This window comes from Agrobacterium sp. CG674 (genome assembly GCF_053521645.1).
In genome coordinates this window covers 113,903-171,573 of record NZ_JBNWDZ010000004.1, presented here as the reverse complement: position 1 = coordinate 171,573, position 57,671 = coordinate 113,903, and the positions used below count along the sequence as shown (strand labels likewise).

49 protein-coding genes (2 of these 49 running past the window's edge) are annotated in these 57,671 nt (G+C 55.7%); 17 read left to right on the top strand and 32 right to left on the bottom strand.

Going from position 1 to position 57,671, the window contains the following annotated elements:
- Positions 1-334, bottom strand: the 5' portion of a protein-coding gene (locus tag ACQZ51_RS13155; RefSeq protein WP_448777817.1) for a TetR/AcrR family transcriptional regulator. Its footprint begins 224 nt before the window's first position; only the first 334 of its 558 coding nucleotides appear in the window; the start codon lies at positions 332-334; the stop codon falls past the left edge of the window.
- A gap of 95 nt (positions 335-429) precedes the next feature.
- Positions 430-1,362, bottom strand: coding sequence for a hydrogen peroxide-inducible genes activator (locus ACQZ51_RS13150; protein WP_448777816.1), 933 nt, complete (start codon positions 1,360-1,362; stop codon positions 430-432).
- Between the two features lie 183 nt (positions 1,363-1,545).
- On the opposite strand from ACQZ51_RS13150, the gene katG reads away from it, so the two are divergent.
- Positions 1,546-3,747, top strand: coding sequence for a catalase/peroxidase HPI (katG, locus tag ACQZ51_RS13145; protein WP_448777814.1), 2,202 nt, complete (start codon positions 1,546-1,548; stop codon positions 3,745-3,747).
- Between the two features lie 176 nt (positions 3,748-3,923).
- Here the strand turns inward: katG and ACQZ51_RS13140 are convergent, their stop codons facing one another.
- Positions 3,924-4,100 carry a hypothetical protein gene (locus ACQZ51_RS13140; protein ID WP_448778360.1) on the bottom strand — a complete coding sequence of 59 codons (177 nt, stop codon included), beginning with the start codon at positions 4,098-4,100 and terminating at the stop codon, positions 3,924-3,926.
- Here ACQZ51_RS13140 and ACQZ51_RS13135 point away from each other — a divergent pair.
- From ACQZ51_RS13135 to ACQZ51_RS13125, 3 genes are read left to right on the top strand one after another with little or no spacing between them, the layout of a single operon-like run.
- The gene (locus ACQZ51_RS13135) at positions 4,090-4,596 is read left to right on the top strand and encodes an oxidoreductase (protein ID WP_448777813.1); all 507 of its coding nucleotides are present in this window, start codon (positions 4,090-4,092) and stop codon (positions 4,594-4,596) included. The two genes, ACQZ51_RS13140 and ACQZ51_RS13135, sit on opposite strands and share 11 nt — an antisense overlap.
- 21 nt (positions 4,597-4,617) lie before the next feature.
- On the top strand, positions 4,618-6,531 hold the full coding sequence (locus tag ACQZ51_RS13130) for a putative bifunctional diguanylate cyclase/phosphodiesterase (RefSeq protein ID WP_448777811.1): 1,914 nt from the start codon (positions 4,618-4,620) through the stop codon (positions 6,529-6,531).
- A 59-nt stretch (positions 6,532-6,590) separates the two neighbouring features.
- The gene (locus tag ACQZ51_RS13125; protein ID WP_448777810.1) at positions 6,591-7,289 is read left to right on the top strand and encodes an FkbM family methyltransferase; all 699 of its coding nucleotides are present in this window, start codon (positions 6,591-6,593) and stop codon (positions 7,287-7,289) included.
- Between the two features lie 9 nt (positions 7,290-7,298).
- Here ACQZ51_RS13125 and ACQZ51_RS13120 read toward each other — a convergent pair whose 3' ends face one another.
- From ACQZ51_RS13120 to ACQZ51_RS13100, 5 genes are all read right to left on the bottom strand, one after another.
- Positions 7,299-8,063, bottom strand: coding sequence for an ABC transporter ATP-binding protein (locus tag ACQZ51_RS13120; RefSeq protein WP_448777808.1), 765 nt, complete (start codon positions 8,061-8,063; stop codon positions 7,299-7,301).
- A complete protein-coding gene (locus ACQZ51_RS13115; protein WP_448777806.1) occupies positions 8,063-8,899 on the bottom strand; it encodes an ABC transporter ATP-binding protein in 837 nt (278 codons plus the stop codon). The genes ACQZ51_RS13120 and ACQZ51_RS13115 overlap by 1 nt, the downstream gene beginning before the upstream one ends.
- 3 nt (positions 8,900-8,902) lie before the next feature.
- The gene (locus tag ACQZ51_RS13110) at positions 8,903-9,787 is read right to left on the bottom strand and encodes an ABC transporter permease (protein ID WP_448777805.1); all 885 of its coding nucleotides are present in this window, start codon (positions 9,785-9,787) and stop codon (positions 8,903-8,905) included.
- A complete protein-coding gene (locus ACQZ51_RS13105; RefSeq protein WP_448777803.1) occupies positions 9,787-10,809 on the bottom strand; it encodes an ABC transporter permease in 1,023 nt (340 codons plus the stop codon). The genes ACQZ51_RS13110 and ACQZ51_RS13105 overlap by 1 nt, the downstream gene beginning before the upstream one ends.
- 225 nt (positions 10,810-11,034) lie before the next feature.
- Positions 11,035-11,778, bottom strand: a complete 744-nt coding sequence (locus ACQZ51_RS13100) for a FadR/GntR family transcriptional regulator (protein ID WP_243257331.1) — start codon at positions 11,776-11,778, stop codon at positions 11,035-11,037.
- A gap of 293 nt (positions 11,779-12,071) precedes the next feature.
- Between ACQZ51_RS13100 and ACQZ51_RS13095 the strand changes: the two genes are divergently transcribed.
- From ACQZ51_RS13095 to ACQZ51_RS13085, 3 genes are all read left to right on the top strand, one after another.
- Positions 12,072-13,910 carry a type I secretion system permease/ATPase gene (locus ACQZ51_RS13095; protein ID WP_448777802.1) on the top strand — a complete coding sequence of 613 codons (1,839 nt, stop codon included), beginning with the start codon at positions 12,072-12,074 and terminating at the stop codon, positions 13,908-13,910.
- Positions 13,903-15,213, top strand: a complete 1,311-nt coding sequence (locus ACQZ51_RS13090; RefSeq protein WP_448777800.1) for an HlyD family type I secretion periplasmic adaptor subunit — start codon at positions 13,903-13,905, stop codon at positions 15,211-15,213. The genes ACQZ51_RS13095 and ACQZ51_RS13090 overlap by 8 nt, the downstream gene beginning before the upstream one ends.
- 316 nt (positions 15,214-15,529) lie before the next feature.
- The gene (locus tag ACQZ51_RS13085; RefSeq protein ID WP_448777798.1) at positions 15,530-17,455 is read left to right on the top strand and encodes a methyl-accepting chemotaxis protein; all 1,926 of its coding nucleotides are present in this window, start codon (positions 15,530-15,532) and stop codon (positions 17,453-17,455) included.
- Positions 17,456-17,527: 72 nt separating this feature from the next.
- Here ACQZ51_RS13085 and ACQZ51_RS13080 read toward each other — a convergent pair whose 3' ends face one another.
- The 4 genes from ACQZ51_RS13080 to ACQZ51_RS13065 all read right to left on the bottom strand — a co-directional run bounded on the left by ACQZ51_RS13080 (position 17,528) and on the right by ACQZ51_RS13065 (position 22,424).
- A complete protein-coding gene (locus tag ACQZ51_RS13080; RefSeq protein ID WP_448777796.1) occupies positions 17,528-18,625 on the bottom strand; it encodes an RHE_PE00001 family protein in 1,098 nt (365 codons plus the stop codon).
- Between the two features lie 70 nt (positions 18,626-18,695).
- Positions 18,696-20,024, bottom strand: coding sequence for a sensor histidine kinase (locus ACQZ51_RS13075; RefSeq protein WP_448777794.1), 1,329 nt, complete (start codon positions 20,022-20,024; stop codon positions 18,696-18,698).
- Between the two features lie 4 nt (positions 20,025-20,028).
- Positions 20,029-20,682 carry a response regulator gene (locus tag ACQZ51_RS13070; RefSeq protein ID WP_192064688.1) on the bottom strand — a complete coding sequence of 218 codons (654 nt, stop codon included), beginning with the start codon at positions 20,680-20,682 and terminating at the stop codon, positions 20,029-20,031.
- A gap of 83 nt (positions 20,683-20,765) precedes the next feature.
- Positions 20,766-22,424, bottom strand: a complete 1,659-nt coding sequence (locus ACQZ51_RS13065; RefSeq protein ID WP_448777791.1) for a phosphoethanolamine transferase — start codon at positions 22,422-22,424, stop codon at positions 20,766-20,768.
- A 262-nt stretch (positions 22,425-22,686) separates the two neighbouring features.
- On the opposite strand from ACQZ51_RS13065, the gene ACQZ51_RS13060 reads away from it, so the two are divergent.
- On the top strand, positions 22,687-23,289 hold the full coding sequence (locus tag ACQZ51_RS13060; RefSeq protein WP_448777789.1) for a hypothetical protein: 603 nt from the start codon (positions 22,687-22,689) through the stop codon (positions 23,287-23,289).
- Here the strand turns inward: ACQZ51_RS13060 and ACQZ51_RS13055 are convergent, their stop codons facing one another.
- A complete protein-coding gene (locus ACQZ51_RS13055; RefSeq protein ID WP_448777787.1) occupies positions 23,290-24,306 on the bottom strand; it encodes a DNA topoisomerase IB in 1,017 nt (338 codons plus the stop codon).
- Positions 24,307-24,423: 117 nt separating this feature from the next.
- Positions 24,424-25,653, bottom strand: a complete 1,230-nt coding sequence (locus ACQZ51_RS13050; RefSeq protein ID WP_448777785.1) for a PQQ-dependent sugar dehydrogenase — start codon at positions 25,651-25,653, stop codon at positions 24,424-24,426.
- Positions 25,654-25,842: 189 nt separating this feature from the next.
- Between ACQZ51_RS13050 and ACQZ51_RS13045 the strand changes: the two genes are divergently transcribed.
- Complete coding sequence (locus tag ACQZ51_RS13045; protein ID WP_042616506.1) at positions 25,843-26,028, top strand: hypothetical protein; 186 nt, start codon at positions 25,843-25,845, stop codon at positions 26,026-26,028.
- Between the two features lie 6 nt (positions 26,029-26,034).
- Here ACQZ51_RS13045 and ACQZ51_RS13040 read toward each other — a convergent pair whose 3' ends face one another.
- From ACQZ51_RS13040 to ACQZ51_RS13030, 3 genes are read right to left on the bottom strand one after another with little or no spacing between them, the layout of a single operon-like run.
- Positions 26,035-26,658 (bottom strand): class I SAM-dependent methyltransferase, encoded by a 624-nt coding sequence (locus ACQZ51_RS13040; RefSeq protein WP_448777783.1) that lies wholly within the window; start codon positions 26,656-26,658, stop codon positions 26,035-26,037.
- 7 nt (positions 26,659-26,665) lie between these two features.
- Complete coding sequence (locus ACQZ51_RS13035) at positions 26,666-27,334, bottom strand: RluA family pseudouridine synthase (RefSeq protein ID WP_448777781.1); 669 nt, start codon at positions 27,332-27,334, stop codon at positions 26,666-26,668.
- Positions 27,335-27,381: 47 nt separating this feature from the next.
- Positions 27,382-27,966, bottom strand: coding sequence for an IMPACT family protein (locus ACQZ51_RS13030; RefSeq protein WP_448777779.1), 585 nt, complete (start codon positions 27,964-27,966; stop codon positions 27,382-27,384).
- 79 nt (positions 27,967-28,045) lie between these two features.
- Here ACQZ51_RS13030 and ACQZ51_RS13025 point away from each other — a divergent pair, with 79 nt between their 5' ends.
- Together ACQZ51_RS13025 and ACQZ51_RS13020 are read left to right on the top strand one after the other, a co-directional pair.
- Positions 28,046-29,260 carry a TIGR03862 family flavoprotein gene (locus ACQZ51_RS13025; RefSeq protein WP_448778326.1) on the top strand — a complete coding sequence of 405 codons (1,215 nt, stop codon included), beginning with the start codon at positions 28,046-28,048 and terminating at the stop codon, positions 29,258-29,260.
- 140 nt (positions 29,261-29,400) lie between these two features.
- Positions 29,401-32,337, top strand: a complete 2,937-nt coding sequence (locus ACQZ51_RS13020) for a PAS domain-containing protein (protein WP_448777777.1) — start codon at positions 29,401-29,403, stop codon at positions 32,335-32,337.
- Positions 32,338-32,350: 13 nt separating this feature from the next.
- Here the strand turns inward: ACQZ51_RS13020 and ACQZ51_RS13015 are convergent, their stop codons facing one another.
- The 9 genes from ACQZ51_RS13015 to ACQZ51_RS12975 form a co-directional block, all read right to left on the bottom strand.
- The gene (locus tag ACQZ51_RS13015; RefSeq protein WP_448777776.1) at positions 32,351-33,295 is read right to left on the bottom strand and encodes a 2-hydroxyacid dehydrogenase; all 945 of its coding nucleotides are present in this window, start codon (positions 33,293-33,295) and stop codon (positions 32,351-32,353) included.
- Positions 33,296-33,424: 129 nt separating this feature from the next.
- On the bottom strand, positions 33,425-35,773 hold the full coding sequence (locus ACQZ51_RS13010; protein ID WP_448777774.1) for a polysaccharide biosynthesis tyrosine autokinase: 2,349 nt from the start codon (positions 35,771-35,773) through the stop codon (positions 33,425-33,427).
- 206 nt (positions 35,774-35,979) lie between these two features.
- Positions 35,980-36,975 (bottom strand): glycosyltransferase family 2 protein, encoded by a 996-nt coding sequence (locus tag ACQZ51_RS13005; RefSeq protein ID WP_448777772.1) that lies wholly within the window; start codon positions 36,973-36,975, stop codon positions 35,980-35,982.
- Complete coding sequence (locus ACQZ51_RS13000) at positions 36,972-37,910, bottom strand: glycosyltransferase (protein ID WP_448777770.1); 939 nt, start codon at positions 37,908-37,910, stop codon at positions 36,972-36,974. The genes ACQZ51_RS13005 and ACQZ51_RS13000 overlap by 4 nt, the downstream gene beginning before the upstream one ends.
- Entirely contained in the window at positions 37,907-38,923 is a 1,017-nt protein-coding gene (locus ACQZ51_RS12995) for a glycosyltransferase family 2 protein (RefSeq protein WP_448777768.1), read from the bottom strand. The genes ACQZ51_RS13000 and ACQZ51_RS12995 overlap by 4 nt, the downstream gene beginning before the upstream one ends.
- Positions 38,924-38,937: 14 nt before the next feature.
- Entirely contained in the window at positions 38,938-40,119 is a 1,182-nt protein-coding gene (locus tag ACQZ51_RS12990) for a glycosyltransferase (RefSeq protein WP_448777766.1), read from the bottom strand.
- Between the two features lie 56 nt (positions 40,120-40,175).
- On the bottom strand, positions 40,176-40,967 hold the full coding sequence (gene exoK / locus ACQZ51_RS12985) for an endo-1,3-1,4-beta-glycanase ExoK (RefSeq protein WP_448777764.1): 792 nt from the start codon (positions 40,965-40,967) through the stop codon (positions 40,176-40,178).
- Positions 40,968-40,971: 4 nt separating this feature from the next.
- Positions 40,972-42,120 (bottom strand): acyltransferase family protein, encoded by a 1,149-nt coding sequence (locus ACQZ51_RS12980; protein ID WP_448777762.1) that lies wholly within the window; start codon positions 42,118-42,120, stop codon positions 40,972-40,974.
- A 359-nt stretch (positions 42,121-42,479) separates the two neighbouring features.
- The gene (locus tag ACQZ51_RS12975; protein WP_448777760.1) at positions 42,480-43,952 is read right to left on the bottom strand and encodes a lipopolysaccharide biosynthesis protein; all 1,473 of its coding nucleotides are present in this window, start codon (positions 43,950-43,952) and stop codon (positions 42,480-42,482) included.
- A 118-nt stretch (positions 43,953-44,070) separates the two neighbouring features.
- On the opposite strand from ACQZ51_RS12975, the gene ACQZ51_RS12970 reads away from it, so the two are divergent.
- Positions 44,071-45,036, top strand: coding sequence for a glycosyltransferase family A protein (locus tag ACQZ51_RS12970; RefSeq protein WP_448777758.1), 966 nt, complete (start codon positions 44,071-44,073; stop codon positions 45,034-45,036).
- Positions 45,037-45,074: 38 nt separating this feature from the next.
- Entirely contained in the window at positions 45,075-46,025 is a 951-nt protein-coding gene (locus ACQZ51_RS12965; RefSeq protein ID WP_448777757.1) for a polysaccharide pyruvyl transferase family protein, read from the top strand.
- A gap of 21 nt (positions 46,026-46,046) precedes the next feature.
- Here ACQZ51_RS12965 and ACQZ51_RS12960 read toward each other — a convergent pair whose 3' ends face one another.
- Together ACQZ51_RS12960 and ACQZ51_RS12955 are read right to left on the bottom strand one after the other, a co-directional pair.
- The gene (locus ACQZ51_RS12960) at positions 46,047-47,039 is read right to left on the bottom strand and encodes a glycosyltransferase family 2 protein (protein WP_448777755.1); all 993 of its coding nucleotides are present in this window, start codon (positions 47,037-47,039) and stop codon (positions 46,047-46,049) included.
- A 120-nt stretch (positions 47,040-47,159) separates the two neighbouring features.
- Positions 47,160-47,450, bottom strand: a complete 291-nt coding sequence (locus ACQZ51_RS12955) for an exopolysaccharide production repressor protein (RefSeq protein WP_042616491.1) — start codon at positions 47,448-47,450, stop codon at positions 47,160-47,162.
- A gap of 376 nt (positions 47,451-47,826) precedes the next feature.
- Between ACQZ51_RS12955 and ACQZ51_RS12950 the strand changes: the two genes are divergently transcribed.
- Complete coding sequence (locus tag ACQZ51_RS12950) at positions 47,827-48,099, top strand: DUF6074 family protein (protein ID WP_448777753.1); 273 nt, start codon at positions 47,827-47,829, stop codon at positions 48,097-48,099.
- Positions 48,100-48,124: 25 nt separating this feature from the next.
- Here ACQZ51_RS12950 and ACQZ51_RS12945 read toward each other — a convergent pair whose 3' ends face one another.
- Positions 48,125-49,156 (bottom strand): LacI family DNA-binding transcriptional regulator, encoded by a 1,032-nt coding sequence (locus tag ACQZ51_RS12945; protein ID WP_448777751.1) that lies wholly within the window; start codon positions 49,154-49,156, stop codon positions 48,125-48,127.
- 161 nt (positions 49,157-49,317) lie between these two features.
- On the opposite strand from ACQZ51_RS12945, the gene ACQZ51_RS12940 reads away from it, so the two are divergent.
- From ACQZ51_RS12940 to ACQZ51_RS12930, 3 genes are all read left to right on the top strand, one after another.
- Positions 49,318-50,844 carry a sugar ABC transporter ATP-binding protein gene (locus ACQZ51_RS12940; RefSeq protein ID WP_448777749.1) on the top strand — a complete coding sequence of 509 codons (1,527 nt, stop codon included), beginning with the start codon at positions 49,318-49,320 and terminating at the stop codon, positions 50,842-50,844.
- Positions 50,845-50,879: 35 nt separating this feature from the next.
- A complete protein-coding gene (locus ACQZ51_RS12935) occupies positions 50,880-51,887 on the top strand; it encodes an ABC transporter permease (protein WP_448778325.1) in 1,008 nt (335 codons plus the stop codon).
- 67 nt (positions 51,888-51,954) lie between these two features.
- Positions 51,955-52,902: a substrate-binding domain-containing protein gene (locus tag ACQZ51_RS12930; protein WP_243257289.1), complete on the top strand. Its 948-nt coding sequence runs from the start codon at positions 51,955-51,957 to the stop codon at positions 52,900-52,902.
- A 53-nt stretch (positions 52,903-52,955) separates the two neighbouring features.
- Here ACQZ51_RS12930 and ACQZ51_RS12925 read toward each other — a convergent pair whose 3' ends face one another.
- The 3 genes from ACQZ51_RS12925 to ACQZ51_RS12915 form a co-directional block, all read right to left on the bottom strand.
- Complete coding sequence (locus ACQZ51_RS12925) at positions 52,956-54,209, bottom strand: NAD(P)/FAD-dependent oxidoreductase (RefSeq protein ID WP_448777747.1); 1,254 nt, start codon at positions 54,207-54,209, stop codon at positions 52,956-52,958.
- Positions 54,210-54,297: 88 nt separating this feature from the next.
- Positions 54,298-55,824, bottom strand: a complete 1,527-nt coding sequence (locus tag ACQZ51_RS12920; protein ID WP_448777745.1) for a glycosyltransferase family 39 protein — start codon at positions 55,822-55,824, stop codon at positions 54,298-54,300.
- 217 nt (positions 55,825-56,041) lie between these two features.
- A protein-coding gene (locus tag ACQZ51_RS12915) for an NADP-dependent malic enzyme (protein ID WP_448777743.1) crosses the window boundary here: on the bottom strand, positions 56,042-57,671 show its 3' portion. It continues 656 nt past the right edge of the window; 1,630 of the gene's 2,286 nt are visible here — the last part of the coding sequence; its start codon lies beyond the right edge, outside the window; the stop codon is at positions 56,042-56,044.

Below are 57,671 nucleotides of genomic sequence, written 5' to 3'. Positions count from 1 at the left end.
ACATGGCTGCGCTGATGGCAATGCAGACAGCCTTGTCGATATCCTCAGGCACTTTCTCGGCCACCGAGATGCGAGCGAACAGTTCCGGGTGCGGCAGGTGGCTGCTTTCATCCACGGCAGCGCGCACGTGCTCTTCCTCAGAGGCCAGGCGTCGTTCGATCAGGGCTTCAAGCAGGGCTGATTTGGCTTTGTGATCGTAAACCACCCGCGATTTGCTGACGCCGGCTTCCTGCGCGACGGCATCGATCGACAGGCCGCTTGCACCTTCGCGCAGGACAACTCTCTCGGCGGCGTCCAGAATATCATTTTCGCTAATCTTGCGGGTTCTTGCCATATCAATACGTCCTAAATTGAGTTTTCAATACGAACGTTCGTGTTTTTAATCAAGTGAGAGACAATCACAAAAAATTGTATATGTAAATCAAGTTGTTAATTGGGGATTGCGGAATGCTCGACGTTCCAGTTCGCTCTTACCTTTTCAGCCGAACCGCGGACAACACCCGATATTTCGTGGATTTGTTTGCTGAGCGGCGTCGAGTTTCGCCAGATCATGCCGATTGTGCGTGTAGGAGCGGGGGCTTCAAAGCGGGAAATGGAAACGTGAGCGGAGCGTGTTTCCATTGAGACCGCCATTTCTGGGATGAGCGTGATGCCAATGCCAGCGCTCACCATCTGAACGAGTGTCGAAAGAGAGCTGCCTTCCATGACCTCTCTCGGCTGTGATGAGCCAACATTGCAAAAGGACAGCGCCTGATCGCGGAAGCAGTGTCCCTCTTCTAAAAGCAGCAGCCGCATTTGAGGCAGTGCCGTCCGTTCCGGGACCGGCTTGCCTTCATCTTCGTGCCGCCGCACCAGTACGAACTCTTCATCGAACAGCTTCAGCTCTGTCAGGGAAGGCTCTGAAACGGGCAGGGCGACAATGGCAAGGTCGAGGTCCCCTTGCTTCAATTCATCCAGCAATTTTGCCGTCTGCGTTTCACGGATCTGGATCTCGATGCCTTGAAAGGTCCTGTTTAGATCGTTGATGATGGTCGGCAGCAGGTAGGGCGCGACGGTGGGAATAACCCCGATGCGAAGGCGGGACAGAAACGAGTTTTTTGAGGCGCGCGCGAGTTCGGCTAGTTCGTCCACTGCACGAAGAATTTCGCGCACCCGCACGGCGAATGTTTCGCCAAACGCAGTGAGCTTTATCTCTTTCGCGGACCTCTCAAACAGATCGTGGCCGACATCCTCCTCCATTTCCTTGATTTGCATGGAAAGTGCAGGTTGAGAGATGGCGCAGGCGTCAGCTGCGATACGAAAACGCTTAAGTCGCGCCAAAGCCTCGAAATAACGCAGTTGCTTTAGGGTCAAATTTTTCATAAGCTGAGCTTATAGCATCAATCAGAAAATCCAACTTTTATTTATGGAGCCAGGTCGTTAAAAGGTCTTGAGGCGAGGTTACGTTCTTCAGGTCGCGCCATGCGACCAGGTCAACTGAAATCCTGCAATTTTGACAGCAAGAGCCTTTTTTAACGCCCACGCAAAAATGACATGGAGATAATTATGGACCAGACACCCGAGACAGCCGGTAAATGTCCCGTCGCCCACGGCCAAACGCCGACGCAGGCGCCAAAGGCCGTTCGTGGAAACCGGGATTGGTGGCCTAACCAGCTCAATATTCAGATATTGCACAATGGTTCGGCACTTGCAGACCCGTTGGGCAAGGAATTCGACTACGCTGAAGAATTCAAGAAGCTGGACCTTGATGCGCTGAAAAGCGATCTCCATTCTCTGATGACAGATTCTCAGGATTGGTGGCCAGCCGACTTTGGTCACTACGGCGGTCTCTTCATCCGCATGGCCTGGCACAGCGCAGGCACGTACCGCATTACCGATGGTCGCGGCGGCGCAGGAGCCGGTCAGCAACGTTTCGCGCCACTCAACAGCTGGCCTGATAATGCCAACCTCGACAAGGCACGTCGCCTGTTGTGGCCCATCAAGCAGAAATACGGCAACAGCATTTCCTGGGCAGATCTGATGATCCTGACCGGCAATGTCGCGCTGGAATCCATGGGCTTCAAGACATTCGGCTTTGCCGGCGGTCGTGCTGACGTGTGGGAGCCGGAGGAGCTTTTCTGGGGCCCTGAAGGCACATGGCTTGGCGATGAGCGCTACAGCGGCGAACGCGAACTGGCGGAGCCTCTCGGCGCCGTGCAGATGGGCCTCATTTACGTCAACCCGGAAGGTCCAAACGGCAACCCTGATCCATTGGCATCTGCGCGTGATATTCGCTCGACATTTGCCCGCATGGCCATGGATGACGAAGAGACCGTTGCGCTGATCGCGGGTGGTCATACATTCGGTAAAACCCACGGTGCAGGCGATCCATCCCTGATCGGCGCAGAGCCGGAAGGTGGTGAGCTGGAGGCTCAAGGGCTCGGCTGGAAGAGCACTCACGGAACAGGCTTCGGCAAAGACACCATTACCGGTGGTCCTGAGGTGACATGGACACAGACGCCGACGCAGTGGAGCAATTTCTTCTTTGAGAACCTCTTCGCATTCGAATGGGAACTCACGACAAGCCCGGCCGGTGCAAAGCAGTGGGTTGCGAAGAATGCAGAGCCATCCATCCCCGACGCCTTCGACCCCTCCACGAAGCACCTGCCAACCATGTTGACGTCTGATCTGGCGCTGCGTGTTGACCCAGCCTACGAGAAGATTTCGCGTCGTTTCCTCGAGAACCCGGACCATTTTGCGGATGCCTTCGCGCGCGCATGGTTCAAGCTGACCCACCGCGATATGGGCCCGAAGGTGCGCTATCTCGGACCTGAAGTGCCTGCCGAAGACCTGCTCTGGCAGGACGTCGTTCCCGCGGTCGACCATCCGCTGGTTGATGATGCGGATATTGCTAATCTGAAGGCGAAGGTTCTGGCAACAGGTCTTTCTGTTCAGGAACTGGTTTCTACCGCTTGGGCGTCCGCTTCCTCATTCCGTGGATCCGACAAGCGTGGCGGCGCAAATGGCGCGCGCATTCGTCTTGAGCCACAGAAAAACTGGGAAGCCAACCAGCCGCAGCAGCTCGCAAAGGTTCTGAGCGTTCTCGAGGGCGTTCAACGCGACTTCAATTCTGCTCAAACCGGTGGAAAGAAGATTTCACTGGCTGACCTGATCGTGCTGGCAGGTGCTGCTGGCGTCGAGAAGGCGGCGCAGGCTGGCGGAAACGACATCACCGTTCCGTTTACGCCTGGCCGTACCGACGCATCGCAGGAGCAGACCGATGCTGCATCCTTCGCAGCGCTTGAGCCACGCGCCGATGGTTTCCGCAACTACGTCAATAACAACCGCCATCAGTTCATGAAGGCAGAGGAAGCGCTGGTTGATCGTGCACAGCTTCTCACATTGAGCGGTCCGCAGATGACCGTTCTCGTGGGTGGATTGCGTGTTCTCAACGTCGGTCAGCCAGAGCATGGCGTGTTCACATCCAGGCCTGAAACGCTGACCAACGATTTCTTCGTCAACCTGCTGGACATGGACCTGGAATGGTCGCCATTGGCTGGCAAGGAAGGCGTTTACGAAGCGCGCAGCCGCAAGACAGGCGAAGTGAAATGGACGGGAACCCGCGTCGATCTCATCTTCGGCTCGCACTCGCAGCTGAGAGCCTTTGCAGAGGTTTATGCCTCAGCAGATGCCAAACAGAAGTTCGTGAAGGACTTTGTTTCCGCTTGGAACAGGATCATGGAAGCGGATCGTTTCGACCTAATCTAAATGCTGGGATTTTCACCACTGTACTGTGGCTGAACAGTTCCATGCCTAAGATTTAACTCTAGATAGCACCGGGCGCGGCATATGCCACGCCCGGTGTTTCTGTATTTTACTTTCCTAAACCATTTCGAACGGATTTTACGATTTTGCTAACGACATGCTGAAACATTCGGTAACCGTTATTGTGGTTCGACCCCGCCAGATAATGAGTCGTTGCGAAATTTGGCGTAGGGGGCAAAGCCGGTATTTCTATTGGCAATTTTGATGCGCCTATCTTTCAAAAGACTGATATAAGATGTTGGTAGGATCTGAGGTCGCTCAAACAATCCATCGAAGGACAAGACGATGCGTTTCATGCGGTTGGTTCTTAGTGTTATTTTGACGATCTCTTGGTTATCTTCGGCGCGGTCGGAAACTTTTCAACAGCCTGTTGGCAAGCCGATTCTCACGATTTCGGGCAATATCTCCAAAACAAATGCAGATGGTGTCGCTCGATTTGACAGGGATATGCTGGAAGGTCTGGGTCTGGTGACTGTGGAAACGCGTTCGCCATGGTATGATGGGATCACCCGGTTTGAAGGCGTTTCGCTGAGCAAATTGATGAAATTTGTCGGCGCCAAGGGCACAACAGTCACGGCTGTGGCGCTTAATGACTACGTCAGCACCATACCGATGGCAGATTTTGACAAGTTCAATGTCATACTGGCCATGAAGCGCGATGGGAATTATATGGAGGTTCGTGAAAAAGGACCCTTGTTCGTAATATACCCCTACGATACTGTTCCTGAACTTCAAACTCAAACATATTATACCCGCTCCGCCTGGCAGGTTGCAAAGCTTATCATTAATTAAAGGTGCAGATTGCGAAAGGTCTTGGCGGTTATCATATGCTGCTTCGTTCTGGCTACAGGCTACATTGCCTACGTCATTGCGCAGCGACAGACCGCACTTCAGAAGTTTGCCAGGTATAATGATTCCTGGGCGGTCAGTCAGACCGTGTCCGAGTATCTGCGTCTTCAGAACAATCTTTATGGATTTCTGGCCAACCCTCAACGCGTGACCCGCGATGATTTGCGGCTGCGCATGGATTTGATGCTGGGCAGGCTTGAGCTTCTCAAACAGGGAAATCTGGGGGCCTTCATCGGCGAAAGGCCGGAGTCGCATGAGCTCGTCAAGCGGCTGACCACGGTTCTTTCCGATCTCGACAGCCGGGTTGACACCCTGCAGCCATCAGATGTCGAGCCCATTCTAGAGACGATGAGCGCGCTCGACGGTCCACTGACAACGCTCGCCTCGTCGTCTGTTGCCTATGACGTGGAAGTGGTGGACAACGCGCATTCCGAAGTGCGTGAACTCCACACAATATTCACCGCGCTTGCTGCCGGTCTTATCCTGTGTGGTGTGGCTCTCATCCTGTTGTTGAACCGCCACAACAATCTGTTGGACCGGGCCCACAAGGAAACACGCGGTTTGACCGATGAGCTCCGCTCCGCAACCCTGGAGCTGAAGGCCAATAATGCCCGTCTGGAGCATGATGCTTATCACGACGCTCTGACAGAGTTGCCCAATCGCTCACTGTTCCGCAAGGAGTTGAACGAGCGGCTGACATCGGTCGACGGTGGAACGTCTATCATTCTGCTGCTCGATCTCGACGGTTTCAAGGATATCAACGATACGCTCGGCCACGATGTCGGCGATGCACTTTTGCAGGCGGTTGCAACGCGGCTGTCTTCCATGCGTGAAGATGCAGATATCGTGTGCCGCTTGGGCGGCGATGAGTTTGCTTTCATCACCAGTGCGCGGGATGAAGAGGACGCGCTCTCTTTTGCGGAAAAAGTCATTTTGCAGATCAGCAAACCCTATAATCTCGGTGAGTTGGAGATCAAGATCGGCACCTGCGTGGGTATTGCCGTTTCCAGCGATGTGACGACCGCCGATGAATTGTTCAAGCGTGCCGATCTGGCGCTTTACGAGTCCAAACGCCTTGGGCCTGGCCGTATCAGTGTGTTCCAGCCCCATATGCAGCAGCAATTGGCTGAGAAAAGATCGTTCGAGGCCGATCTCCAGACCGCGCTCCAGAACAATGAGATGGAAGTCTACTACCAGCCGCAAATGTTTACCAAAACCCGGGAGATATGCGGGTTTGAAGCGCTGTTGCGCTGGACACATCCCGTGCGTGGCAAGGTTCCACCGTCAGAATTCATTCCCGTGGCAGAACGAACCGGATTGATCCATTCGCTTGGCAAATGGGCCATGGATGTCGCGTGTCAGGAGGCCAAGACATGGAAAGGCAATCTGAAAATTGCCATCAACCTCTCACCCATCCAGTTTCATAGCACAAGCCTCGTTCAAAACGTGGTCGATGCGCTCGATAAGAGCGGTCTTGATCCGAGCCGGCTGGAACTTGAGATCACGGAGTCGGTTCTACTCAACAAGAGCGATGACACGATCGAAACGCTCGAGAAGCTGAAGAATGTGGGTATCAAGATAGCGATGGACGATTTCGGAACCGGTTACTCCTCGCTTGGCAACTTGCGCGGCGTACCGTTCGACAAGATTAAGATCGATCAGGCATTCCTTCGTGATGTCGCAACAGATACGGATGCGCTGGCGATTGTTGAATTCGTGGTTGGCATGGCCAAGAGTTTGCGTATGACGACGATTGCCGAAGGGATTGAAACGGAAGAACAGTTCGAATGCATGACGCGGCTTGGATGCGACCAGATGCAGGGCTATCTCATTGGTCGTCCGGCGCCCGCTGAAAAACTCAGCGCATTTCGACGTTGATGGATCATTCGGGGTTTCTTTTTGTTAGTACGGGCTGTGGCCCGCTGAGGATTGTGTGAATGGAACGGCTGAACGTGCATGGGATCAAACTTGATCTCGCCAAAGGTGAAGTTTCCCCTGTTATCTGGACCGCGTTGGAGGATGGCAGTTACGAGGCCAAGGAAGCGCGCAGCATCCTCAAGGCCATCAAGCCGGGGGACCGCGTTTTGGAACTGGGCTCTGGCATCGGCGTCATCACATCCATCATTGCGGGGATAAAAGATGTGTCGGTCTGGGCTTTCGAGGCGAACCCTGGAACCGCCGCATTGGCAGAACGCATCATCAAAGCCAATTGCCCTGCTGATAACGTGGTGTTTTCCCAAGGGTTGCTGACGGCACATGCGCCACATGTGCATGCGTTTTACGTGCGCAAAGATCTGTGGATGTCATCCATGGATGAGAACCAGGGGCCCTATGAGCATCGCATCGAGATCCCGTCCGAGAATATCGATGCTTTCATTGATCGCCACCATATCAACGCTCTGGTGATGGACATTGAAGGTGCCGAGCATGATCTGCTGCAGAATGCCCGGCTGGATGGCGTGGAGCGTATCTTCGTGGAACTGCACGATCACCTCTACCATCTGGCGGGTATTCGCGACATTACTCAGGCACTGGCCCTGAAAGGCTATTCCTATGACCCTCGCGGCTCACGCGGGCCATGCGTACTTTTCTCGAAAGACGACAGCCCGAGAGAATATGATCCAGACGTGGACTGAGGTTTCACCTCAGGTCCTCACGCCTTCATACTCAAGTGATGCGCCGATCAGTTCGTGGGCGTAAGGGTGCGTCGCACCGTTCTGTGCGATAGCGGAACGGGGCAGGATTTCCGTCACCTCACCGCGCAGCATCACCGCAAATCGGTCACACATATGGTCAACAACGGCCAGATCATGCGTGACCATGATGTAGGTAAAGCCGCGCTCTTGTCGCAGGCGCTGGAGCAGATTGAGAATTTCAGCCTGCACCGAGACATCCAGTGCCGATGTCGGCTCATCCAGCAACAGCAGTGATGGTTCCAGAATGAGCGCTCGCGCGATGGCTACGCGTTGACGCTGTCCACCCGAAAGTTGGTGCGGGAAGCGATCCAGAAACGAGATCGGAAGGCCAACATCGGTAATAACCTGACGCATCCTATCTTCCTTGTTGCCAAGCTTGTGGATGGTCAAAGGCTCGTTCAGCACGGTCCTGACAGATTGGCGTGGATGGAGCGATCCATAGGGGTCCTGAAACACCATCTGCAATGTTCGGCAACGGTCAATCAGAGCCATGTCGCGCACGGATCTCCCATCGATCAACACGTCGCCCTTCCAGAAGTCAGTCAGCATCGAGACGCATCGCAGGACGGTGGATTTCCCCGAGCCTGACTCGCCGACGAGGCCGAAACATCCGCCCGACTCGACGGAAAACGACACGGATGGCAGCACTTTGACAGCCGACGGGCCTTCGCCAAAGCTGATGGAAAGGTCACGAATTTCTACGGAAACTGACATCAGGCGTGGTCCTCCAGCCATTCGGGGCGCCGATCCAGCACAGCAAGAGGTGCGCGGCTGCCCCCGATACGCGGCTGCGCTGCGATAAGGCCGCGTGTATAGGGATGCTGAGCGGCCTCAAGATTGCCCGCTGCGAGCGTCTCGACAACCCGTCCCGCATACATGATGAGGACGCGGTCACAGAAATTACGCACCAGATTAAGGTCGTGGCTGATCATGATCAGGCCGATACCGCGGTCTCGAACAAGTCCATCGAGAATGTTGAGAACTTGCAATCGCACCGTAACATCAAGCGCCGACGTCGGCTCATCTGCTATTACCAGATCGGGATCTGCCAGAAGCATCATCGCAATCATCACGCGCTGCCCCATGCCGCCGGAAATTTCGTGCGGATATTGCGCATAGACCCGTTCAGGATCACGAATCTTCACCGCTTCCAGCATGGTCAGTGCCCGCATCTTGGCGTCGGATTTGGAGCATTTAAAATGCCGCAGATAGGTTTCAGCCACCTGATCGCCAACACGACGAATGGGGTTCAGCGAGAATTTCGGGTCTTGCAGGATCATCGACATGCGTTTGCCGCGAACCTTCAACATCTCCTTTTCAGACAGGCTGAGAAGATCAAGTTCGTTGAAGCGCAATGTGTCAGCAGTGATCGTCGCGCCGGGGAGGAGGCGTAACAGGGCGCGCCCTACCGTCGATTTGCCAGAGCCGCTTTCGCCAACGATACCAAGGCGTTCTCGGCCAAGGGTGAAGGATACGCCGCGAACCGCTTCCGCCTCAGACCCGCCATAGCGAATGCGGAGATTTTTGACGTCGAGAATGGTCTGTTCCATGAACTATCTCCGGTTCATCTGCTTGGGATCGAGCGCGTCCCGCAAGCCATCGCCCAGAAGATTGAACGCCAGGCTGACGGTGAGGATGGAGATCCCCGGAAAGGTCACCAGCCACCAATTGTCCAGCATGTAGCGCCGCCCTGTGGCAATCATTGCACCCCATTCCGGCAGTGGTGGTTGGGCCCCGAGACCCAGAAAGCCAAGGCCAGCCGCGGTGAGGATAACGGTTGCCATGTTTAGCGTGAGGCGAATGAGGACGGATGGCAGGCACATGGGCATGATCGACTTCACGATGATACGCAGAGGTGAAGCACCCTGAAGTCTGGCGGCTGCGATATAGTCAGCATTGCGAAATGTCATGGCTTCGGCGCGTGCGAGGCGCGCAATGGGCGGCCACGAGGTGAGCGCAATGGCAATGATCGCATTGTTGAGGCTTGGGCCGAGCGCTGCAACAAATGCAAGCGACAGGATCAGGCTCGGAAAGGACAGGAAAATATCGGTGATCCGCATCATGACGGTATCGAACTTGCCTCCAAGATAACCTGAGGCCGTGCCGATGATCAGACCGATGGGCCCAACGACGATGGAAACGAGGAAGATAATGGTGAGCGTGATGCGCGCCCCGAAAACAAGGCGGCTGAAGATATCGCGGCCCAGTTCATCGGTTCCGAATAGGTGTCCGTCCCCCGGGGCCTTCAGCACGTTTGTCAGGTCCTGAACAAAGGGATCATGTGTGGCAAGGAGTGGCGCGAAAATTGCCGCCAGAATGAGAATGGCAAGTACGATCAGCCCGAAAGTGGAGGTGGGACTGCGCAGAAGGAAAAGCACGATATTCTTCATCGCATTCACGGAGGCTGGCAGTCTGATTTTCTCGGCATGCGCGGTCATCAGCGTGTCCTTGGATCGAAGAAGCGGTAAAGAATATCAGACAGAAGATTGAGCCCGATAAAGATGACGCCGACGATGAGAACGCAGGTCATCACGGCATTCATGTCGCCAGTGATCAGATTGCTGGTCAGATACTGACCAAAGCCCGGCCATGCGAATACGGTTTCGATGAGCACAGCGCCCTCCAGCAATGAGCCGTAAGCAAGCGCCACGATTGTGACGAGCTGGACGCGGATATTGGCGAAGGCGTGTCGCCAGATTGTCTGCCGACTGGAAAGCCCCTTGACACGGGCGGTCGTCACATATTCCTGCCCCAGCTGGTCGAGCATGAAGCTGCGCGTCATTCGAGTGATGTAAGCGGATGACGAATATCCCAACAGAGAAGCGGGCAGGATGAGGTGGTTGACGGCTGACCAGAAGACATCCATGTCGCCAGCCAATAGGCTATCGATCAGCAGGAAACCAGTGCGCTCATCGACGAGCCCGATGTAAAACTGGTCCATGCGTCCGCTGCCGCCGACAAGATCGAGTTTGGCATAGAATACGATCAAGGCAATCATGCCTGTCCAGAAGATGGGCATGGAGTGGCCGAAAAGACTGACCACACGCACGAGATGGTCAGGCCAGCGGTCTTTGTTCACAGCCGCAAAAACACCCATCGGAACGCCAAGGCCAGCGCCAATCGTGATGGCAAATGTTGCAAGCTCTATGGTGGCGGGCATGACATGCAGAATATCCTGAATGACAGGCTGACCCGTTCTGATGGACGTGCCGAAATTGCCGGTGAAGACATCACCGAGATAATATAAGAATTGCTGCCAGACGGGCTTGTCCAGGCCCAGCGAACGGAAAACCTGTTCATAGGTTTCGCGGGTCGCATCCTCGCCGACAATGGCGCGTACGGGATCGGCTGGCATCATTCGCCCGATAAAGAAGGTGAGCAAAAGCAGGCCAAGCAGCGTAATGGCAATGGTGCCGATTTGCCCGGCAACGCCGGTAAGGCGCGGGCTTCGAATGATCATCTGTCCTCCCTCTGCCAGTTCGCTTGAGGTGCGGACCTCATGTCTGACAAGTTTCACAAAACCTGTCACATGTCATCTTATCTGTCAAGCAAGGGCTTTAGACGATGAATCATATCTCTGGAGGGTGATGGAGACGGAGCGTGCGCGGCATGAAGACGCGAATTTGTCGCGCCAGGCGTCTTGCACGGGCGTTGGTTGAGCTAGAACTGTTTCCGGCAAAGCTCGTTATGCTTTGTCTTCAGCATGGGCGGTTTTAGAGCGCAACAGCGCCTTGTACCGCTCGAGGCTTCCGCGCAAATGGATGCGCATCTGCTCACGCGCGCCGTCCGCATCGCCTTCAATGATCGCATCTACGATACGGGCATGTTCCTCCTGCAAATGGAGGTTATAATCCTTAGGACGCGATCCCGGTTCTGCGCCTTGCAATTCACCGCGGGGGATGATGCCTGATCTGATTAGGCGCAGAAATTCGGGAAAACGCTGATTTTGCGTGGCTTCTGCGATCTTGAAGTGAAGGTCAAAATCCGCGTCACGGGTTGATTTACCCTCAGCAAGGCAGGCGGCAATCGTGTTGTGAGCGTCGAGAATGGCTTCGATCTGGGTTGCTGACCGGCGCGAGGCGGCGAGCCCGGCAGATTCGACCTCAAACACTGTCCGCAATTCCAGAAGTTCTATGACAGAGGAAATCCGCTCGGTCGTCAGGTCCTTGAAGGGCTCGTCCTTCGATTGTTGCACCTGAAGCGCGAAGACGCCTGCACCCTTGCGAGCCTCCACAAGGCCATCAGCCCGCAGAATGGCGATGGCTTCGCGCACGACTGTTCTGCTCACGGAATATTCACGGGTCAGCGCGCTTTCGCTGGGCAGCCTGTCGCCAGGGCGAAAAACGCCGCCAACCAGATCGCGCCGCAGCGCGGTGCTGATCTTGGCCGCGAGTGATGTTCCGCGCTCAATCGTGGTTGCAGCGTCCATATTTGCCTCACCTGCCTAAAACCTGTCTGGCATGTTAGCGACTCATCGCCGCAATGCAAGTTCTCTTGTCTACCTCAATTTCTACTCGCACGGTATGAGGGTTTACAGCGAGTGGAGCGCGCGCATACTCTAATATACGGCGATGACCCTAGCGCCTCGGCGCCGTTGGGTTGGGCGCTCTCTCAAGGAGGCCTGCCCGTTTGGGGCTTGAGGCTGTCCTATCAGTGGATGATACCGGAGCAGTCTGGATTGCGGTATCGTCGAACCCATCGCTTGAACCCGTGGACACGAATGTGGTTGAAACTTCTCGGGAGCATAGGCCACCGGAAGATGCGCGTGCGGATGCTGCGCTTCTGAAGTGGGTTTTAGGCGCGACAGCCCTCATCAGCGGTATTATCAACGTTCTCTCGCTGACCTCGCCTTTGTTCATGCTGCAGGTCTATGACCGGGTTCTGGCCAGCGGCAGCGTACCCACGCTGGTGGGGCTTGCCGTGCTCGCCGCCGCCATGTTCACCGTTCAGTGTGCGCTCGAAATCATTCGCGCACGTGTTCTGCTGCGGGTTGGCGAACTCTTGGATAACAGAATGTCTGGTCGGGTGCATGATGCAGTCGTGCGCTTGCCATTGTTGTCGCGGCTGCCGGGAGATGGATTGCAGCCCTTGCGGGATATGGACAATATCAGGGGATTTCTGTCGGGGCAGGGGCCAACCGCATTTTTCGATCTGCCCTGGATGCCGCTATATCTGGCCATCTGCTTTCTGTTTCATTTCTGGATTGGAATGACGGCCCTGATCGGCGCGCTCGTTCTTGTTGCCGTCACGCTCATGACAAATGGTCTTTCGCGAAAGTCGGTGCGCGAGACAGTGGGCCACAACATGCGCCGCAATGCGATGCTGGATGGATCAAGGCGTAATGCGGAGGTGGTGCAAGCCATGGGTATGGGCTCGCGCGTTGCAGAGCGCTGGCGCGTTGCGAATAGCAACTACCTTGCCGCCAACCGTATAGCGGGTGATATTTCCAACGGGTTCGGCAGCGTGTCTCGAACGCTGCGCGTCATGTTGCAATCGGCAATCCTGGGCGTCGGCGCCTATCTTGTCATTCGTCAGGAAGCCACCGGCGGTGTGATGATCGCCAGTTCCATCATGATGGGGCGGGCGCTGGCACCGGTCGATTTGATTATCGCCAACTGGAAGCCGTTTCTCATGGCGAGGCAAAGCTGGAGCCGTTTGCGAGAATTGCTTGCGCGTGTGCCGCCTGCTTCGCAGCACACAGTCCTGCCAACACCTTCAAGAGAGCTGAGAGCAGAGAATGTCACGATTGTGCCGCCCGGCCAAAAGATGCCGACCGTCGCGGGTTTGAATTTTGTGGTGGAGGCCGGAGGTGCCCTAGGCATCATCGGCGCTTCCGGATCTGGTAAGTCGACGCTCGTCCGTGCCCTGGTCAATGCCTGGGCACCCAGTTTTGGCAAGGTTCGTATTGATGGTGCAAGCCTTGATCAGTGGGATCCAGAGTTGCTTGGCCGCCATATCGGCTATCTGCCTCAGGGCGTGGAGCTATTCGATGGCACCATTGGCGAAAACATAGCACGCTTTGAAGATGATCCCAATTCCAATGCTGTCGTGGAGGCCGCCACGGCTGCTGGTGCGCACGCCCTCATTCTCCGTTTTGAAAAGGGCTACGAAACCCCGATTGGCGAGGGTGGTTCATCCCTATCCGCAGGCCAAAGGCAACGCATTGGTCTTGCGCGCGCGCTTTATCGACAACCTTTTCTGGTGGTTTTGGATGAGCCCAATGCCAATCTGGATGCGGAGGGAGAAGCCGCTGTCGTCAATACTATTGCCGCAGTGCGTGCACGCGGCGGCATCGCAGTCGTCGTCGCGCACAGGCCAAGCGCCATCGGCGCGGTTGACCATGTGCTGGTCATGGACGGTGGTCGCCAGCAAATGTTCGGCCTGCGCGACGATGTTCTTTCGAAAGTGCTGAAAGACAGCGCCGCGGCGCGAGTTGCGCCCAAGGGTTTCCCGGTCGTGGCTTACGGCGCCAAACCACTGCGTGCCTCTGTGCAGCAGCCAACCCCTGAACGAGACGCCGGGTCGAAGCCTGTCGATGTGAAGGAGCGCGATGATGCGTGACGCTGAATCCTTCAATGTCTCCCGTTCCATCTGGCGCCATATCATCGGCGGTGGTGTCGCGGGTGTTGTGCTGGTCGGGGGGGCTGGGGCCTGGGCTGCCGCCACGTCGCTCTCTGCAGCCGTAGTTGCTCAAGGCCATTTCGTTGTCGGCTCCCATGTAAAAACCGTGCAGCATCCAACCGGCGGAGTTGTTGGCGAAATCCTCGTTCAAGATGGCGACCATGTGAAAGCTGGTATGCTTCTCATGCGGCTCGATGCAACGCAGACCCGCGCCAATCTCGCGATTGTCACAAAACGTCTGGATGAGATGACGGCACGAATGGCCCGGCTTCAGGCGGAGCAGGATGACCGGGCGCAGCTTGTCTTTCCTGCGGATCTTCTAGCGCGAAAGGACAATCCGGATGTCGCTGCTGTCATCAACAACGAAACACAGCTTTTCGAAGCGCGCAGACAGTCGCGAAGTGTCAAGCGGGCACAGCTTCTGGAGCGCATCACGCAATTCGAGCATGAGATCGACGGGCTGAAGGCGCAGGAATTGGCTTATGAAGAGGGACTGCGGGTCCTCACCACCGAAATCACAGCCCTGAGTTCACTCAAGCAAAAGGGGATCGTTTCTGACCAACGGCTCAACAGCCTGAAAACGCAGGCCGCAACATTTGGTGGAGAACGGGGCGAGAAAGTGGCCTTTCAGGCACAGGCGGCCGGACGCATTCTGGAAACAAGACTTCAGATCCTTCAGATAGATCAGGACCTGAAATCCGAAGTTGGGCGGGAACGCAGCGAGATACAGGCGCAGATGGGCGAGTATGTCGAACGCCGCATCTCGGCTGAAGACAGCCTCAAGCGGATTGATATCATCGCTCCGCAGTCGGGCATCGTCCACCAACTTGCAGTTCACACGGTGGGCGGTGTCATAAGCCCTGCACAGGCGATCATGTCGATCGTGCCCGATGATGATCTGCTTTCGCTCGAGGTGCAGATCGCTCCCAAAGATATCGACCAGGTCCGGCTTGGGCAGCAAGCCATGCTGCGCATGTCTGCTTTCAGCCAGAGAACCACTCCGCAACTTCAGGCACATGTAACGCGCATTGCTGCCGATCTCGATGCAGACGAGCGAACCGGAGCGCGTTACTATTTAGTGCACCTTTCGGTTGATGAAGCCGAATCGCAAAAGTTCAAGAATTTGAGGATCGTTCCTGGCATGCCCGCTGAGGCAATGGTGAAAACGCAGGACCGAACCGCGCTTTCCTATCTGGTGAAGCCATTCGAAGATCAAATCGTGAAGGCGTTCAGAGAGGAGTAATGCCCATGGATTTACAGGGGTTATGTCCACATTTTGTCTAAAATTGCTAGAAATTAGCGGTAAAAAATCATACTTTAAAGTATATCCAAATAAATCAAATTTAGTGACATCTAAAATGCCACTATGTATTCATTGGGTTATTTAGCATTTCCAATTTTTGTTAACTTCGTTGAAATAATAATAGTAATATAAACTGTCATCGCTGTCGCTTCATGACGAAGTAAGTTCTGTTCCGGAAGCACGATGTAAATCGCCTGCTATTGAATAGCCGGGCAGATGTGCTGGCCGGTTTGCTCAAAGCTCATTCCGGGGTGTCATGTCTTTTCTCAAAAAAGCAAAAATCAGAACCAAGATACTTTCATTTGTTACAGCGGTTTCACTCACAGGTTTAATCGGTGTTGGTGCTGTCGCTCTGAATTATAAGGGTGCCGATACGGATTATGCTAATTTCATCGCGAAGGATGTTGTTGCTTCGACAGATCTCATTCGCGCAAATACTGCGATTGTTTCTATAGGTTATGCTGCCACGTTAGGACTTGTGTTGCTTGAGCAGTCTGCCGACACGACGAAACTGGAGCAGACCTATAAGTCTGACATTGCACTGGTTCTCAAGCGTATGGAAGATGTGAAGCAGCGGTTGCCGGCGGTGAAAAGCGAAGCGGAGTCGCTCATTTCTCGTGTGGGTCCGATTGGCGAAGCTGGCGACAAGGTCTGGAAGGCGGCGAAAGCGGGTGATTTCCAAACCGCGCGCAAGCATCTGACGGAAGTCGGGCCATTGATCGCCCAATGGCGTGTGGATCTTCGGACCCTGACCGATAGCAATCTGAAGACCGTTGGGGAGAAAACGGCCGCACTGGCAGCGCAGACCAATTCTACCATCCTGACGTCAATTTCGACATTGGGCGTCTTGTTTATCGTTGCGATTTTCGGTGCTCTCTTTGTGTCGGCACGCGGTATCACAAGGCCAATCGAGCAGTTGCGTGAGCGCATGGTTTCCCTGGCCGCAGGTGAGACTAAGGAGGAAGTGGCCGGGCTTGATCGTGGCGACGAAATTGGCCACATGGCACGCGCTGTCGCTGTCTTCCGCACAAACGCCATGGAGCGTCAGCGCCTTGAAGATGAAACCGAGGCCAACCGTAGCCGTTCTGAAAAAGAACGGATTGCTCACGAGCAGCAAAAGGCAAAGGAAGCCGCAGACACCAGCTTTGCAGTAGAGAACCTGGCAGCGGCTCTCGCGCGCCTGTCGGACGGTGATGTTGCCTATCGCATCAATCAGCCCTTTGCCGAGCATCTGGACGTTGTGCGCTCCAACTTCAACGCATCTGCTGTCAAACTCCAGTCAGCTTTGAGCCGTGTGGCAGACAACGCCCGTGCTATTGATGCCGGTGCCAATGAGATCCGCGCAGCCGCTGACGATTTGGCGAAACGCACCGAGCAACAGGCTGCATCTGTTGAAGAAACCGCGGCTGCACTCGAACAGATTACGACCACCGTCCACGACTCGACAAAGCGAGCGCAGGAAGCCGGCCATCTGGTTGCTAACGCTCGCAGCGGCGCAGAGCAATCTGGTGTGGTCGTGCGCAAGGCTGTTGTGGCCATGGAGCAGATCGAGAAATCTTCCTCGGAAATCTCCAACATTATCAGCGTGATCGATGAGATCGCTTTCCAGACCAACCTTCTCGCCCTCAACGCCGGTGTTGAAGCTGCGCGTGCTGGCGAAGCAGGTAAAGGCTTTGCGGTTGTTGCGCAGGAAGTTCGCGAACTTGCTCAGCGTTCCGCAAATGCCGCGAAGGACATCAAGGCGCTGATCAACACATCGAACACCCAGGTTCAACAGGGTGTGCAACTGGTTGGTGAAACTGGCCGGGCGTTGGAAAACATCGTCGCTGAAGTGCAGGAAATCAACCGCCATGTGGTGGCGATTGTGGATGCCGCTCAGGAACAGTCATCTGGACTGGCGCAGATCAATGGCGCGGTAAACCAGATGGACCAGGATACGCAGAAAAATGCGGCAATGGTGGAAGAGCAGACAGCTGCAAGCCATGGCCTGGCCCGCGAAGCTGCTTCGCTGAATGATCTGCTTGGCCAGTTCAAACTGCAAGGTGGCAGCACCGAAGCTCCGGTGCGCATGGTGACGCAGACTGAACGTCCGGTTCAGTCCCCAGCCCGCGCTCTGAGCCGCAAGGTTGCTACTGCCTTCAATGGCAATGCCGCTGTCAAGTCCGAGTGGGAAGAGTTCTAAGCAACTCTTACACTTTATCGAGACCTGAAACCCGCCCGTGATTGTCACGGGCGGTTTTCGTTTGGATTGCGGTCACAGCACGCCCCAAGCGCGGAATCGCCCACGGCCGGTCATTTCACGCAGCTCCAGTTGGTTGGCTAGGCCAACGGCGCCCTGCGGTGTCGTTCCAAGAGCCCTGACGATCATTGACGTGGAGACGACGGGACGTGAGAGCACAAGGGCGACCAGCTCCGGCAGACGCGAATTGGAGCGCCGCCCCACAAGCTTTCGTTCGATGCGGTTCTTGGCCTGCAGCAGTCGATCATGTTCCTTCAGCCCCAGTGTCGCCGCTTCATAAATGGCATCCAGAAAGGCGATCAAACGGTCCGGCGCGGTCCTTGCATTTCGACGCTCTCTGGAAACCGCCCGCATTCCAACACTCATCGTGACGAGGTGTGCTTGTGTGAGCCCTTCCTCGCGCAGCAGTGCAGATGCAAGCTGCCGACCAAGCCACGGGCTGCGCTGCAAGACTTCCAGCCTTTGCCACGCATCCAGCGCAATTGCGGCGCGCAGAGTGGCTGGCAAGCCGATGCTACCCTGGAGCACCGTGCGCCATTCATTCAGTCTGTCTGTCTCGTTCCAATCAGGATCGCGGGTGAGTGAAGCAACCATAGCTTGAGGCGGTGGTTTCCTGTCTTTCGTGATGGTGTCGAGTGTCGCAGAGCTTCGGGCAATTAGCCTGTCGATGGCAGACAGTTCGTCGGTGAGGACATTGTCGTCTGGATCGTCATTTTCGATATCCGATATATCCGAGACCTCCCGCATGATCGTCGCCTCGTCGTCAAGCTCTTCGCCGCGCAGCCGAGATAGGCCCTTGGGGCTCAGCGCCCAGATGGGTTCATGACTGAACATTCGCCTGCGCGCGCGCAAAATACGGCTGGCGATGACGATCTCATGGGTTGGCGCACGGATATCCATATGGGCGTCATGGAGAACGAGGTCTTCGATGTGAACAAGCTCTCCGTCGACCCAGAGAGATGACACAGCCTCGTGAAAATCCTGCCTTTCCAGAAAGCCCTCTCGGAACGGCGACTGGGAAACACGTTCATCCAGCCGCGCCACCGCTTCCGTTGCGCGGGCCACGGGTAAAATCAGTTGAGAAAGTGGCAGTCGGTCCACATCGTAGAGCATGAATTTTGATAGGTGACGCGTGAAATGAAAGCAATTTGTCCTTTGGCTTTCATATGGTTTTACCCTGTTTTCAGTTCCCCGACAGAACAATCTTTGCTTCGAAACCGTCGCTGCGCCCGGTTGCGGGAGACAGGAGGTGGAGCGATCCATTCATTTGCTGCACCAGATGGTGGACGATGGCCAGCCCGAGGCCAGAGCCGCTGGCCTGCGTTGCACCGCGTGTGAACCGCGTCGTCAGCTTCGGCAACAGCGCCTTGTCTATGGTGGCACCTTGGTTGACGACGCTGAGTGAATTATCGTTGCCGATGGAGATGTCCACCGGGGTGCCTGCCGGGCTGTGAACCAGCGCGTTTTCGACCAGGTTGCGCACCACGATGCCAAAGGCGTCGGGATTGATCATGCCGTGAAGCTGTGCATCGCTGCCTAGGTGGAACTGGAGCCGTTTGGCCCCTGTCTCCGAGCGTGCCATGTCTTCAAGAACCAGCTCCACAATCTGTGTAAGATCAGTCTCTGTGCCCGACGTACCAATGCCTGCTTCAGCCCGTGACATTTGCAGCAATTTTTCTGCCAGTTGGGCCAGATGCGAGAGCGAACGTTCGATCTGGTCGACGCGCGGCTTGAATTCACCCGGAATATCAGCCTGCAATCGTTGGGCCTGTGCAAGGGCGCCAGCAATGGGTGTTCGGAGTTCGTGGGCGCTGTTGGACGCGAAAGCGCGCTCAGATTCCAGCGCGGCCCGCAATCGTTCCAGCAACAGATTGACCGAGCGGGCGATGGGGTGCAGTTCGGCAGGCAAATGCGCATCACCGACGGGCACCATATTGCCGCTGTCCTTGCTGCTGATGTCATCCCGCAAGGTCTGGACAGGAGCCAGCGTGCGCCGCACCACGAGAATGACAGCAATCATGCTTGCGGGAATGAGCAGAAGCATGGGCAGGATGAGCGCGGTTCCGGCCTCCATGATGGCTTCGCGGCGATTGGCGAAAGCATCTGCCATCTGCAGATAGAGCCCGCCATCAGAAGTCACGACCGTATAGATGCGTTGCGTTGCCGTGTCCGCGAAGCCGGGAGAGAGAGGCACATCGAAAGGCTCGGCCGGACTGTCGTGGGAGTGAAGAAGAACCTCGCCCTCGCGGTCGCGCACCTGATAGGTCAGATATTCCTCACCCCCGGCCGGTTGAACCAACCGGCGTTCCGCCTCCGGGCTGCGTTCGTTGAGATCGTCGGCGATCAGCGGCAGAAGCCTGTCTGCGGTTTCCTGCACGCCACTATCGAAAATTTCGGCAAACTCGTCCTGCATCACCATGATGCCGAGCGACGATGCGATGAGCCACGACAAGACGACCACGCTCGTCAGCGCCGTCACCAGGCGGCGTGTCATGCTGTCGCTGCGTTTCATGCGTTTATCTGATTGTGTAACCGAGGCCACGCACCGTCTCCACCCTGTCGGCACCTATTTTCTTGCGCAATCTGCTGACATAAACCTCAACCGTATTGCTCTCTATTTCCGCCCCGAATTCATAAAGCGTCTCATGCAGCTGCGCCTTGGAAACAACGGCGCCGGGGTGCTCCACGAGTTTTTCCAGCACGGCCCATTCCCGCGCGCTCAGCGTCATCGCAGTGCCGTTGACGGTGATGTTGCGCGCGACTTGATTGATTTCGATGCCGGGCAGTTTTACCACAGGCGCTGAACGGCCTTCATAGCGGCGCGATACGGCGAGCATGCGCGCGGTCAACTCCCCGAGATTGAAGGGTTTGACCAGATAGTCATCGGCCCCGGCATTCAAGCCTTCAATACGATCAGAAACCTGATCATGGGCGGTGAGAATGATGACCGGTGTGGGATCGTTGCGTTTGCGCAATGCGCGCAGAATGGAGAGCCCCTCTCCATCCGGCAATCTCAGGTCAAGAAGGATAAGGCCGTAGTCGACGGTTTCCGTTGCCGCACTGGCATCTCCCACGGTCTTGAACCAGTCCACCGCATGGCCTGCCGCTGCTACGTGGTCGCGGAGCGCTTCACCCAGAACATGGTCATCTTCGACAAGCAGAACACGCAAGCATACCTCGCTTTCAGGCCTGAATATTTCAGGCCATGAATATTGGGTATGCTGCGCGTTTTGTTCCGTCAAGCACGCTATCATCAAGCGCTGGGCCGGTGCTTGCATCCGCTGAACACATCCAGTGACGGATCATAAACCGTGGTGGATATGTTCATCATGCCAAGAATGCTGTGAAAGAAGTCGTCATGGGAGCGCCCGCCCGCTTGCGCTTGCTTCATCATGCAGCTGGCATCCAGCCCCATCGACTTGGCAAAATCATCATCGAACCACACGATGAAGGGGACATGTGTCTGTTCCGATGGTGCCAGCAGATAGGGCGCGCCATGGAGGTAGATGCCGTTCTCGCCGAGCGATTCTCCATGATCGGAGGCGTAGATCATGCCGGTCGCAAGCTTGTCCGACCGCGCCTTCAGCTTATCGATGACGCTTGCCAGAAAATGGTCTGTGTAGAGGATCGTATTGTCGTAAGCGTTGACGATCTCTGTGTCCTTGCAGTCAGGCAATTCGGCGGTCTGGCAGTCCGGTGTGAACTTTTTGAACTCGTCGGTATAGCGCAGGTGATAGGTCGGGCCATGGCTTCCCAGCTGGTGGAGGACGATGACGCTGTCCTTGGTGACGCCATCCAGCCAACTGTCGAGGCGATCAAGAAAGATGTCGTCGCGGCATTCACCTGTTGTGCAGAACTTTGGATCGAGTGCGGCGGTAAGATCAAAATAGGGGACCCGATCCGCCACGTTCTTGCTTCCGGTATTGTTGTCCCACCAGCGCGCATCAACGCCCGCGTGGACCAGAACATCGAGCACGTTCTCGTTTGAAAGTGCCTTGTTGTGGCTATATTCGGAGCGCGTAAAGCGCGAGAACATGCAGGGTATCGAGATTGCAGTCGCCGTGCCGCAGCTTACGGTGTTCGGGAAGGAAACAACGTTGCGCTTCTTCAACTCGGGGTTCGTCTCCTGGGCATATCCGTTAAGCGAAAAGTTGACTGCACGGGCGGTTTCACCCGCGACGATCACTGTGATGCGCGGCTTGGTCACGCCGCCCAGCGCAGGCATCACCTTCGCGTCCAATCCCGTCGGCGAAACGGTCAGCTTGGCCTCCTGATCGGCCTGCGAGAGATAACGCACCGTCGAGGAGATCGGTGTTACGGGGTTGAGGCTTTTCAGAATATCCTTGTGCTGGCGAACCGCCGTCGTGAATGTCTTGGAATTTGCCGCAGCAACCGAAAAGACGACCGCAAGACAGCCGATGATGCTGATCGTATTCCACAGCACCTTACCGAAAAATGGCCGGTGGTCGATCTTCACAAACGCAAGAAGAGCGATGGGGATGCCCGCAAAAATGGTGATGTGGAGGGCAAATGCGGGCGTTAGCAGGTTGCCAGCTTCCGCCTGGGTGGTCTCGAAAGCATTGCGCACCATGTCAGTGTCAATGACCGCACCGAACCGGTCCATGAACCAGGATGACACGACGGCAATGGCGATCAACGCCGCGAAGATGGGTTTGGTCAGATATTTGACCGACATGAAGATAAAGATCGCCGAAAACGCGGCGCTCATCGCTATGTAAAGGCCAAAGATAGCAACGGGATAGGCCGACAGATACGTATTCACCTTGGCCCAGAACGTATGGTTGGTCACAAACAGCAGATAAAGCGAAGTCGCAATACTCAGCGTCACGCTGCCGATGACTGGACGCCTGATGCTATGTCCGCTTTTGAGTGTCTGGTACGATAGTGCCATAGATTTGACTTCCCGCTGCTTGTGCATTCACTGCTGCGGATGTGTCATGTACCTGACATGAAGCTGAACGTTGCCACTTGGAGCCTTTACAAGAGGCAAATGCTCATCTGACGAGCGTTAACGATTGTTAAAATCCACCCTTCAAAACGTGCCGTATTTCTTTGTTTTCATATCTGTACATTCAAACTTACGTGATCTCCCCGGACGCGCCGTTCCGCTGTTGCTGGATGGTACCCGTTCTCGCGCTAGGAATGGAATTCAGATGGCTTCGCTGCTCTTTTCGAAAACACTGATTTCGATGTCGCTCCTGTTTCCTCTTGTTGCCCATGCAAGCGAGGACCTGCCGAGCAGAGACCAGATCGCGTTGATGGCGCAGATCAAGAAAAGCGATATGGCAGGCGTTGCTCGGAAGACCAGGGATGTGGACGCTCGTCCCGCATCACCTGGGGAGATCGTGATTACCTATATCAAGGGGCAGGGGGTCGAAACGCGCTCCCGGCCCGCAGAAAAAGGTGATTGGGTGGTGCGCAATCGCTGTGAGGAAACCGGCAACGAAGAAATTCTCGTCAAAGCACGCAATTTCTCGGATCGTTATGGCGAGCCGCTGTCGGAAGCGGATGCTGCAGGTTATCGCGCCTTCAGGCCCAAGGGCAAAAATATGACCTACTTCATTGTGACGGATGAAATCGGGCCGTTCAACTTCAGAGCGCCATGGAACGAGGTGATGATAGCCTTGCCCGGCGATGCTATCGTGCAGGTTGAGGCAGACGAAAGCGATACCTATCGCGTAGCGGCAGAAGCCTTTCGCTGCACCTACGAAATCGTCAGTCCGCCCAGAATGATCATTGATGCGGCAATGCGGTGATTAGGCAAGAAACTCTATAAGCCGTCTCTCATCGGCTTTCAGCCCGGCGATGGGCTTCAGGTCGCTCGACAATATTTTCTCAAGCCGCTTCACGGATTTTTCCTCCGTTGCAATATCCAGCACGTCAGGGTGAACGTAGCTTTTGCGGCAAATGGCGGGCGTGTTGGAAAGCTCTTCGGATGCCGCCACGCACATTCCCTTGATTGTGGGTCGTTCCGTGCTGTTCAGGGCGCGCGTTGCGTGCCCGAAGGCCGCGAGCGTCCCGCCCCAGGTTCTGAAAGTCTTGGCGGATATTCCTTCACCCGCGCTTTGGGAGATATAGGCATTCAGCGCGCTGGAATCGACAGGGTGGACAAGGCCGCTCTCATCCTGCCAGACAAAGAGCTGCCTGCCGGGAAGGTCCGCGATGTTCTCGAGAATCCGCTGGAGCCGAGGGTGTTTAAGCTTGCGCTGGACGCGCTGACCACCCTTTGCGGCAAATCGCAGCTCAATCGTTTCACCGAACGAAACATGCTTCTTCAAAAGTGTCGTGGCGCCATAGGTCCCGTTTGTTTCGAGATAGGTTTTGTTGCCAACACGCAAGTGTGCGGCGTCGAGCAACAGCACGAGCGCGGCGAGCGTCGCCTCGGGCCCGTAGTCATTTCTCGAGAGATCAGCAGTCGCACGTCTGCGGATAGCAGGCAAAGCTTCGCCGAATGTCTTGAGCTGATAGAACTTATTCTCGCCCCGCAGCGTGTGCCAATCAGGATGATAGCGGTATTGTTTGCGGCCTCTCACATCAAACCCGGTGGCCTGAAGATGCCCAGACGGATCGATGCAGATCCAGACCCGCTCATAGGCGGGCGGCACGCCGAGCGATTTCAGACGCGTCAATTCAATTCTGTCAGACAAAAGGCCGCCATCGGGAAGCCTGTAGGAAAAGCCTTTGCCGCGACGTTCGCGGGTGATGCCGGGCTGCTGATCGCTGACATATGTCAGCCCAACTTTTTTCAGAATGCGAATTGGAAGCTGGTTCATGTGTTTTTATTGCTCCTCACCTTTGTGAGCAATAATGCGCCCGATTGGCATCCGTTCCCGCTAAGGGGAAGCAAGATGAGAGCGGTTTGCGTCCGCTCTCATCCTTTATTCGCTAGGTCAGGCGCCCGGTGCAAGTCTCAGAATTTGCGACTTCCCGCCACCACGCTGCTCTGTCACGGCGTAGACGGCACCATCATCGCCAATCTTCACGTCACGGATTCGCGCTTCCAGCGGAAAGCGGCCTTCCGACACGACCTTGTCATTTTCCATCTTGAGGACAACAAGTCCCTGGCTAACAAGCCCGCCGATGATGAGCGAGCCTTTCCACTCAGGAATAGCGTCGGAGTCGTAGGCGACCATGCCGGAAGGGCCGATCACTGGGTCCCAGTAATAGGTCGGCTGTTCCATGCCTTCTTTAGCCGTCAGGCCTTCTCCTACCGCACCGCCGCTATATTCCATGCCGTAGGTTATGACAGGCCAGCCATAGTTGAGACCGGCTTTTGGCAAGTTCAGCTCATCGCCACCCTTGGGACCATGTTCCACGGTCCATAGACGCCCCTGCCCATCGACCACTGCGGACTGCACGTTGCGGTGACCGTAGCTCCAGATCTCAGGCAGCACATCTTTCTGGTCAACAAACGGGTTACCGTCGAAGGCCTTGCCGTCTTTATCAATGCGGAAGACCTTTCCAAGTCCGCTGCCAAGATCCTGAGCCTGCACGCGAGGCTCCTTGTCCGAGCGCTCTCCAACCGTGACGTAAAGCTCACCCTTTGGCCCGAAAGCGAGGCGGGATCCGAAATGCTTGTCGCCATCATAGGTCGGCGTCTGGCGGAAAATGACCTTCGTGTCTTCAAGAACGGCGTTGCCGCCGCTTTCCACAAGCTTTGCAGATGCAACCGACGTGCCGTTGCCGCCATCCCGGGGTTCGGAAAAGGAGAAGTAGATCATTTTTGAGGTGCCGAAATCCGGAGCGAGCGCGATATCCAGCAGGCCACCCTGACCGTCTGAAGCCACTTCCGGAAGACCCTCAAGCGCTTTTCCAGCCTTGCCATCGGCTACGATGTGCATCGCCCCGTCTTTTGCAGCCACGAGCATGCGACCATCCGGCAGGATTTCCATCGACCACAAATGCGGGAGATCATCGGCAACAACCGTTTTGACGAGCGATGGCATTTTTTCAGGCTGCGCTGCGCGTGTCTGCCCCTCGAACGCCGGTTTTTGGTCAGGCGCGTTTGCCGGTTTCGTTTCCGCTGGGGCAGGCGTTTGAGCCTGTGCGGTCTGTGCCAGCGGTACTGCGAGGCACATTGAAAGAATGGTTGATGTCAGCAGGTGTTGAGCGCGCGTCATTGGTCTCCCTTCCGTTAGCTTTGCTCGAACCAAACATGTGGGGAGATTTTTCGTTCAACCCATGGGTTTCAATAAAACTTGATTCCAATGTGTAAATAATAGGGTACTTATATATGGTGGGTGAAAAGTAGTGGGGAACATCAAGCCTTTCAGCGAGTTGAGCGGTGTCGCAAATCTTGGGAGGCCCGCATGCAAGTTCTTGATAACAGGGAAATCGAATCTACGGAGATCAAGCCGATCCTGAGCGTCGAGGATTTTTGCCGTCGCTACCGGCTGGATGAAAGTGAAGAGTCACGCTTGCGCACGCTGTTCGGCGACTTTGCGTCCCGTCACGAATTGCTGATGAATGCTCAACGCAAGCCAAACTTTCGATGATACACGTCAGGCGCGATCACCGCCTAAAATCATGAAGACATCATAGCGTGTCGTTTTACCGAGAAGCTGATGCGAAGGTTTTCTAATGCCTGGCATTGGCTCTGCGCGTGCTGGCCATTTGAGAACAACGCGTTTGTTCGCATGGGCCAGCGCAATTTCCATCAGCTCAGTCTGATCAGGGTCGGCCCCGACCAATTCCCGCAAAACACGCATTTCCTTTTTGACCAATGCCGTATTCTGCCGGGGAGGGTGCATGGGATCGATCACGACAACCTCCGGTGAGAGCGTGGGGATCAACACGCGTGAATCGCCATGAAGCAGCGTCATTCTGGAGGCGATCTCGCGATAGATGCCGCCTTCTGCCCCGGCCCTAGCGATCGCATCCTTGAGCAATGCGTGCATATCGGGCGACCGCTCAATCAAGGTCACTTCTGCCCCTAAAGATGCCAGCAAGAACGCATCTCGTCCGAGACCCGCCGTTGCATCCACGATCGCGGGCGTCTTGCCATTCTTCAAACCGGCGGCCTTTGCCAGTGCCTGCCCACGGCCTTCACCGGAACGCAAGCGGTGGCCGACGGCACCGCCCACGAAATCGATGATGAAACTGTCTTCGCGATCTTTGTTTGTCATCGTCATCTCAAAACGGGCAAGGCACGGTAAAGCTTACATCACGACCATCGGGGTGGCGGAAGCTGATACTTTGCGCATGCAGCATCAATCGATCAGACGCCGCAAGCGCATCTGCTCGAGCGTAAAATTCATCACCCAGAATGGGGTGGCCAATGGCTTTCAGGTGGACACGCAATTGATGCGTTCTGCCCGTCAACGGGTGAAGCTGCAGCCGCGTTGCCGGTAAAGAAAGACGCTCAAGCAACTTCCAATCCGTCTGGGCCTGCTTGCCGCTCTCATGATCAACGCGGTGCCGTGGCTTGTTGTCGGGGTCAATGGCGAGCGGCAGATCGATATGCCCCGTTTCGCCATCAACATGCCCCCACACGATAGCAATATAGGTCTTTGTCGTTGCCCGATTTTCGAACTGCGAGGCCACGCTCGCATGGGCACGGCGGTTGAGGGACATCAGGACAATGCCAGAGGTGTCCTTGTCCAACCGGTTTATCATCAATGCCTTCGGAAACTGCTTTTGAACCCTTGTCGCCAGGCTATCAGAAAGCGCGGGATCACGGCCCGGAACCGACAGCAGCCCGCTGGGCTTGTTCAGAACAAGCAGGTCGTCATCCTGATGAAGGATGGAAACATACGGCTCCATCGGGGGATTGTAGATCGGGTTCGCAAGCTCAGATATCATGCTGCCTCATAGCATGGATTTGACCATTGGCCAGCGGTGGCTACCGCTCATGGGAGCGGAATGGTAACACGCCCGCTGGTGAGGTCCATCACCATTCTCGCAACATCCTCTGCACTGGAAACCGGTATGGAGAGGCTCAATTTGGCGCCATGGTCGGTAAAGGTTTCGGCGGTTATCGTCAGATGCGGAACGGCAGATAGCCTCGATTTGACCAGAGCCAGATCAGAGAAACTGCAGTCGATTTCTGTTGAGAGCGTCGGGATAACGAGTGTCTTCTCGCCGTTTCGCAGGCATGTCGCAGCCGTGCCGCCATAGGCCCGCATCAAACCGCCGCTGCCCAGAAGAATGCCTCCGAACCATCGGGTGACCAAAACCGCGATGCAATCGAGTGATTGCCCGTCTATTGCTTGTAAAATGGGTTTTCCTGCTGTCCCGGACGGCTCCCCATCATCGCTGAAGCGGTAGACCTGCCCAACCCGCCATGCCCAGCAATTGTGGGTCGCTGTGGCATGGGAGTTCTGGTCGATGAAATGTCTGGCAGCATCTTCATCCGCAACAGGGCTTGCGAAGGCGATGAAGCGACTTTTCTTGATCTCTTGCGAGAAGGTTTCAGGGCGATTGAGCGTGAACATATCAGGTCAATAGCGCATGTACCGGCACTGGCAAATCGGTATAAGGCGTATGGAATTCAATTGCGTTGGAAATCGTATGATGCACGGCAAGCAAGTGACAATCGTCGGAGGTGGGCCTGCCGGACTTATGGCGGCGGAGGTATTATCTGCAGCCGGAGTTGGCGTGACTGTATATGAAGCCATGCCCACCGTTGCGCGCAAGTTTCTCATGGCCGGTAAATCTGGTTTGAACATTACCCATGCCGAGGCATATGACACTTTCACGACCCGCTTTGGCAGTGCACAGGGCAGGCTTCAAGCAGCATTAGACGATTTTACGCCCGATATGCTGCGCGCATGGGTGCTCTCCTTGGGGCAGGAAACCTTCATCGGCACATCCGGGCGCGTGTTTCCGGTGTCCATGAAGGCCTCGCCGCTGTTGCGAGCCTGGCTGCAGCGGCTGGAAGCACAGGGCGTAGAGATCAAAACGCGGCATCGTTGGACGGGTTTTGCAGGTGTCGCGCTGGCATTTGAAACGCCGACAGGTCCCATCACGGTCAAAAGCGATGCGGTTCTGCTTGCCCTTGGCGGGGCAAGCTGGCCGAAGCTCGGGTCTAACGCCGCATGGGTGCCATGGCTTCGGGAAAAAGGCGTTGTCGTCAACGATTTTCAGCCAGCCAATTGCGGCTTCGACACGCTCTGGAGTGATCATTTCCGGGAACGTTTCGCAGGCTTACCCGTAAAGTCGGTGGCGGTCACCTCACAAGCCGGGCGGATCGAGGGTGAATTTGTCGTAACGCGGCATGGCGTCGAAGGCAGTTTGATCTACGCCCACGCAGCAGCGGTGCGCGATGGTTTCCAAGGTGGTGAAAAGCCAGTTTTGCTGGTTGATCTGACACCGGGCCGAACCGAGCAGCGTCTTGCGAAAGACCTTGAGCGGCACCCCCGCAAGGACAGCCTTTCCAACAAGCTGCGCAAGGCCGTTGGCCTTTCTCCGGTCAAAATCGCATTGCTGCGGGAGCAAAGATCCGATCTCGCCATGATGTCTGCGCAAGACCTGGCGAGTTTGATTAAAGCCCTGCCAATCGCACTCGAATCACCACGTCCTATCGCTGAGGCGATTTCAAGCGCGGGTGGAATCGACTTGGATGAAATCGACGGGCGCTCCATGCTGACGAGGCTGCCCGGAATATTTGCAGCTGGAGAGATGCTGGACTGGGAGGCGCCAACAGGCGGGTATCTCTTAACTGCTTGTTTTGCTATGGGTAAATTTGCCGCCAAGGGCGTTTTGGATGCGCTTGCGAGGGCAGGATAACCATATAGTGTGATCTGTGTTGCGTACTTTAGAAAAAAACGCTTGATAAGTTACTTCGGATCAAGTGGTAAGGTCAGTCAATGTGCTTTTTTGACTGAAGCTGCGACGTACGGAAGTTTACGCTCCCATTGGTGACATGAATGACTGATTTTTCTGGAATGGGCCAATGGCCTATCGGCGGCGGCGAGGCTGGCGCGCTTGTGCGCGCATTTGATTGGTCCAGGACGTCGCTCGGCCCCATATCGTCATGGCCCGCCAACCTTCGCCACAAGGTGAATTCCGTCGTCAATTCACCGATTCCACAAGTACTCATGTGGGGCAAAGACCACGTCATGATCTACAATGACGGGTATATCGAGATCGCCGGGAGCTATCATCCCAGAGCGCTCGGCGGTACCGTTCCGGATATCTGGCCTGAAATTTGGGAATGGAATAGCACCATTCTCAAGGCGGGTTTTCGTGGGGCCGTGCAGTCATTCCGCGACCAGACGATGATTTTGAACCGTAATGGACAGCCCGAACATGTCGTGTTTGACCTGTTTTACACGCCCATCCACAATGATGGCGGTACGGTTGATGGCGTTTTGTGTACCGTGCTTGAAAACACCGACAAGGTGAAAGCCATTTCCGATCTTGCCGCCAGTCGGGAAGAGCTCGGCAGGCTTACCGATGCCCTCCCTATTCTTGTCGGCTTCATCGACAAGGATCATGTCTACAGGTTCGCCAATCAGGGTTATCTGAACTGGTTCAATTGGCGCCCGGAAGATGTTTTGGGCCAAAAGGCAGCTGATGTCGTGGGAGAGGCTTTTTATCAGGCCCGCCTGCCGTTCATCAATCGTGCCATGGCCGGAGAGACGGTCATTCACGATGCCGATATTCGTCGTCCCGATGGCACAATGTGTGCGGTCGAAATACGCCACGTTCCTCGCTACACGGCAAAAGGCGATGTTGACGGTTGCTATGTGCTGATCATCGACATCGACGCCCGCAAACGTGTCGAGACTGAGCTTCAGATCAGCAACAATCGCTTCAGGGCGGCTGTCAATGCGGTCCACGGCGTCTTGTGGACGAACAGCCCTGACGGAAAGATGCTGGGCCTCCAGAGTGGCTGGGCTGGACTGACAGGCCAGACACTTAACGAGTATCAGGACTATGGCTGGGCAAATGCCGTCCATCCGGACGATCAGGAAGGCTCGATCCGCAGTTGGAACGAAGCTGTCGCGGCCAAATCCACCTATCTCTGGGAACACCGGGTTCGCCGACATGACGGCGTCTATCGCACCTTCACCATCAGGGGTGTGCCAATTCTCGATGAGAATGATACGCTGATTGAATGGGTCGGCGTGCATACCGACATTACGGATCAGCGCGCGGCAGAGTTGGCGCTGCAGGAGCATTCTGCCAATCTTGAGCGGGAAATCCGTCATCGCCAGCGTGCGGAAGACCAGCTTCGCCAGTTGAATGAAAGCCTTGAAGCCCGGGTCGCAACCGAGATTGCCGAACGTCAGCATGCGGAGCGTGCGCTTCAACAGGCGCAAAAGATGGAGTCCATCGGTCAGTTGACGGGCGGCGTCGCCCATGACTTCAACAATCTGTTGCAGGTTGTTGCCGGCAATCTCCAGCTTCTCGCGAAGGATGTTGCGGGCAATGGACGTGCAGAGCGGCGCGTGGGCAACGCCTTGGCAGGTGTCAGTCGTGGTGCCAAACTGGCCAGCCAATTGCTTGCTTTCGGACGCCGTCAGGCGCTGGAGCCGAGGGTTATCAACATTGGGCGCTTCGTCGCCGGTATGGATGATCTTTTACGCCGTTCCATCGGTGAGGCTGTTGAGGTCGAGGTGATCACAGTCGGCGGTCTGTGGAACACATTTGCCGATCCTGTGCAGGTCGAAAATGCGTTGCTCAACCTTGCCATCAATGCCCGCGATGCCATGCAGGGCTCGGGAAAGCTAACCATCGAGGTTGGCAATGCCGCGCTCGATCTGGATTACGCACGAACCCATGCCGAGGTTGAACCCGGGCAATATGTCATGTTGGCGGTCACTGATACTGGGTCCGGCATGGCGCCAGAGATTGTTGACAAGGTGTTCGAGCCGTTTTTCTCGACCAAGCCCGAGGGCAAAGGCACCGGCCTTGGCCTTTCGATGGTCTACGGATTCGTCAAACAGTCCGGTGGTCACGTCAAGATTTACAGCGAGATAGGGCAGGGCACGACCGTGAAGGTCTATCTTCCGCGCTCTCTCGCCGATGAAGATCGCGAAGTCATCGTTCAGGACGGGCCTGTTGTTGGCGGTAGCGAGACAGTTCTGGTTGTCGAGGACGATGACGAGGTCAGGAGCATCGTTGTCGAAACACTGACAGATCTCGGCTATCGGGTATTGACGGCGAGGGATGCGCAGGCGGGCCTGACGGTTGCCGAAAGTGGCGTTCCGATCGACGTCATCTTCACCGACGTGGTGATGCCGGGGCCGTTGAAGAGCAGCGAAATGGCGCGACGTGCGAAGGAGCGCTTGCCTCATCTCGCTATTCTCTTCACTTCAGGTTATACCGAAAACTCGATTGTTCACGGTGGCAAGCTGGATGCGGGCGTGGAATTGTTGTCCAAGCCTTACACGCGAGACGCTCTTGCCAGACGTCTACGGCACGTCATTGCCAATCAGAAGCAGAGAATTGAAGCCGGTAAGGATAGGACCGTCGTGCCTGATGTCAGCGTGAAGGAGCCCAAAAGACCAGCGATGCGCATCCTGCTCGTCGAAGATGATGAACTGATCCGAATGAACACCAGCGACATACTGATGGAAAGCGGTCATACCGTCATGGAGGCGGCGAATGCGACACAGGCCATCGATCTCACAGAGAGAGAAGAGTTTGACGTGCTGATGACGGATGTCGGACTGCCGGATATGAGCGGCGGCGATCTATGTGTTGTCATCAAACAGCGCCGCCCGTCTGTTGGGGTTGTGTTTGCTACAGGCGACAACTTCTTGCCCGAGAATGCTCCTGCTGGTTCAGTCTTGCTCTGCAAACCTTATAATGAAAGCGACGTGCGGGACGCCATCACCAAAGCGATGGGTGGGTAAGGCATCTGCTGCTTCAGTAACCGCGGGTCATGTCCACGGTTGCTGGCAATATGCCTGAATCCCTCCACCGGCTGATATTTGCCGCCACGATTTTTGCCGCAGTCTTGCGATTTGTCGGCGCGGAGATATGGGGCAAAACAGTCACGTTCGGATGGTTCCAGAAGACCGAATTCGGGTGCAGAGGTTCGGTTTCGAAAACATCCAGAACCGCGTGCGATAGGTGTTCGTCGTCCAGCGCCTTGACGAGATCATCGCCAATGATGACGGCTCCGCGTGCGAAATTGATAATGGACGCGCCACGTTTCATCTGTCTAAGCCGGCCTTCATTCAGCAGTCCGCGCGTCTCGACCGTCAAGGGAACAAGGCAGACGAGAATATCGCTGTGCCCCAGAAGTTCTGACAAACCGTCTTCGCCTGAAAGGGCTTCAACACCCGGCAGCGTCTTGGCCGAACGGCTCCAGCCGATTGTTTTAAACCCGGCATTAAGCAGGCGTTCACTGGCCGCCACGCCGAGAGCGCCGAGGCCCAGAATGCCAACGGTCACATCGCTTGGATGCCGATATTCGATCTCCTGCCAAAGCGCACGCTTTTGGTTGTCCCGGTAGGCAGGCATGTCGCGATGAAGGTAATAGGTCCAGGCCAAGACAGCTTCCGCCATGACGCGGGACAATTCCGGGTCAGTCAGGCGCACGATGGGTGGCGCAAGAGTGCCAAGCTCCGATACCAGACGCTCGACGCCGGCCCAAAGGCTATGAATCCATTTCAGCCCCGTCAGCTTCGCAATATCAGCTGGGTCCGGGTTGGCAACGATGGCGATTTGCGCCTGCGCACGTTGCTCATCACTCATGGAATGAAAGGGTAGGATGACCTCCTCAGGCAGAGCTTGGGAAAGCATGGCGACCCACTCTGCTGCATTGGCGTCGGAAGAGCGGGAGATGAAAGCAATGGGAGACGCCATGGGTAAGATGATCCTGCGCTGATGTGATGCGAGCACATCAATGCGGAAAAGAACGGTTCAAATCCAGCTATTATTGTGTCCTCAGGGCCAAAAAAATGCCCGCACGAGGCGGGCATTTCAGTTTAGGGATCAGGCCGGTTCAGCAACCGGCTTTTTGGCGTCGCCGTAATAGGCTGAGAACTGATCGTGATAGTGTTCCGAGCCGCCGGGGCCTGCATAGCGTTGCAGCTCCGTCATATCGGTCTTGTTCAGCACGATCCCGAGCGTCTTGCTGGCAATTTCCGGCTCGTGGTTCATCAGGTTCTGCACCATCTGTATCGGCGTTTTGCCCCATTCGGTGACGAATACGAAGCCATCCACCTGCGAAGCGAATGCCTTGGCATCAATGACCGGAACCACAGGAGCAAGGTCAACGATGATGTAGTCGCAGGCTTCGCGCGCCGATTCCATAAATTTGCGCATGCCGGAGGATGCCAGAAGTTCGCTGGAATGGGCGAATTGATTGCTGGTCGAAACCGGCAGAATGCCCATTTTCGTGCGGCTGTCCATCTTTACGGCCTTGGTCCAAGGGACCTCATCCAGCACCACTTCCACCAGACCTGCAGATTGGCGCGTCGTCAGCATGCGGCTTAGGCCGGGGTTGCGAATATCGGCATCCACGACGAGCGTCCGCTTGCCGGTCGTCGCAATCAGGCCTGCCAGATTGAGTGCCACAACGGACTTACCTTCGTTGGGCAGGCAGGAAATCACGCCGATCACGCGGCACTGCTTTTCCTGAATGACCACGTCGGCGGTCAGTTTCACGTTGCGTAGCGTCTCTGTAAAGCTGGAGCGCGGACTATCGACCGCAAGCCGCAACATTTTCTGGAACGAGACCTGCCCATTATCCTCGATGTCGGTGTCGGGAATTTCCGGCATGGCAGCACCCGTTTCGGATTTTGTCGTTTCCACCCCTTTTTCACCGATGAAGGGCAGGTACCCCAGAAACCGCATGCGCAGATTGTCGCGTACATCATTGCCGGTATGGAAATACCGATCCCGGAACTCGAGAACTGCTGCGACGCCCCCGCCCAACATCAGACCAAGCACGATGGAAAGTGCCATGGTCATCGTCTTCTTCGGGCTGGACGGCGCAGTCGGCAGGCCAGCTTCTGAGATCACGCGCGCCTTGGCAATCGGGAAGGACTGCTTCTGCGATGCCTCTTCGAAGCGGCCGAGATAGGATTCGTAGAGCGTCTTGAGCGCGGCCGCCTGTTGTTCAAGTTCACGAAGCTTGACCAAAGTCATGTTGGCTTCGGAGTTGCGACCTGCAACGCGGTCTATGTTTTCGCGCAACGACTGGACACGAGACTCGGTTACGTCGAACTCATTCTTGAACCCGCCGGTCAGCTGCAGCAGTTCCTGATAGATCTGGCGGGCTAGGTCGCCTTTCTCGCTTTCCAGCGCGATGGCCTGAGGGTGATCTTTGCCGAATTGCTGGATAACGCCACGTTCGCGGTCGGAAATGGCAATGTAACGCTTGCGAAGATCCTGAATTACGGTGTTGTCAGTGTCCCTCGCGGAAACAATGGCATTGTTGACCGCATTGTCAGGGCCTTGATCAGTGATGGATTTATACTGCGAGTAACGCGCAGAGGCAGTTGCCGCGTCGGCCTGCGCTGCAATGAGTTGTCCATTCAAATCTGAAAGCTGACTTTCGGACATCAACTCGCCGCGTGACGACACGATGTTGTTCGCAGCCTTGTATTTTTCAACAGCAAGAGACGCGGCCTGAGAGCGCTGGTTGAGGTCGGTCAGGCGCTCCTGAAGCCAGACGGAAGCGCGTTCCGTGGCGTCGAAATTCGCATTCAGCTGTTCAGTCAGATAGGAATTGGCGTAGGTCTTGGCTATCTGGGTTGCAAGTTGCCGGTTTGTGGAGCGAATAGAGATCGCGATGACCGAGCTTCTGCCCACCCGCTCGACAGTCAGCGCCTGCTGGATCACGGCTGCTGCTTTCTCGCGGCGACCATTGCGCATCGCTTCTTCGGATGCGGGCGGTGAGTTCGGGGTCAGGAGGTCGGCCACGGCCTTGATAGACGATTTCACCAGATCCACCGGCGACTTTGGCGGATTGACGATGGTGTCATTGGCATCGAGAGCGGCTTTATCCACCACCGTCAGGGCCATTTCCTTGGATTTCAGAATCTCGACGGCACTGGCAATGCGATTGTCGACAATCTGTGCCGCTGGCACAGGGCTCTCATCTTCGGCATAGCGCGAGAGGCTATCGTCCAGCAGAACCTGGGTCATCGCGGTATAGACCGGCGTAGCGAAGAGAAGATAGGCTCCGGCCATTATCATCATGGCGATAACGCAAGCTGCGATGATCTTGGCTCTGCGCATCACTGCAGCCCAAAGCCGATCGAGATCGATGAACGTATCGGCGTCCTTGGACGCGTCGGAAAAGTTTAAATTCGATTTAAAGGTCTTATGGTGCATGGACCCACCTTGTACTTAAATACGGCGAACGGGAAGGCCGTTCTCCTGCCTCCCCGCCTCCCATTACTGTTTGCGTCAGGCTGCTTTTACGCGGCATTCTTGATGAGAAACGGGCACGATCATCATGCCCGCGACGCTGCACGCTTTTGTTAGAGCCTTGTGTGGTTTCACGGTTGTTTCCTTGATTAAATGTGTTGTGCGCGCGCTCAAGATGTCTGCCTTTTGCCGGCCCTGTGAGCGCGCGATGAGAAGATCGAATCTCGAAGTTTTTTTAACCGCACCTCTACAGGCATGCGCAAATGACGCAGCGTCGCAGGATTGCGCGCAGCGATCCTCAGAACATCACCAATTGACCGGCGTTTGATACTGGAAACCAGCAGCAGAAAATTACGGGCCTCCACCAGGCTGCGCGTGCGCAGGGTCTGCGCCTTTGTCGCTTCGGCTGAAAGCGTGTAGCGTTCCAGAAAGTCTGCATCTGCCGACATCATGGCATCTACGTGGTGAAGCTCGAGGACGCGCGAAATCGAGCCCTCGCGGATGTTATAGACATAACCCGGTGTAGGCGCGATGGCGCATGAACCGCCTGCTGCGAGCGCTGATGCCAGCAACAGATAGTCCTCACCAATGCGAAGATCGGTGCGAAAACGCAGGCCCTGTGTGTTCAGAAATTCGCGTAGGAACATCGGTTTCATGTAGCCGAAATTGAACGTCGAGCGAAACAGGATGTTGGACGCAATGAAATCTTCAAGCGTCAGCGTCCCGCGTTGCTGCAAAAACGCCTCTTCGAACATCGTCTCGGATGGCCGACCATCCGTGTAAACAACATTGAGGTTATCGACCGCAATCGTTGCTCCCGTCTGCTCGGCCCGGGCGATCATTCTGGAGGTGCGTGCGGGAAGAATGACGTCGTCGGAATCCAGAACTGCAATCCATCTGCCGGTTGCAGCCTCTATCCCCGCGTTGCGCGCACCGCCGGGGCCGACATTCTCGTCCAGCGCGATCAGGCGCACGCGTGGATCGTTCATCGTGAATGCGTTGACGATTTCGCGGGTTGCGTCGCTGGACTTGTCGTCCACCACGATAACTTCCAGAGTAACCAGCGCCTGATCCAGCGCGCTTTGAACAGCCGGAACAATAGTGGCTGCCGAATTATAGGCGGCGATCACGAATGTGACGTCGGGTTGTATCGAGGCTTCCGTCATGTCGCCTCCACTGTGCCGTACTGGCGAATTTCCTTGACACCAACCGCCCCGCTGACCGAGCCGAGATGCAGCGCGACACGCAGCAGTTGCCGGGTACGGCGAACCGGATCAAAAATGGCAAGCAGCGCCATTCCTGCGCATGCCACAGCCTTGGCTCCTGCCGTGGCGGCTTGCGCAATACGTGCAAGCCCCGGCCTGCTTTCGGCCAGCAGGCGACCATGGGTCTGGCCGGAGCGGAAACGCCTTTTGGCAAGCCATTTGAAGCTTGCGCGGGTATCCGGCACAGGTTCGGAAAGAACAGCCTTTTCAGCGTAAGCAATGCGACCGCCATCGGCGTGCATGTGCGAGAAGAAATGCGTGTCTTCACCCCCGCTTTGTCCCAAGGAGAGAGCGAAGCGTCGACCTGCAACGGACGGCGCGCTCATTTTCAGCAGCGTGTTGCAGGTGTAGCCGGTGATGATGTCACCCTTTACCCAGACCGGAAAGGTGGAATGAAAATCACCCTTGCGCATCCAGCCCGGAACCGTTGTCTTGTAGATCGCGGTCACCGGACCAAGCACAGCCTCAGCGCCCGTTTCCTGCGCGGTTTTCAGCAGCTCTGAGAGCCACTCCCTTGGAGCGGTCTCGTCGTCATCGATGAAGGCAAGGTAATCCGCGTCGCAGGCTGAAAGGCAAGCATTGCGGGCAATCGAGATGTTCGATTTCGGGCATTGAACATAGATGATATCGAAAGGCGAGGCTGCGCGCAGATTGTCGATGGTGGCTTTGGCACTGGGCTCCGCGTCGTTGTCGGCCACGATGAGCCGCACGGTGACCCCCGGGGGAACATCTAGCACAAACAACGATGTCAATGTGGCGACGACGGCAGGCCTGCGATAGGTGCAGATGCCGATATCGATTTTAAGAGGTGTAGGCACGGGCAGGGTATCTGTCATGATACGGCCTTTCCCGCCACGGGCGCAGGTGTGGTGACAGAGCCAGCAAGCTCAAGCCAGAAGCCGGTTGACCATGCGAAATGCATGACCATGGCTGCAAACGCCACAAGCGGACCGTATGGATTTTTCTGTGCAATTGCCATCCACAACCCGTAGCCAGCGCATGCGGCAATCCAAAGGCAGAGTGGGATGATCGCGGCCCAGTGGAACACACCAAGCAATGCAAAGACTGCTACGGGCATGACGGCAAGCGGAATCATCTGACGGATTTTCGGCGAGGACTTGTGTTTCAGCAGGTTTTTAGCGCGTCCACGACCATAGGCCATATATTGCTTGAACAACGGCCTGACATTGGAGCGAGGATAATAGGTCATGCGCGTCTTGTCGGTCATCCAGATCCTGAAGCCAGCCTTTCTCAAGCGGTAATCCAGCTCCGCATCCTCATTGTGGCTGAACGTTTCGTCATATCCACCGACTGCGGTGAAAGCAGATATGCGCATCAACGCGTGATGTCCGTGATCGATCCAATGACCTTTCGCACCGTCACGGTGTTTGGAGCCGCCATTGCCTAGTTTGGAGTTCTGCGCCATCGCTGTGGCTTTCTGGAACGTGCCATGGCCGACCGTTTCCATGCCGACGACAACCGAATCTGCCCCGGTTTTGACAGCATCCTCGATCAGTCGCTGGCAATAATCATCCGGGTAGTCGCCATGGGCGTCGATGCGAATGAGATAGTCGTAACCTTCCCCGAACATCTCGACGGCGAGGTTAATGCCAGCACTCTGGATCCGCTTCGGATTAGCCAGCAAGATGACGCGAGGGTCCTGCCGTGAAAAAGCTGCAACGATATCGCGGGTTCCGTCCGTGCTTCCACCATCGGCCACGATGACGCGGTCGCCAGCGTGGTTGAGAGTGCTCGCGAATTTCAGCAGCAGATCATCGATCGTCTTGGCCTCATTGAGGCACGGGATGACGACGAGAGTTTTGATGTCTGGAACAGGTTGCGACTTCATGACTTTGACCCCCGTCAAACTGTTGAAAGCTTGGCTTCCAAGGCGCGGCCATTGTTCGGCGCAGCCAGGGAGGCGAGTTTGTGAACGAGCTGGATGCAATCCTGTTGATCCGTGATCCAGTATTTTGCGTCGATCGCGGCAAGATGCCTGAATTTTTCGAGATAGGCTTCTTCACTCAGCCTCTCGAAAAACGCTGCTAGTGTGTTTGCATCGGCAACATCCAGCACCTGGCCGATGTTTTTCGTCTTGAGGAAATTGGCCGTTTCAGTGCCGTCAACGGCAATAGGCAGCGTGCCATAGAGGCAGCCTTCATAGAGCCTATTTGGTAACAACCAACTGGAGTTCTGCCCTTCCTCGAAGAAGTCGATGGCCCAGGTAAACTGCACCTCGTTATAGATCGCGGCCAGATCCTCCGGGTTTCTGTAGGCACACTGAAAGCTGAGATGCGGCGCTTTCGCAACGAAGCCATCGAAATCATCGAACTCCGAATAGGCCGGACGTCCACGCAATATCACTTCGACCTTGCCATCCATGCGCCTGGCAAAATCCGCAAGGATTTCCAGTGATTTCCGGCAACGAAGCGCGCCAAACCAGCCGATCTTCCATGGCTCCCCAGCTTTGGGCGCACGCGGTTCAGGCCGGGTCTGCATTCCGGCATCCAGCATCAGAACCTTGTTTTCCTGCAGCAGCACCGGCAGATGAAGGCCGGATCGAGGCGCGAAATACTGGCTGACAAAAGCAGGTGAACTTGTGATCAGCAGTTTCGCGTTGCGGGCAAAATAACGCTGTGCGGCATTTACCAGCTTGCCTACCGGTCCTTCGTTCAGCAGCAGGCGGTGAATGTCGAGGCACTCATAGACGACAGGTACATCTGACCCAAAAATGGCCGAGGCCCGCCGGGCCAGCGCCAGCATTTCGAGATTGCGGGCGATGATTACATCGGGTTTTGGCACAGCGTGCAACGCGCCCCGCAATGATGCGCTTGATTTTATAATCGAAGCAATCCGTTGCGCAAACCGCCCATCTGCAGTCTCGCCCAAAACGATCGGCTTGACGCCATCCACAGTCGCAAGCCTGTTTTCGCCGCGCGTAAAGCCAGCAAGGCTGACATCAGCCCCACCCGCCTGCAACGTCATGACGCGCCGGCGTATGGCCGGGTCGGCAAGGTCGTGCGCGAGGTAAAGAATTTGCGTCATGAAAAGGTCCTGGGACAATATGTTGGCATCAACGATCAAACGGCATTCTTGTTTCGTCAGTTTGACAGGCAGGCGACCGATTCGGGGAACTGGCACTTATCGCCAAGCGCCGTAAATGCCATACGATCCACAGACATGATCGTTGGGCCGCTATAGGCGAACTTCCCCATCCAGCTTTTAAGCGTATCGGTGCCCCACAGGCTGAAGAAAATTTTCTGCGGGTTCTGTGGAATTTTTGAAGGATCGGTTACCTCGTGAATGAGCTTTCCGTTCAAAAAATAGCGCAGCCGTGTCGGCTCCCAGACGAAGGCGTAATCATTGAACGCCTTGTCCGCACCGCCATCGACATCCACCAGCTTCTCATTGCCGCCTTTGGCAGAGATATATTGGTTGAGCTGAACCTGGGATGTGTTCTTGCCCAACACTTCCATGTCGATTTCATCATGCGGCTTTTTATCGGTAGGGCCGATATAGGTGAAGAAAGCAGAGTTCAGGCCCGAACCCGTCGCAGTCTGGATGCGGGCTTCGTAGGTTCCATAGCGATAGCGACCCTTGGTCTGGATTTCACCGCATGAAAACTCACGATCACCAACCTTGCCTTCCTGAAAACCGAGCTGGAGTTTGCCCTCTTCGAACTTCACCAGTTTCTTGGACCATGTGCAGTTCTGGTGCGGGCCGTTGTTCCAGCCATCGGATACGTACCAGAAGGAGCGGTCCATGCTGTCGAAATTCTCGACGAAGGACTTGCCATTGCTCTCCTGTGCTGTGGCAACGGATACGCCGAGGCCAGACAAGAGAAGAGCTGATATGATCAAGCGCGAGTGAACGCTGCTAAGACGTGCGGACATGGGTTCACCTTTGTCTGTGTGGAACGGGTGTCGTGACGCCTGACCCGCGAGGATCGGCTTTCACGGTTGCGGAATTATTTGTTGGCGGCTTCGGCTTCTTGCCGCGGCTTCCCGTCAATACACCGTAGAGGGATGGCAGCCTGGAGCGAACCTGCGCATTGGTGATGACTAGGATCACGAAGGAAAGTAGGACAGCCCCAAAATAGAATGCGGGATAAAAATCCGGTCCGCTTCTATTCCAGACCATCCACATGATGACGAGGAGCGGGTAGTGGGCGCAGAAAATCCAGAAGCTAAGGCTTCCCGTGTTGGCAAGGCGTTGCCCGATACGGCTCTGGATCAAAAGCGATGACGATGCCCACAAACCAACCGCACCAAATACAGCTAGGAGATTTCGCAGCAGGTTCAGTTCGAACGTGAATTCAGGTCCGGTGAAGTAGAGCCCTGTCGCAAGAAGAGCAGTAGCCAGGAAAAGCCCTGCGGTGATGATGACCGCGTAAGGATCAAGCGTTTTCAGATCAACCTTGTACAAAGCAAGCGCGATGCCCAGGGAAAAGCTGAAAAGAATGGACTTTTTCTGCACGATATAGAGCGTGAGATCTGGCCAGGCGGTCACAACGAGGAGCACGCCGAGTGTCGGTATGGGAAAGCGCCGCACGAAAAATGCCAGGATCGGTGCCAGCAGAATGCACACGAAGAGATCGCGGAGAAAATAGAGCGGCACATTGACCGGAAGTTCTTCAACCGCGGCCCCATGGCTGAGGATTTCGCGGGTCGAAGCATTCCACAAGTCAGGGAAGTAGCCGTTACCCATGCCAATGCGCTGCATCAAAAGCACGGCTAGAAACAGCGCACCGTTCCACAGCACGAAGGGCAGAAGAACGGTTTTAGCCTTTGATTTTACAGTTGCTGAGTAGTCGAACGCACTCATGCCTCGACGGAACAGAAGATAACCAGAGATGGCACTCAAACACGGCACACCGACGCGAAATAGCGCATCGCCCAGGAAAACCCGCAACCAGTCAAAAAAACCATACAGCCCGAGGAAGGGGCTGGTTTCAGGATTATGAGGCACGTGTACGAAAACAATGCCTGAAATTAAAACTATGCGCATCAGATTGATGCGGGAAGACAGGTTCTGATCAAAAGTCACATCAGTTCCCCTTTATTCGGCGGTGTCTCCCATCACCGCATGACAACTAAGAGCGAACGTAAGCCCACCAATAGAGTCTCGGTTTTACATGAGGGTAAAATGTGGCAATGCGAGAAAAATGCATCTCGAAATATGAGGGGTGAATCTCTGGAAGGCGAGGCTGCTAGTCATCGAAAACGGCATCAACTTACTGTTTTTGAATTGAAAAAAAGACTGGCGCAGATCTTTTCCATGAAATCACGGGTGGAAACAGCTACCCCAAAATATGCTGCATTGCACAAATGGAAGCGCAAAAAATGGTCACGAGACCTCATCTACCGACGAAACGGCTGAAGGATTGTGGCGAAAAAGGGTGCGCGCTACGGTGTGGTGGGTTGAGATTTGCGGTTTTTCACCATGCCTAGAATCTTCTTCAACAGTTCGCGTTCGGTCAGCAGAATCAGCGCGGCATAGACAACACCACCGACCACTGCGCCGACGATGACCTGCATGTAGGCATGGGGCAGGCTGGCTTCGAGCAGATGCAGGCTGTAACGCACCGCAAGCGCCATGACGAAGGATGCCACCATCGGCCGGCTGCTGATGTAAAGGCCTTTGAGAAGCGGCATTTCGCTCGCCTTGAACACAGCCCATGAGTAAGCGAATAGAGTGATGCCGTTGACGACGCACAGCGCAACCATGGTGTCATTCAACGTTCCGTACGTCGCGGCAAGCCAGACCACAAGTGTGGTGACGACGGCACGGATGGTTGCCGACCAGAACAGAACGCGGCCATAGCCTGCGCCCTTGAGGTAGGGGATAAAGGTGCTGCAAGGCGTGAGTATTGCCTTGGACAAGGCAAGAAGACCCAGGACTGGCCAGGCATAGGCCCATTGTGGACCGAAAATGACCAGCATGGCGGGTTCAGCAATCGCCCATAGCCCGAACATCATGGGAGCCAAGAGAACGGTCAGTACCTGAGTCGAAAACATCAGCGCATCGCGACGGCGCTGCTTGTCATCCATCATGCGGCTGAAAGCTGGGAAAAGCACGCCCATGACGGCGGATAGCACCACCTGATTGGGAATGCTGGCGAAGCGGTTGGACGCGGAATAAGCGCCCGCATCTGCAAGGCCTAGATGCCGGGCGATCACGACCATCGGCGACTGGAAGGTGACGAAGTTGGCGATTTCCGAGCCCATCAGGCCCGAACTGAACCCCAACAGAGGAACGAGCCGCTTCGGCTTCATGACGAAGCGTGGGCGATAGTGCGAGACAGCATAGAGACCGACCAGCCGGATGAAGGCTGCCGCGAACAACTGGATGATGAGCGCCCAGACCCCGTAACCTGCCAGAGCGAGGATAACGGCCACAACAGCTGCAATGCTCTCAGACAACATACTCCAGAGGGCGTCTTTGCTGAAATTCATGCGCCTTGCCAGCAGCGAGTAGGCCACATCGCCCGCCAGTTGGATGGGGATAAGAAACGCCATGATTCGCAGAAGATACGCGCTTTCGACAGCCCCTAGCAGCTCTCCGAAGAATTCCGCGCCAAAGTAGAGGATTGCGGCCATGGTGCAGGAAATAGCGAGATTTGCCCAGAAGACGGTGTGGATCGTGTCCATGTCTTCTTCTTTTTCCACAATCAGCGCGGATGTCAGTCCAGCGCCTGCAATCATGGTCAGAAACTGCACAACAGTCAGGCCCACTGCCACAACGCCAAATTCTTCCGGTGTCAGCAATCGGGCGAGAATTGGTACCGTGACAAACTTAAGCCCGAATGTGCCTGTTTTTGACAGTACGCTCCAACCGACATTCGTGGTAATCGTCTTGACGCTCGGAGCTGGGGGCATACGTGCATCCTATTCGTTTGGAGGCCGGCGGGGTGGACGCTGGCGGGGGGACTAGCCACTCATCGGGGCCGCTTATTATCGGGCCCGACACTTCTTGATCAACACAAGGGGCGAAACAATGGCGAAATTTACAGTCGTTATTCCTTATTATCAAAAGCAGCATGGCGTTCTTGGTCGTGCATTGGCATCAGTTTTTGCGCAGACTGTTCAGGATTTCGATCTCGTCATCGTTGACGACGAATCGCCCTATCCGGTTGAAAATGAAATTGCCGCTCTGAGCCAAGAGCAGCAAGATCGCATCAAGGTTGTCAAGCAGGCCAATGCGGGACCCGGCGGTGCACGCAATACGGGGCTCAATAATGTTCCGGCTGATACGGCCTATGTAGCGTTTCTTGATTCGGACGATATCTGGATACCTGACCACCTGAAAAATGCCGCCTACAGCCTCGAAACCTTCAGTGGCGAGTGCTACTGGGCATCAATGCAGGCGAGCGACGAGTTTTATTACCACTTCGCGATCTCCGAGCTGGAGAAAAACGAGGACGCGACCCGGCTTTCCGAATCGCCCAAGGTGATCGAACTGCCGGATCTGGCCAGCGTCATGCTGCGCAACTGGAGCTTCCTGCATCTCTCCTGCATGGTTATTGGCAGGCCCTTGTTCGAGAAGATCCGTTTCGATCCGATCTTGCGGCTTGCGGCAGAAGACGTTTTGTTTTTCTGCGATTGCATCATGGCATCCAAGCGCACGCTTCTGTGCGATGATGCGGGTGCGATGCGCGGTATGGGCGTGAACATTTTCCACAGCATCGACAATACCTCGCCGGAGTTCCTGCGACAGCAGTTCAATACCTGGGTGGCGCTGGATACGTTGCAGGGCCGTTTTGCGAAGCGTCCTGCCGATGTTGCATCCATTGCATCCTATAAAAACACGGCGCGCAAGCAGGCCCTGTGGAGCCAGGCAGGCAAATTGAAGCAGCGCAAAGCACCCGAGCTAGGCCTGTTGTTCAAATGGATGATGCGAGACCCGGCTATTTTGCGGGCAGCGCTCGAACTGGGAACTGGCAAATTCGCCCGCCCGAAATGAGCTGTGCTGCCAACCATATTTTCATTCAGGAGTAGTCCATGAAACCATATCACTGGGAATCGCATCACGGCAATTTTGGCGATGACCTCAACCTCTGGCTTTGGGATTTCCTTCTGCCGGGCCTGCGTGATGTCCACCCGGATGTGTTGCTGGTCGGCGTCGGTACCGTTCTCAACGATGTTCTTTTTCCACCCGCTCAGCGTAAACTTATCATCGGCAGCGGTTACGGCTACGGTGCGGTGCCGGATATTTCCAACAAGGAATTGTGGGATATTCGTTGCGTGCGCGGTGAAATGACCGCCGCAAAGCTAGGATTGCCAGCTGAAATGGGGATTGTGGACCCGGCGGTGATGGTAACCGAGATGCCGGACTTCAAAAATCTGCCCAAGCTGCACAAGAAGACGTTTATTCCCCATTGGGAATCGGCTGAATTCGGCATGTGGGAAACCGTCTGCGAACCTGCGGGGCTCACCTATCTTGATCCGCGTGGCGAGGCCAAGGCGGTTATCAAGCACATAGCACAGTCCGAATTCATTGTTGCCGAGTCCATGCACGGAGCCATTCTGGCAGATGCGTTTCGCGTGCCATGGGTTGCGGTCAGCACATCAACCTCGATCAACAGCTTCAAGTGGAGCGATTGGGCTGGCAGCGTGGGCACCAAATATGAGCCGCGCTACGTGCCTGTTTCAACCCGTGCCGAAGCAGCCAAGAAGGGTTCGAAATTCTGGGGCATGAGCTTCCCGCCACCACCACCGCCAGAGGTCGTCGACCAATCGTCCCATCACCATGACGGCGACGTGCTGGTGCGTCCGCAGACAGAACAGTTCTCGGTGAAAAAGCTGGCAAAGCAAGTCCTTGCCGCGCCTTCAACTCTGGCCTTGTGGCAAGCGAGCCGTGCCGAGCCCCGCCTTAGCCCGGATGGGCGGCTGGAAGAGCGCAAAGAGCGCTTTCAGGCTGTGCTGGAAACGATCAAGCGGGACTATTTCTAAACGCGAAAGACGCCGCTCGCCTTACTGGTTGAGCGGCGTTGCCCTCAGCAGATACCGGATATCTGCCACTTCAACGGGCTTTTTGCGGAAACGCGCAGTTTTGTCACGCCATAGACCCTGCGCAATCGCCGGCGCTGCCGATACCCGGTTCAGAGTGTGCGACAAGGCTCCGCCCAGACCATTTCTCGCCTTGGCATCCAGAAAGTCACGAAGCTCGAATTTCTCGCGAATGTGGCGCTCGTGCTCCTCAAGAGCCCGTTTTTCTTCAGGTGCCAATGGGTACTCAGCGAGTATTTTTCGATCCGCCTCGTAAAGTTGGAGCAAATCTTCGGTCCGGTGACGTCCGCTCAGCGAATCTCCACGCACGATGGCGCCATAGCCACAATTGCGGATCACCTTGTAGCGTGCTCCGCAGGCGAGCGCCCTGACATATAACTCGTAATCTTCGCCGAGGCGTAGGGCTTCATCATACCGCAAGCCATGTGTTTCGAGAAACGAGCGGCGGATGACGGGCTTGAGAAATCCGGTCTCACCGCGCTCAACGCCGCGCTTGGAAATGTTACCTTCAACAAATTCAACGAGCTTCAGAAAATGCGTTTCGGGGGCAAAATTTGCCGGCACCATGGAGGCAGCGCCTGCGACCGATTGCTTGATGAAGGCGATGTTATCCGCCACCAGATCCCAGTCATCATGCTCAAGCATTGCCGCAAAACGACCTGCGAAAAAGAAATCGTCAGCATCAAGAATGCTGATTAGAGGGGCCGTGGAGATTTGAATGGCATGATTGCGTGCAGCAGAGGGGCCGCGATTGACCTCGAAGCGTTCTACCTTCAGCCGACCTGTCCCATCACAGGATTGGGCAATGGCGGCAGTTGCGTCGGTCGAACCGTCGTCGATGACGACGACCTCAGCGACTTCAGGCTCTCTAAGGGCAGATTTGATCGCGGTCGCGATTGTGTCTGATGCGTTCTTCGCAGCGATAATCACACAGATCGATTGCAAGTCCCCGGCCATAAAAACTCCTGCGTCTTTGCGTTACCAATGTATTTAACGCAAAAAATGTCAGGCGTATGGAGGTCCAAGCGTTATTTCACACCTGCAAAAATTTCCAGGGTATGGGCGAAAGATGGAAACTCAGAGATCACTCAATTTCGGGCTGTGGGTCGGCACAACCGTAATGCTTTCAGCAACGGACTTATCCAACGCTGGCGGAACATCTTTCTTGAAGCCGAAGCTTGCATTCATTCGGCGTTTTTCTTTCGCGACAAGAACGACAACGCCGATGAAGTATCCGACCTGAATGATGACAAGACAGATCAATGTCTGAATAAGGCTAGTGAAGAATGAGCCATGAATAATGTACGTCGCAACAGCGAAAACCAGCAAGGCGCACATCATGCTGATGAAAACGCGCGGGGCGTACATATTATTCTCCTCCGCTAAGCATTGCCTCCCTGTAGAGAAATGCATTTTTCTAGCCTTCTTTTCACCTGATAATATTACGAAATGCGTGCCATTTCAACAAAGTTATACTTCCCTTAATGCGTGCAGGATGAAACTTTGGTAATCTTTGTTGGTAAAATTTTCCCGAATTTGTTCTGTTTCGCCATTCTTCAGCGTCTGTTGCCTGCCTTTCGGGTCTCAGGGTTGAGAAAGCATTAAATTGCACTGGTCCCCATCGCCTTCATCAAGGTGCTGCGTGGTTGCAGACGTTCTTTGCCGCAGAAGTGTTCTGTAGACTTCGTTAACTATGTCACGGGTAAAGATAGGGGAGTGATTCCCGAAGATGTAAGGTGTGCGTGTGACAAAGCGTTCAGAAGTAATTGCGTTTCCTGCCAAAAACCGCGTCGCAGACATCAAGCGATGTGTTCAGGCCCTTCAGGTTACCCACGGCGAAGAGGCAAACCGTTTCTGGCGGGATGAGTGCCGGGCGCTTGCCACACGTCTCACCAATCTTGGTTATGACGAACCTGCCATGCGCCATGAAGTTATGGAATTTCAGGCTGCCGTTCAGTCTCAGCTTCTATGGGCAGCTTGCCAGCAGGCCGAGCCAGCACGTCGCGACGCGAACTAAAACCAAGGTCGCGCTTCCGGGTTTGTTATTTCTGGGCCAATCGTCTGGCGGGCGCAGCAACAGAATTGCGAACAATGAGGTCCGGAGTCAGCAGTATCTCAGGCTGATCTGCCTTTTGCCCGCCAAGCAGGTCTAGCAACAGTGCCATGGCGTGTTTGCCAATGGATGTTCTGGGCTGGCGGATGGTTGTCAGGGCAGGGTTCATGAACACGGCTTGAGGGATATCGTCAAAGCCGGTGACGGAAAAGTCATTGGGAATATCATAGCCACGCGCTGTGAGGCCGATCATGACACCGATTGCGGTTTGATCATTCACGCACATGAAAGCCGTTGGTAGCGTATCGCGCATGAAAAGTTGCTCTATAGCCAGCCGTCCGCTTTCCAGCGTGCCATCACCTTCGACAATCATGGCCGGGTTGGGCGACAGGCCGGCGGCATTCAAACCCTCATCATATCCCTTGCGACGTCTGGCATAGGCAAGACGAACGCGGGAATCGCCGATGAAAGCAATTTGCTTATGCCCCTCGGCGATCAGCATATCGATCACCTTGCGCGCACCGGCCGTGTCATCCACGCCCACATAGGGTATGCCGCCATTATAGATCGGTTCGAACACCCCTACACTAGGCGGTAGACGGGCGGTCATGGCCTGGTGTCCAAAGGGCAAAATGCCGGTGAACAGGATTAAACCCGCTGCTTGGTTCGAGTTGAGAAACTTCAGATATTCCAACCCGCGTTGCGCGTCATTCTGTGTGTGACCGATCAGGACGCCGTAACCGTGCGAGCGTGCTTCGTTCTCTAAACCGACGAGAATGTTGGAAAAATTCGGATCGCCAATATCGGGCGCAACAACCAGGATCATGTTGGAGCGACCCAGCCGCAGGCTGCGCGCCATTGCATTTGTCGTGTAGCCGGTCACGGCGATGGCCTGATTGACCTTTAGCCGCGTTGAAGTCGCGACTTTTTCAGGATTGTGGATCGCCCGCGAAACGGTCGCGATGGAAACCTCCGCAATTCTGGCAACGTCTTCAATGGTGGCGGGTGAGGAAGTGGACAAGGAAGGCCTCGGATATGTGCGTGCCGGGACACTACACAGACAGGGCGATGCGTCAAAGCAGATAACGCCAAATCTGTGGAATGATAAGAATGTAAACCTTTACATCATCTGTGTAAAGGTTTACATCAGCCTCTAGACGAGGGAGACGTCTGGAGGAAATCATGGGTGAGGACATGTCTGAAGGCGGCACTATAGTGCTGTCTGCGCGTCGGATTTCAAAATCATTTAACAGTGTACAAGTGCTTTTCAGTGTCAATTTTGATCTGAAGGCCGGTGAAATCCACGCATTGATGGGTGAAAACGGCGCGGGAAAGTCGACACTCGTCAAGGTTCTCTCGGGCTTTGAGCAGCCAAGCAGCGGTGAGATCTTGCTTGATGGCGCCCCCATAAAGCTTCCAGCCAATGGGCTTGCCGAAGCGCTGGGTATCGTCATCATTCACCAGGAATTCAATCTGGCCGAACACCTGACGGTAAGCGAAAGCCTGTTTCTCGGTCGGGAGCTGACGCGGTTCGGCGTGCTGGATCGCAAGGCCATGCGTTCTGAAACCCGCAGAGTTCTTGATCAGCTCGGGTGCCATGTCGATGAAAATGCGCTGATTGGCACGTTGTCGGTCGCCGAAAAGCAGATGGTCGAGATTGCCAAGGCCATTAGCCGCGATGCACGCATCGTCTTCATGGATGAACCAACGGCGGTGTTGTCTCGGGATGAAACCAATTATCTGTTCCAGCAGGTCCGCAAATTGCGCGACAAGGGCACAAGCTTCGTATTCGTATCTCACAAGCTGGATGAGGTCATGGAGCTGACGGACCGTGTCACGGTTTTGCGTGATGGCCACTGGGTCAAGACAGCACCGACATCCATGCTGGATGGTGAAGCCATCGCCCAATTGATGGTGGGTCGGGAACTCGCCAGCCTCTATCCGGCCAAGCGCGAGCCTGATGTTGATGAAAAGGTGGTCCTCAGCGTCACCGGATTGTCCACGCGCTATGTGCAAGACGCGAGTTTTGAGCTTCGTCGCGGCGAAATCATCGGTTTTTCAGGGCTGATCGGATCTGGTCGGACCGAACTTGCCGAAGCCATCGTTGGTCTGCGGGGCCGCTCCTCGGGCGAGGTCATCGTCAACGACAAAGTCCTGCCGCCGCATGACTTGCACGCGGCGATCGATGCCGGACTTGCCTATATGACCAAGGACAGGAAATCGAAGGGACTGCTGCTGAATTCCGGGATGGCGCTGAACCTGACGCTGCAATCTCTCGAACGGCACGGAAAGTTTGGCTATCTCAGCGCATCCAGCGAAGCGAATTCGCTCGAGCGGGCGCGTCGCCGCTTCGATATTCGCGTGCGCGATGGCAGTGTGGTCGTCGGGCGCATGTCTGGCGGCAACCAGCAGAAGTTGTTGCTGGCCAAGGTCATGGAGACCGAGCCCAAAATCATCATCATCGATGAGCCGACGCGAGGCATCGACGTGGGTACGAAACAGCAAATCTACCATTTCATTTCTGCTCTGGCGCGGGATGGCCATTCGGTCGTGGTCGTGTCGTCGGAAATGCAGGAGGTCATCGGTCTGTGCACGCGCGTTGCCGTGATGCGGGAAGGCCGCATCGTGGGGATGCTGGAAGGCGATGAAATCAATGAGCGGGAAATCATGCGTTATGCGGCGGGTCTGAAATCTAAGGCAGCAGCATAGCGACGGTGTTACAGGGCGGGAGGTCTGTTTTGGGTATCAGTGAGAGTGAAGACGGCAAGGAAAGACGGGCGAAGCGGTCGCTCCGCGATATAGATCTGCGGGCGGTTGCCCCCTTCGTTGCGTTGTTCTTGCTGTTGATTGTCGGTGCCATGGTCAATCCGAATTTCATCAGCATCAACAATCTTGCCAATGTGGCGACGAGAAGTGCATTCATCGCTATCATTGCTGTGGGCGCTACATTCGTGATTTCGGCCGGTGATCTGGATTTGTCGGTCGGCTCGATGGTTGCCTTCGTTGCCAGTCTTATGATCCTTCTTATGAACTCTGGCGCAGTCTCCGACCCGGCGCTGATGCTGGTTCTGGCCGTCGTATTCACGCTTGTCGCCGGTTCGCTGTGCGGCCTTGCGAACGGGTTGATCACAACCGTCGGCAGGATCGAACCTTTCATCGCAACGCTTGGCACTATGGGTGTCTTTCGTGGTTTGACGACCTGGCTATCGCAGGGTGGGGCCATCACGCTTCGCGATCCGCAAGTGCAGACAATGTACAGGCCAGTCTATTTCGGTTCGTTTCTCGGTATGCCGATCCCCATTCTGGTCATCCTGATCGTCACGGCCATTGCGGCTTTCATTCTTTATCGCACGCGCTATGGACGCCACGTAACGGCGGTTGGCTCTAACCGGGATGTCGCCAAATATTCCGGCGTCTCTGTCAACCGCGTCCGCACGATTGCATTTGTCATTCAGGGCCTCTGCGTGGCCATCGCGGTGCTGCTCTATGTGCCGCGCCTTGGCTCCACCTCAGCAACAACAGGCATGATGTGGGAATTGCAGGCCATCACCGCTGTTGTGGTTGGCGGTACGGCGCTGAAGGGCGGCGCGGGCCGGGTGTGGGGCACCATCTGCGGCGCGTTTATTCTGGAACTCGTCGGCAACATCATGCTGCTATCGAACTTCATCAGCGAATATCTGATCGGCGCAATACAGGGCGCGATCATCATTATCGCGATGCTCGTACAACGATCGCTGATGAGGCGATCATAGAGTTACCGGGTCTACGGGTCGCCCGGGTGAGGAAACCAAGACCTTTGTTGATGTGGGAGGAAGACACATGCGAAAAAGACTATTGGGAGTGACTGTTGCGCTCTTGGCGCTGGCAGGAGGAGCGCAGGCGCAGGACAAGAAGGTGACGATCGGTGTTTCCATTCCAGCCGCCGACCATGGCTGGACGTCTGGCGTGGTCTACCATGCCGAGCGCGTTGCGAAACTTTTGATGGCGGAGCATCCCGGCCTGAATGTCATCGTCAAGACATCGCCTGATGCTGCGACACAGGCAAATGCGGTGCAGGATCTGGAGACACAGGGCATCGACGCCTTGGTCATCCTGCCATCTGACCCTGATCCGCTGGTCAACGCGATCAAGCAGGTCAAGGACAATGGAAAGTTTGTGGCACTGGTGGACCGTGCGCCAAGCGTCAACGACGACACTGTTCGTGATCTCTATGTTGCTGGCAACAACCCGGCTCTGGGTGAAGTCGCCGGTAAGTACATTGCAGACACCACACCAGAAGCCCAGGTCGTTGTCATCAGAGGTTTGCCGATCCCTATCGACCAGCAGCGTCAGGATGGCTTCGACAAGGGTATTGCCGGGTCGAAGGTAAAAATTCTTGAGCGCCAGTTTGGTAACTGGAACCGCGATGATGCTTTCAAGGTGATGCAGGACTATCTGACGAAGTATCCCAAGATCGATGTTGTCTGGTGCCAGGATGACGATATGGCTGTTGGCGTATTGCAGGCCATCGAGCAGGCAAAGCGCACAGACATCCAATACGTTGTTGCCGGTGCAGGTTCCAAGGATATGATCAAGAAGGTCATGGATGGCGACAAGATGATCCCCGTCGACGTTCTCTATCCGCCAGCCATGGTGGCAACTGCAATGCAGCTTACCGCCGCCAACTTCTATGACCAGGTGCCTGTTCGCGGAACCTATATTCTGGACGCGACACTCGTCACGAAGGAAAATGCCGAGAGCTTCTACTTCCCGGATTCACCGTTCTGATATCTCAAACGAAGCAAGGCCCGTTCGAAAGAGCGGGCCTTTTTTCTGTTCGATCAGGCAAAGCGACTTGCGCGGAATGGGTCGATGGAGATGGATGTTTCCGCGCCTGTTGCAAGTTCGGTCACGAGCTTTGCTGTGGCCGCAGACTGCGTTAGTCCGAGATGACCGTGGCCAAAGGCATAAATCACGGAACTGCTGGCACGCGACGTGCCGATAACAGGAAGGCAATCCGGCATAGATGGCCGGAAGCCCATCCATTGCTGGCCGCCCTCGGTTTTCAAACCGGGCAGGAATTTCCCGGCCTTTTTCAGCATCGCCTCGGAGCGACGGAAGTTTGCCGGCAATTCAAGGCCGCCCAACTCCACGGCACCGCCAACGCGGATGCCGGATGAGAGCGGCGTGACAACGAATGCGTGGTCGTTAAAATAGATCTGGCGCGTGAGATTGAATGAACCTGCTGGCAGCGTGGTGTTGTAGCCACGCTCGGTTTCCAGCGGCACTGGATTTTCTAGGGACGCAGCAAGAGGTTTGGACCAGGCGCCGCACGCAACCACAACCTTGTCTGCGGCAAGTTTTTCACCGTTGGAAAGCGTCACAATCGTGCTTTCGCCGATGGTCTCGATGCGAACGGCCTCGCCTTTGCGCAGGCTCGCGCCACGCGAGATGACTAGATCGGCAATCGCCCTCGTGAATTCATAGGGGTCGCCCACCTGCAAACCTGCCGGTGTAAACACGCCGTGTTGGAACTGCGGCGCGAGACCGGATTGCAGGCGGTCGATATCTGCTCTGCCAATTCGGGAGAGGGAAATCCCGGCGCGTTCTTTCTCGTCCCAATCTCTTTGGGCCGCATCAAAGCTTGCCTTTGTATCGTAGAGATCCAGCGTACCGGTATTGGTGATGTGATGGGCCAGTTCGGGCATTGCGGCCACTGCCTGCATTTCAGTGGCGGCCAGGCGCATCATGTTTTTCTGAACGGCAAGGCCATGCTGGAACTTGCGCGGAGAACTGGCCTGCCAGAAGCGCCAGAGCCAGGGCATGATTTTCAATGCGTAAGCAGGCGGTACGCTCAGCGGACCGAGAGGATCCATCAGCCACTTCGGCGCTTTTTTCATGACGCCCGGGGCAGCGATTGGAATGATCTCAGGAAAGGCAAGAATGCCCGCATTGCCGGAACTTGCGCCTCGCGCGATCTCGCCGCGCTCAAGAAACGTGACGCTCTTGCCCGCATTCTGCAGATACAAGGCCGACATGGCACCGATAATGCCGGTGCCGATGACGAGAACGTCGCATTTTTCTGAAGATTTCATCGAAGCATCCCAAGAGTTGATAGGATGAGATAGCAAGTTAAATGCAAACTGTCGACATAACGTGAGGCGTAATGCTGTGCGACTTTGCCTATTGCTCGATGTCTGAAGGCCGAACCACGGCATATTTGAACCGCATCGTCTTGTCCTTCACCGGATAGTAGAAAGGCAAATCGAGGCTTGATATTGGCACAACCTTGACCTTGACCTTCAACTGATCCTCAATCCATGTCGAGAGCGGAGAAAGTTGATTGTCGTCGCCAACCCAAACGAGAAGCGCCGGATGCTCATCGGAAATCGCGAATTGAGGATCGTAATCGTCATAGGTTGTGGTGGCGACAGGCACATCGCTGAAAATAAAGCGCAGGTTTCCGCCGGTCGGCCAGTTGGGCGTGATGATGACGGATGGAGATAGTTTTTCGGTATCGACGATCTGACGCTCGAAAGCTTTCCAGTTGTAGTTCGAATTGGAGGTGCGCCCGAGCGCTGCCATGACAGGGTGCGCGAGGAGCAATGCAATGGGAATAATGACCATCGCTATGAGAGGAATTGGCAAGAACCTGGCAATGAAACGCTGGGGGTCAGCAAGGTAACGCTCGAGATAAAGTGCCGCCAGAATGGGCGCAGGTATCAGCAGCGGCAGTAGCCATCTGTCCCGCAATTCGGTCATCGTCGTCATCAAGATGACGATCGTCATCAATGCGGCGATGGCAATGAAATAGTAGAGGAAAAAGCGAAACCAAACACTTTGTGTTTGTTTTAGAATCTTCTTTTCCGCACGCATCCCAAGCCAAAGCAGCAATGCTGGTATGGCAATGATGACCAGCGAGCCTGAGATGAAGCGGGCAAGGCCCCGAGCGATCTGCAAAAATCGGCTTTCGGGCGCGTCTTCAGCCATCCGCTTAAGGGTGACTTCTGAGGCAAAAACAAGGTTATCCATCAACCAGAAAAGATGGGGCAGAAATACAAGCATACTCGCGAGAACCGTCAGCGCGAAGCGCTTGTCCAGCAGACGGTCACGACCCTGTGGGTGAAACCACACTGCGGCCAGCAGAGCAGGCAGAGCCAAGGCGAAATTGTATTTCGAGAGCATTCCAAGGCCCGCGATCAGCCCAACAAGAACGTAACCGGCAACGGTGGGGCGCTTTATCAGTCTTATGCTGCAATAAATCAGTGACACGAAGGTCAGCATCAGCATCGCAGTGTGCGTCAGATCTCGCTGCGCCTGCCAGAAAACCTGCGGGATGATGAAAAGTGCGAGAGCGGAAACGACCACGAAGCGCTTGTTTTCGAGCACCAGTTCAGCGGTTTTTATGTAAACGGCGAAGGTAAGGAACAGAATGAGGTTTTTTGCAAAGGCAATCGTCCACATCGACATGCCGAACAGCGCGAAGATTCCCTGCTGATACCAGTTGTACAGGGGAGGCTGGGCATCGTAGCCGAGAGCAAGCCATTGCGCAAAAAGCACCTGCTGGGCCTCATCGACCCGCAATGTGGCAGGAGTAAACTGACGTATGACGATCTGGAGCAGAAAATATGCACCAAAAAGCGCAATGACTGCGTTTGGCTTTTCGGCAAGGGCGTTGAACAGGCGTTTCGGTGTCCCGGCTACTTTCACTGTTGTTCTTGTGCCTGCCTGTTTCTCATATATGTGCATGCCCTATCCGTCTTGATGCCACGTGGCAATCTAGTGCGCCGGGCTGATTGCGGTGTCAAATCCGAACTATGTGGCGGAACCATGAAGCTATGCCGCACTCCAGAATAATATTTGGTTGGTGCGTGGGCTCGCTGCGGGCAGGAGAGGGCGCCCCGGTTTGAGGGGGGCGCCATGTTTATTAGCCAGCATTATAGGCCGCGATGGCAGCCATGTTGACAATGTCGCTGTCCTTTGCGCCCATCGCCGTGATCTGCACAGATTTGTCGAGCCCTACGAGAAGGGGGCCGATAACCGTTGCGCCACCGAGTTCCTGCAACATTTTGGTCGATATGGATGCCGAGTGAATTGCAGGCATGACGAGGACGTTAGCCGGGCCCGAAAGGCCGGAGAAGGGGTACTGGCTCTGCATTTTCTGATAATTCAGGGCCACGTCCGCGGCCATCTCACCATCGACTTCGAAATTGACGTTGCGCTTGTCAAGAATCCGCACAGCTTCGCGGACCTTCTCCGAACGCTCACCGAGCGGATGTCCGAATGTGGAATAGGCCAGCATGGCCACGCGTGGCTCATAACCGAAACGGCGGGCAAGGCCAGCGGCCTCTACGGCGATATCGGCCAGATCTTCCGCTGACGGCATGTCGTGAACGGCGGTATCCGCGACAAAGACGGTGCGATTTCGCGAAACGACCAGCGAAACCCCGATGACGCGGTGGCCTGGCTTCGTATTGATGCAACGGCGGACATCTTCAAGCGCGGTGGAGTAGTTGCGCGTCGTGCCGGTTACCATGGCATCCGCATCGCCCATCGCCACCATGCAGGCCGCGAAATGGTTGCGGTCATTGTGAACGAGGCGCTGGACGTCGCGCAGCAGATAGCCCTGGCGCTGCAGACGTGCGTAGAGGTAATCAATGTACACATCGACACGCTCGGAAAGTCGGGCATTGGTGATCTGGATCGTCGGCCGGTCCAGATCGATGCCCGCACGTTCGGCGTTTGCCCGTATGATATCATCTCGGCCAAGCAGGATTGCCGTGCCAAGACCCTGCGCCGTAAAGGAGATGGCAGCACGCATGACCTGCTCTTCTTCAGCCTCGGCAAACACGACGCGCTTGGGCGAACGGCGGACACGTTCATAGAGCCGCTGGGTTGTCGACGCCATGGGATCACGGCGAGCGGAAAGCTCACGAGCGTAGGCGTCAAGATCGGCTATTCCCTTGCGGGCAACGCCCGTCTCCATTGCGGCACGCGCCACAGCAACAGGAATTGCCGAGATCAGGCGCGGGTCGAAGGGAACAGGAATGATGTATTGGGCCCCGAAGCGCGGGCGCACACCCTGATACGCTGCCGCCACATCATCAGGCACATCTTCGCGGGCAAGGTCTGCCAGCGCCTTTGCGGCAGCGATCTTCATGGCATCGTTGATCTGGCTGGCGCGCACATCCAGCGCACCGCGGAAGATATAGGGGAAGCCCAGAACGTTGTTAACCTGATTGGGGTAGTCGGAGCGCCCTGTCGCCATGATGGCGTCATCACGGATCCGCGCAACTTCTTCCGGCGTAATTTCCGGGTCAGGGTTGGCCATGGCGAAAATAATCGGCCTTGGAGCCATGGACCGGATCATGTCTTCGCTGAAGGCACCCTTCTGGGACAGGCCAAACACGACGTCCGCACCTTCCATAGCCTCAGCGAGCGTGCGGCTGTCGGTTTTGGCGGCGTGGGCGGATTTCCACTGATTCATGCCCTCGGTGCGACCCTGATAGATCACGCCCTTCGTGTCACAGAGCGTGATATTGGCAGGGTTGAAACCC

What these genes read in the sequence shown, in the direction of transcription:
- ACQZ51_RS13035 (WP_448777781.1), bottom strand. Translation starts at nt 27,334, where the DNA reads ATGATATCTGAGCTTGCGAACCCGATCTACAATCCCCCGATGGAGCCG.
- ACQZ51_RS13060 (WP_448777789.1), top strand. Translation starts at nt 22,687, where the DNA reads ATGGCTTCGCTGCTCTTTTCGAAAACACTGATTTCGATGTCGCTCCTG.
- ACQZ51_RS12930 (WP_243257289.1), top strand. Translation starts at nt 51,955, where the DNA reads ATGCGAAAAAGACTATTGGGAGTGACTGTTGCGCTCTTGGCGCTGGCA.
- ACQZ51_RS12995 (WP_448777768.1), bottom strand. Translation starts at nt 38,923, where the DNA reads ATGAAGTCGCAACCTGTTCCAGACATCAAAACTCTCGTCGTCATCCCG.
- ACQZ51_RS13015 (WP_448777776.1), bottom strand. Translation starts at nt 33,295, where the DNA reads ATGGCGTCTCCCATTGCTTTCATCTCCCGCTCTTCCGACGCCAATGCA.
- ACQZ51_RS13105 (WP_448777803.1), bottom strand. Translation starts at nt 10,809, where the DNA reads ATGATCATTCGAAGCCCGCGCCTTACCGGCGTTGCCGGGCAAATCGGC.
- ACQZ51_RS13115 (WP_448777806.1), bottom strand. Translation starts at nt 8,899, where the DNA reads ATGGAACAGACCATTCTCGACGTCAAAAATCTCCGCATTCGCTATGGC.
- ACQZ51_RS13030 (WP_448777779.1), bottom strand. Translation starts at nt 27,966, where the DNA reads ATGTTCACGCTCAATCGCCCTGAAACCTTCTCGCAAGAGATCAAGAAA.
- ACQZ51_RS12925 (WP_448777747.1), bottom strand. Translation starts at nt 54,209, where the DNA reads ATGAAATCTTCAGAAAAATGCGACGTTCTCGTCATCGGCACCGGCATT.
- ACQZ51_RS12960 (WP_448777755.1), bottom strand. Translation starts at nt 47,039, where the DNA reads ATGGCCGGGGACTTGCAATCGATCTGTGTGATTATCGCTGCGAAGAAC.
- ACQZ51_RS13120 (WP_448777808.1), bottom strand. Translation starts at nt 8,063, where the DNA reads ATGTCAGTTTCCGTAGAAATTCGTGACCTTTCCATCAGCTTTGGCGAA.
- ACQZ51_RS12975 (WP_448777760.1), bottom strand. Translation starts at nt 43,952, where the DNA reads ATGCCCCCAGCTCCGAGCGTCAAGACGATTACCACGAATGTCGGTTGG.
- ACQZ51_RS13020 (WP_448777777.1), top strand. Translation starts at nt 29,401, where the DNA reads ATGACTGATTTTTCTGGAATGGGCCAATGGCCTATCGGCGGCGGCGAG.
- ACQZ51_RS12955 (WP_042616491.1), bottom strand. Translation starts at nt 47,450, where the DNA reads ATGTACGCCCCGCGCGTTTTCATCAGCATGATGTGCGCCTTGCTGGTT.
- ACQZ51_RS13100 (WP_243257331.1), bottom strand. Translation starts at nt 11,778, where the DNA reads ATGGACGCTGCAACCACGATTGAGCGCGGAACATCACTCGCGGCCAAG.
- ACQZ51_RS12970 (WP_448777758.1), top strand. Translation starts at nt 44,071, where the DNA reads ATGGCGAAATTTACAGTCGTTATTCCTTATTATCAAAAGCAGCATGGC.
- ACQZ51_RS12965 (WP_448777757.1), top strand. Translation starts at nt 45,075, where the DNA reads ATGAAACCATATCACTGGGAATCGCATCACGGCAATTTTGGCGATGAC.
- ACQZ51_RS13080 (WP_448777796.1), bottom strand. Translation starts at nt 18,625, where the DNA reads ATGCTCTACGATGTGGACCGACTGCCACTTTCTCAACTGATTTTACCC.
- ACQZ51_RS13110 (WP_448777805.1), bottom strand. Translation starts at nt 9,787, where the DNA reads ATGACCGCGCATGCCGAGAAAATCAGACTGCCAGCCTCCGTGAATGCG.
- katG (WP_448777814.1), top strand. Translation starts at nt 1,546, where the DNA reads ATGGACCAGACACCCGAGACAGCCGGTAAATGTCCCGTCGCCCACGGC.
- ACQZ51_RS13050 (WP_448777785.1), bottom strand. Translation starts at nt 25,653, where the DNA reads ATGACGCGCGCTCAACACCTGCTGACATCAACCATTCTTTCAATGTGC.
- ACQZ51_RS13005 (WP_448777772.1), bottom strand. Translation starts at nt 36,975, where the DNA reads ATGACGGAAGCCTCGATACAACCCGACGTCACATTCGTGATCGCCGCC.
- exoK (WP_448777764.1), bottom strand. Translation starts at nt 40,967, where the DNA reads ATGTCCGCACGTCTTAGCAGCGTTCACTCGCGCTTGATCATATCAGCT.
- ACQZ51_RS12990 (WP_448777766.1), bottom strand. Translation starts at nt 40,119, where the DNA reads ATGACGCAAATTCTTTACCTCGCGCACGACCTTGCCGACCCGGCCATA.
- ACQZ51_RS13135 (WP_448777813.1), top strand. Translation starts at nt 4,090, where the DNA reads ATGCGTTTCATGCGGTTGGTTCTTAGTGTTATTTTGACGATCTCTTGG.
- ACQZ51_RS13085 (WP_448777798.1), top strand. Translation starts at nt 15,530, where the DNA reads ATGTCTTTTCTCAAAAAAGCAAAAATCAGAACCAAGATACTTTCATTT.
- ACQZ51_RS13125 (WP_448777810.1), top strand. Translation starts at nt 6,591, where the DNA reads ATGGAACGGCTGAACGTGCATGGGATCAAACTTGATCTCGCCAAAGGT.
- ACQZ51_RS13090 (WP_448777800.1), top strand. Translation starts at nt 13,903, where the DNA reads ATGCGTGACGCTGAATCCTTCAATGTCTCCCGTTCCATCTGGCGCCAT.
- ACQZ51_RS12940 (WP_448777749.1), top strand. Translation starts at nt 49,318, where the DNA reads ATGGGTGAGGACATGTCTGAAGGCGGCACTATAGTGCTGTCTGCGCGT.
- ACQZ51_RS13045 (WP_042616506.1), top strand. Translation starts at nt 25,843, where the DNA reads ATGCAAGTTCTTGATAACAGGGAAATCGAATCTACGGAGATCAAGCCG.
- ACQZ51_RS13065 (WP_448777791.1), bottom strand. Translation starts at nt 22,424, where the DNA reads ATGGCACTATCGTACCAGACACTCAAAAGCGGACATAGCATCAGGCGT.
- ACQZ51_RS13055 (WP_448777787.1), bottom strand. Translation starts at nt 24,306, where the DNA reads ATGAACCAGCTTCCAATTCGCATTCTGAAAAAAGTTGGGCTGACATAT.
- ACQZ51_RS13140 (WP_448778360.1), bottom strand. Translation starts at nt 4,100, where the DNA reads ATGAAACGCATCGTCTTGTCCTTCGATGGATTGTTTGAGCGACCTCAG.
- ACQZ51_RS13150 (WP_448777816.1), bottom strand. Translation starts at nt 1,362, where the DNA reads ATGAAAAATTTGACCCTAAAGCAACTGCGTTATTTCGAGGCTTTGGCG.
- ACQZ51_RS13000 (WP_448777770.1), bottom strand. Translation starts at nt 37,910, where the DNA reads ATGACAGATACCCTGCCCGTGCCTACACCTCTTAAAATCGATATCGGC.
- ACQZ51_RS13025 (WP_448778326.1), top strand. Translation starts at nt 28,046, where the DNA reads ATGCACGGCAAGCAAGTGACAATCGTCGGAGGTGGGCCTGCCGGACTT.
- ACQZ51_RS13075 (WP_448777794.1), bottom strand. Translation starts at nt 20,024, where the DNA reads ATGAAACGCAGCGACAGCATGACACGCCGCCTGGTGACGGCGCTGACG.
- ACQZ51_RS13010 (WP_448777774.1), bottom strand. Translation starts at nt 35,773, where the DNA reads ATGCACCATAAGACCTTTAAATCGAATTTAAACTTTTCCGACGCGTCC.
- ACQZ51_RS13040 (WP_448777783.1), bottom strand. Translation starts at nt 26,658, where the DNA reads ATGACAAACAAAGATCGCGAAGACAGTTTCATCATCGATTTCGTGGGC.